The organism is Micromonospora sp. NPDC000668 (assembly GCF_042897975.1).
Lineage (GTDB): Bacteria > Actinomycetota > Actinomycetes > Mycobacteriales > Micromonosporaceae > Micromonospora.
Window position 1 is genome coordinate 56,761 of the sequence record NZ_JBIAYP010000010.1, and the last position, 55,590, is coordinate 112,350.

General features: G+C 70.6%; 57 protein-coding genes and 3 tRNA genes (3 of these 60 running past the window's edge). 35 read left to right on the forward strand and 25 right to left on the reverse strand.

The annotated features are described in order from the left end of the window. A protein-coding gene (locus ACFY29_RS34335) for a thiol-disulfide oxidoreductase DCC family protein (RefSeq protein WP_386992851.1) crosses the window boundary here: on the forward strand, positions 1–13 show its 3' portion. 482 nt of this gene lie to the left of the window's left edge; only the last 13 of its 495 coding nucleotides appear in the window; the start codon falls outside the window, past its left edge; it ends in the stop codon at positions 11–13. Then, positions 1–674: the 3' portion of a TetR family transcriptional regulator gene (locus ACFY29_RS34340; RefSeq protein WP_386992853.1), read on the forward strand. It extends 25 nt beyond the left edge of the window; the window shows 674 of its 699 coding nt (coding positions 26–699); its start codon lies beyond the left edge, outside the window; it ends in the stop codon at positions 672–674. The genes ACFY29_RS34335 and ACFY29_RS34340 overlap by 38 nt, the downstream gene beginning before the upstream one ends. A gap of 254 nt (positions 675–928) precedes the next feature. Here the strand turns inward: ACFY29_RS34340 and ACFY29_RS34345 are convergent, their stop codons facing one another. After that, positions 929–1,591, reverse strand: coding sequence for a GNAT family N-acetyltransferase (locus ACFY29_RS34345; protein WP_328424255.1), 663 nt, complete (start codon positions 1,589–1,591; stop codon positions 929–931). A 95-nt stretch (positions 1,592–1,686) separates the two neighbouring features. Next, complete coding sequence (locus ACFY29_RS34350; protein ID WP_386992856.1) at positions 1,687–2,166, reverse strand: DUF4396 domain-containing protein; 480 nt, start codon at positions 2,164–2,166, stop codon at positions 1,687–1,689. 211 nt (positions 2,167–2,377) lie between these two features. Here ACFY29_RS34350 and ACFY29_RS34355 point away from each other — a divergent pair, with 211 nt between their 5' ends. Next, on the forward strand, positions 2,378–2,575 hold the full coding sequence (locus tag ACFY29_RS34355) for a DNA repair protein (protein ID WP_386992858.1): 198 nt from the start codon (positions 2,378–2,380) through the stop codon (positions 2,573–2,575). A 114-nt stretch (positions 2,576–2,689) separates the two neighbouring features. Next, positions 2,690–3,205, forward strand: coding sequence for a hypothetical protein (locus ACFY29_RS34360; RefSeq protein WP_328424249.1), 516 nt, complete (start codon positions 2,690–2,692; stop codon positions 3,203–3,205). A gap of 10 nt (positions 3,206–3,215) precedes the next feature. Here ACFY29_RS34360 and ACFY29_RS34365 read toward each other — a convergent pair whose 3' ends face one another. Beyond that, a complete protein-coding gene (locus ACFY29_RS34365; RefSeq protein ID WP_386992861.1) occupies positions 3,216–3,947 on the reverse strand; it encodes a Clp protease N-terminal domain-containing protein in 732 nt (243 codons plus the stop codon). 104 nt (positions 3,948–4,051) lie between these two features. Then, positions 4,052–4,516 (reverse strand): carboxymuconolactone decarboxylase family protein, encoded by a 465-nt coding sequence (locus tag ACFY29_RS34370; protein WP_355606306.1) that lies wholly within the window; start codon positions 4,514–4,516, stop codon positions 4,052–4,054. 148 nt (positions 4,517–4,664) lie between these two features. On the opposite strand from ACFY29_RS34370, the gene ACFY29_RS34375 reads away from it, so the two are divergent. Then, a complete protein-coding gene (locus tag ACFY29_RS34375; RefSeq protein ID WP_386992864.1) occupies positions 4,665–5,531 on the forward strand; it encodes a sigma-70 family RNA polymerase sigma factor in 867 nt (288 codons plus the stop codon). Between the two features lie 2 nt (positions 5,532–5,533). Here ACFY29_RS34375 and ACFY29_RS34380 read toward each other — a convergent pair whose 3' ends face one another. Further along, positions 5,534–6,550 carry a glycosyltransferase gene (locus ACFY29_RS34380; RefSeq protein ID WP_386992866.1) on the reverse strand — a complete coding sequence of 339 codons (1,017 nt, stop codon included), beginning with the start codon at positions 6,548–6,550 and terminating at the stop codon, positions 5,534–5,536. 125 nt (positions 6,551–6,675) lie between these two features. On the opposite strand from ACFY29_RS34380, the gene ACFY29_RS34385 reads away from it, so the two are divergent. The 4 genes from ACFY29_RS34385 to ACFY29_RS34400 all read left to right on the forward strand — a co-directional run bounded on the left by ACFY29_RS34385 (position 6,676) and on the right by ACFY29_RS34400 (position 9,060). Further along, on the forward strand, positions 6,676–7,503 hold the full coding sequence (locus ACFY29_RS34385; protein ID WP_386992868.1) for a DUF72 domain-containing protein: 828 nt from the start codon (positions 6,676–6,678) through the stop codon (positions 7,501–7,503). Between the two features lie 105 nt (positions 7,504–7,608). Beyond that, positions 7,609–8,031, forward strand: a complete 423-nt coding sequence (locus ACFY29_RS34390; protein ID WP_386992871.1) for a VOC family protein — start codon at positions 7,609–7,611, stop codon at positions 8,029–8,031. A gap of 1 nt (position 8,032) precedes the next feature. After that, a complete protein-coding gene (locus ACFY29_RS34395; protein WP_386992873.1) occupies positions 8,033–8,584 on the forward strand; it encodes a YdeI family protein in 552 nt (183 codons plus the stop codon). A 77-nt stretch (positions 8,585–8,661) separates the two neighbouring features. Next, positions 8,662–9,060 (forward strand): nuclear transport factor 2 family protein, encoded by a 399-nt coding sequence (locus tag ACFY29_RS34400; protein WP_386992875.1) that lies wholly within the window; start codon positions 8,662–8,664, stop codon positions 9,058–9,060. Between the two features lie 14 nt (positions 9,061–9,074). Here the strand turns inward: ACFY29_RS34400 and ACFY29_RS34405 are convergent, their stop codons facing one another. Together ACFY29_RS34405 and ACFY29_RS34410 are read right to left on the reverse strand one after the other, a co-directional pair. After that, positions 9,075–10,289: an aromatic acid exporter family protein gene (locus ACFY29_RS34405; protein WP_386992877.1), complete on the reverse strand. Its 1,215-nt coding sequence runs from the start codon at positions 10,287–10,289 to the stop codon at positions 9,075–9,077. 270 nt (positions 10,290–10,559) lie between these two features. Then, complete coding sequence (locus ACFY29_RS34410) at positions 10,560–10,925, reverse strand: winged helix-turn-helix transcriptional regulator (RefSeq protein ID WP_386992879.1); 366 nt, start codon at positions 10,923–10,925, stop codon at positions 10,560–10,562. A gap of 75 nt (positions 10,926–11,000) precedes the next feature. Between ACFY29_RS34410 and ACFY29_RS34415 the strand changes: the two genes are divergently transcribed. Both ACFY29_RS34415 and ACFY29_RS34420 read left to right on the forward strand, forming a co-directional pair. After that, on the forward strand, positions 11,001–11,681 hold the full coding sequence (locus ACFY29_RS34415) for an NADPH-dependent F420 reductase (protein WP_386992881.1): 681 nt from the start codon (positions 11,001–11,003) through the stop codon (positions 11,679–11,681). 151 nt (positions 11,682–11,832) lie between these two features. Then, complete coding sequence (locus tag ACFY29_RS34420) at positions 11,833–12,441, forward strand: DNA-binding response regulator (protein WP_386992883.1); 609 nt, start codon at positions 11,833–11,835, stop codon at positions 12,439–12,441. On the opposite strand, the gene ACFY29_RS34425 is transcribed toward ACFY29_RS34420, so the two are convergent. Then, positions 12,382–14,055 (reverse strand): sensor histidine kinase, encoded by a 1,674-nt coding sequence (locus tag ACFY29_RS34425; protein WP_386992885.1) that lies wholly within the window; start codon positions 14,053–14,055, stop codon positions 12,382–12,384. The two genes, ACFY29_RS34420 and ACFY29_RS34425, sit on opposite strands and share 60 nt — an antisense overlap. A gap of 73 nt (positions 14,056–14,128) precedes the next feature. On the opposite strand from ACFY29_RS34425, the gene ACFY29_RS34430 reads away from it, so the two are divergent. Then, positions 14,129–15,976: a serine hydrolase domain-containing protein gene (locus ACFY29_RS34430; protein WP_386992887.1), complete on the forward strand. Its 1,848-nt coding sequence runs from the start codon at positions 14,129–14,131 to the stop codon at positions 15,974–15,976. 108 nt (positions 15,977–16,084) lie between these two features. Here ACFY29_RS34430 and ACFY29_RS34435 read toward each other — a convergent pair whose 3' ends face one another. Both ACFY29_RS34435 and ACFY29_RS34440 read right to left on the reverse strand, forming a co-directional pair. Further along, entirely contained in the window at positions 16,085–18,745 is a 2,661-nt protein-coding gene (locus ACFY29_RS34435; protein WP_386992889.1) for a DUF4132 domain-containing protein, read from the reverse strand. Continuing rightward, positions 18,745–19,053 (reverse strand): hypothetical protein, encoded by a 309-nt coding sequence (locus tag ACFY29_RS34440; RefSeq protein WP_386992891.1) that lies wholly within the window; start codon positions 19,051–19,053, stop codon positions 18,745–18,747. Before ACFY29_RS34440 ends, ACFY29_RS34435 begins: the two co-directional genes overlap by 1 nt. A 264-nt stretch (positions 19,054–19,317) precedes the next feature. Between ACFY29_RS34440 and ACFY29_RS34445 the strand changes: the two genes are divergently transcribed. After that, positions 19,318–19,920: a hypothetical protein gene (locus ACFY29_RS34445; RefSeq protein WP_386992893.1), complete on the forward strand. Its 603-nt coding sequence runs from the start codon at positions 19,318–19,320 to the stop codon at positions 19,918–19,920. Positions 19,921–20,133: 213 nt separating this feature from the next. On the opposite strand, the gene ACFY29_RS34450 is transcribed toward ACFY29_RS34445, so the two are convergent. Next, positions 20,134–20,209: transfer RNA gene (locus ACFY29_RS34450), tRNA-Lys, on the reverse strand. A gap of 187 nt (positions 20,210–20,396) precedes the next feature. Between ACFY29_RS34450 and ACFY29_RS34455 the strand changes: the two genes are divergently transcribed. Both ACFY29_RS34455 and ACFY29_RS34460 read left to right on the forward strand, forming a co-directional pair. Next, on the forward strand, positions 20,397–21,659 hold the full coding sequence (locus ACFY29_RS34455) for an Ig-like domain-containing protein (RefSeq protein ID WP_386992895.1): 1,263 nt from the start codon (positions 20,397–20,399) through the stop codon (positions 21,657–21,659). 252 nt (positions 21,660–21,911) lie between these two features. Beyond that, on the forward strand, positions 21,912–23,207 hold the full coding sequence (locus ACFY29_RS34460) for an Ig-like domain-containing protein (RefSeq protein WP_386992897.1): 1,296 nt from the start codon (positions 21,912–21,914) through the stop codon (positions 23,205–23,207). A 47-nt stretch (positions 23,208–23,254) separates the two neighbouring features. Here ACFY29_RS34460 and ACFY29_RS34465 read toward each other — a convergent pair. Continuing rightward, positions 23,255–23,330: transfer RNA gene (locus ACFY29_RS34465), tRNA-His, on the reverse strand. A 147-nt stretch (positions 23,331–23,477) separates the two neighbouring features. Next, a complete protein-coding gene (gene orn, locus ACFY29_RS34470) occupies positions 23,478–24,074 on the reverse strand; it encodes an oligoribonuclease (RefSeq protein WP_328424199.1) in 597 nt (198 codons plus the stop codon). Positions 24,075–24,140: 66 nt separating this feature from the next. On the opposite strand from orn, the gene ACFY29_RS34475 reads away from it, so the two are divergent. Next, the gene (locus ACFY29_RS34475) at positions 24,141–25,409 is read left to right on the forward strand and encodes a glycosyltransferase 87 family protein (protein WP_386992900.1); all 1,269 of its coding nucleotides are present in this window, start codon (positions 24,141–24,143) and stop codon (positions 25,407–25,409) included. A 32-nt stretch (positions 25,410–25,441) separates the two neighbouring features. On the opposite strand, the gene ACFY29_RS34480 is transcribed toward ACFY29_RS34475, so the two are convergent. The 4 genes from ACFY29_RS34480 to ACFY29_RS34495 form a co-directional block, all read right to left on the reverse strand. Beyond that, on the reverse strand, positions 25,442–26,503 hold the full coding sequence (locus tag ACFY29_RS34480; RefSeq protein ID WP_386992902.1) for a hypothetical protein: 1,062 nt from the start codon (positions 26,501–26,503) through the stop codon (positions 25,442–25,444). Between the two features lie 150 nt (positions 26,504–26,653). After that, positions 26,654–27,388, reverse strand: coding sequence for a YcnI family protein (locus ACFY29_RS34485; RefSeq protein ID WP_386992904.1), 735 nt, complete (start codon positions 27,386–27,388; stop codon positions 26,654–26,656). Positions 27,389–27,405: 17 nt separating this feature from the next. Beyond that, a complete protein-coding gene (locus tag ACFY29_RS34490; protein ID WP_386992906.1) occupies positions 27,406–29,070 on the reverse strand; it encodes a copper resistance CopC/CopD family protein in 1,665 nt (554 codons plus the stop codon). 47 nt (positions 29,071–29,117) lie between these two features. Next, complete coding sequence (locus tag ACFY29_RS34495; protein WP_386992908.1) at positions 29,118–29,753, reverse strand: zf-HC2 domain-containing protein; 636 nt, start codon at positions 29,751–29,753, stop codon at positions 29,118–29,120. A gap of 106 nt (positions 29,754–29,859) precedes the next feature. Between ACFY29_RS34495 and ACFY29_RS34500 the strand changes: the two genes are divergently transcribed. The 4 genes from ACFY29_RS34500 to ACFY29_RS34515 are packed head-to-tail and all read left to right on the forward strand — an operon-like array spanning position 29,860 to position 32,789. After that, positions 29,860–30,450 (forward strand): sigma-70 family RNA polymerase sigma factor, encoded by a 591-nt coding sequence (locus ACFY29_RS34500; protein WP_386992910.1) that lies wholly within the window; start codon positions 29,860–29,862, stop codon positions 30,448–30,450. A gap of 32 nt (positions 30,451–30,482) precedes the next feature. Beyond that, on the forward strand, positions 30,483–31,007 hold the full coding sequence (locus ACFY29_RS34505; protein ID WP_386992912.1) for a MauE/DoxX family redox-associated membrane protein: 525 nt from the start codon (positions 30,483–30,485) through the stop codon (positions 31,005–31,007). After that, positions 31,000–31,713, forward strand: a complete 714-nt coding sequence (locus ACFY29_RS34510; RefSeq protein WP_386992914.1) for a DsbA family protein — start codon at positions 31,000–31,002, stop codon at positions 31,711–31,713. The genes ACFY29_RS34505 and ACFY29_RS34510 overlap by 8 nt, the downstream gene beginning before the upstream one ends. Then, a complete protein-coding gene (locus tag ACFY29_RS34515; RefSeq protein ID WP_386992915.1) occupies positions 31,713–32,789 on the forward strand; it encodes a hypothetical protein in 1,077 nt (358 codons plus the stop codon). The genes ACFY29_RS34510 and ACFY29_RS34515 overlap by 1 nt, the downstream gene beginning before the upstream one ends. A gap of 22 nt (positions 32,790–32,811) precedes the next feature. Here ACFY29_RS34515 and ACFY29_RS34520 read toward each other — a convergent pair whose 3' ends face one another. From ACFY29_RS34520 to ACFY29_RS34535, 4 genes are read right to left on the reverse strand one after another with little or no spacing between them, the layout of a single operon-like run. Beyond that, positions 32,812–33,570, reverse strand: coding sequence for an energy-coupling factor ABC transporter ATP-binding protein (locus ACFY29_RS34520; RefSeq protein WP_386992917.1), 759 nt, complete (start codon positions 33,568–33,570; stop codon positions 32,812–32,814). Beyond that, positions 33,567–34,337 (reverse strand): cobalt ECF transporter T component CbiQ, encoded by a 771-nt coding sequence (gene cbiQ, locus ACFY29_RS34525; RefSeq protein WP_328424179.1) that lies wholly within the window; start codon positions 34,335–34,337, stop codon positions 33,567–33,569. Before cbiQ ends, ACFY29_RS34520 begins: the two co-directional genes overlap by 4 nt. 15 nt (positions 34,338–34,352) lie before the next feature. After that, on the reverse strand, positions 34,353–34,781 hold the full coding sequence (locus ACFY29_RS34530) for a PDGLE domain-containing protein (protein WP_386992919.1): 429 nt from the start codon (positions 34,779–34,781) through the stop codon (positions 34,353–34,355). Next, entirely contained in the window at positions 34,778–35,494 is a 717-nt protein-coding gene (locus ACFY29_RS34535; RefSeq protein ID WP_328424175.1) for an energy-coupling factor ABC transporter permease, read from the reverse strand. The genes ACFY29_RS34530 and ACFY29_RS34535 overlap by 4 nt, the downstream gene beginning before the upstream one ends. Positions 35,495–35,689: 195 nt before the next feature. On the opposite strand from ACFY29_RS34535, the gene bcp reads away from it, so the two are divergent. The 3 genes from bcp to ACFY29_RS34550 all read left to right on the forward strand — a co-directional run bounded on the left by bcp (position 35,690) and on the right by ACFY29_RS34550 (position 37,007). Continuing rightward, positions 35,690–36,166: a thioredoxin-dependent thiol peroxidase gene (bcp, locus tag ACFY29_RS34540; protein WP_328424173.1), complete on the forward strand. Its 477-nt coding sequence runs from the start codon at positions 35,690–35,692 to the stop codon at positions 36,164–36,166. 137 nt (positions 36,167–36,303) lie between these two features. Beyond that, positions 36,304–36,387, forward strand: a tRNA-Leu gene (locus tag ACFY29_RS34545). A 92-nt stretch (positions 36,388–36,479) separates the two neighbouring features. Beyond that, a complete protein-coding gene (locus ACFY29_RS34550) occupies positions 36,480–37,007 on the forward strand; it encodes a GNAT family N-acetyltransferase (RefSeq protein WP_386992922.1) in 528 nt (175 codons plus the stop codon). Positions 37,008–37,011: 4 nt separating this feature from the next. Here the strand turns inward: ACFY29_RS34550 and ACFY29_RS34555 are convergent, their stop codons facing one another. The 3 genes from ACFY29_RS34555 to ACFY29_RS34565 all read right to left on the reverse strand — a co-directional run bounded on the left by ACFY29_RS34555 (position 37,012) and on the right by ACFY29_RS34565 (position 39,771). Beyond that, complete coding sequence (locus ACFY29_RS34555; RefSeq protein WP_386992924.1) at positions 37,012–38,007, reverse strand: expansin EXLX1 family cellulose-binding protein; 996 nt, start codon at positions 38,005–38,007, stop codon at positions 37,012–37,014. Positions 38,008–38,114: 107 nt separating this feature from the next. Then, the gene (locus ACFY29_RS34560; protein WP_386992926.1) at positions 38,115–38,933 is read right to left on the reverse strand and encodes an MOSC domain-containing protein; all 819 of its coding nucleotides are present in this window, start codon (positions 38,931–38,933) and stop codon (positions 38,115–38,117) included. A gap of 4 nt (positions 38,934–38,937) precedes the next feature. After that, positions 38,938–39,771, reverse strand: coding sequence for a class I SAM-dependent methyltransferase (locus ACFY29_RS34565; protein WP_386992929.1), 834 nt, complete (start codon positions 39,769–39,771; stop codon positions 38,938–38,940). Positions 39,772–39,890: 119 nt separating this feature from the next. Between ACFY29_RS34565 and ACFY29_RS34570 the strand changes: the two genes are divergently transcribed. From ACFY29_RS34570 to ACFY29_RS34610, 9 genes are all read left to right on the forward strand, one after another. Continuing rightward, positions 39,891–40,958, forward strand: a complete 1,068-nt coding sequence (locus ACFY29_RS34570; RefSeq protein WP_386992931.1) for an LCP family protein — start codon at positions 39,891–39,893, stop codon at positions 40,956–40,958. Positions 40,959–41,290: 332 nt separating this feature from the next. Beyond that, entirely contained in the window at positions 41,291–42,595 is a 1,305-nt protein-coding gene (locus ACFY29_RS34575; protein ID WP_386992934.1) for a sugar transferase, read from the forward strand. 225 nt (positions 42,596–42,820) lie between these two features. Beyond that, a complete protein-coding gene (locus ACFY29_RS34580) occupies positions 42,821–44,011 on the forward strand; it encodes a hypothetical protein (RefSeq protein ID WP_386992936.1) in 1,191 nt (396 codons plus the stop codon). A 1-nt stretch (position 44,012) separates the two neighbouring features. Then, positions 44,013–44,864 (forward strand): glycosyltransferase family 2 protein, encoded by an 852-nt coding sequence (locus tag ACFY29_RS34585; RefSeq protein WP_386992938.1) that lies wholly within the window; start codon positions 44,013–44,015, stop codon positions 44,862–44,864. Continuing rightward, a complete protein-coding gene (locus tag ACFY29_RS34590) occupies positions 44,861–45,955 on the forward strand; it encodes a glycosyltransferase family 4 protein (protein ID WP_386992940.1) in 1,095 nt (364 codons plus the stop codon). Before ACFY29_RS34585 ends, ACFY29_RS34590 begins: the two co-directional genes overlap by 4 nt. Then, positions 45,952–47,421, forward strand: coding sequence for a hypothetical protein (locus tag ACFY29_RS34595; RefSeq protein ID WP_386992942.1), 1,470 nt, complete (start codon positions 45,952–45,954; stop codon positions 47,419–47,421). The genes ACFY29_RS34590 and ACFY29_RS34595 overlap by 4 nt, the downstream gene beginning before the upstream one ends. Continuing rightward, entirely contained in the window at positions 47,409–48,320 is a 912-nt protein-coding gene (locus ACFY29_RS34600; RefSeq protein ID WP_386992944.1) for a glycosyltransferase family 2 protein, read from the forward strand. The genes ACFY29_RS34595 and ACFY29_RS34600 overlap by 13 nt, the downstream gene beginning before the upstream one ends. Next, on the forward strand, positions 48,320–49,189 hold the full coding sequence (locus tag ACFY29_RS34605; RefSeq protein ID WP_386992946.1) for a glycosyltransferase family 2 protein: 870 nt from the start codon (positions 48,320–48,322) through the stop codon (positions 49,187–49,189). The genes ACFY29_RS34600 and ACFY29_RS34605 overlap by 1 nt, the downstream gene beginning before the upstream one ends. Positions 49,190–49,298: 109 nt before the next feature. Then, entirely contained in the window at positions 49,299–51,332 is a 2,034-nt protein-coding gene (locus tag ACFY29_RS34610) for a hypothetical protein (protein WP_386992948.1), read from the forward strand. 30 nt (positions 51,333–51,362) lie between these two features. Here ACFY29_RS34610 and ACFY29_RS34615 read toward each other — a convergent pair whose 3' ends face one another. Beyond that, on the reverse strand, positions 51,363–52,643 hold the full coding sequence (locus ACFY29_RS34615; RefSeq protein ID WP_386992950.1) for a hypothetical protein: 1,281 nt from the start codon (positions 52,641–52,643) through the stop codon (positions 51,363–51,365). A 146-nt stretch (positions 52,644–52,789) separates the two neighbouring features. On the opposite strand from ACFY29_RS34615, the gene ACFY29_RS34620 reads away from it, so the two are divergent. The 3 genes in view from ACFY29_RS34620 to ACFY29_RS34630 are tightly spaced (at most 16 nt apart) and all read left to right on the forward strand, a layout consistent with a single transcriptional unit that may run on beyond the window. Beyond that, entirely contained in the window at positions 52,790–53,641 is an 852-nt protein-coding gene (locus tag ACFY29_RS34620; RefSeq protein WP_386992952.1) for a MurR/RpiR family transcriptional regulator, read from the forward strand. 16 nt (positions 53,642–53,657) lie between these two features. Continuing rightward, positions 53,658–55,313 (forward strand): urocanate hydratase, encoded by a 1,656-nt coding sequence (hutU, locus tag ACFY29_RS34625; RefSeq protein WP_386992954.1) that lies wholly within the window; start codon positions 53,658–53,660, stop codon positions 55,311–55,313. Continuing rightward, on the forward strand, positions 55,310–55,590 hold the 5' portion of the coding sequence (locus ACFY29_RS34630) for an allantoate amidohydrolase (protein ID WP_386992956.1). It continues 922 nt past the right edge of the window; only the first 281 of its 1,203 coding nucleotides appear in the window; its start codon is at positions 55,310–55,312; its stop codon lies off the right edge, out of view. The genes hutU and ACFY29_RS34630 overlap by 4 nt, the downstream gene beginning before the upstream one ends.

Here is a 55,590-nt window from a genome sequence, read left to right on the forward strand (position 1 = left end):
CCACTGCGGGTGAACCTGCGACCGCCCGGGGCGAGCAGACCCGGCAGCTGATCCGGGACACCGCGATGCGGCTGTTCCGCGAGCGTGGTTACGCCCAGACCACGATGCGCGCGATCGCGCAGGAGGCCGGCGTGGCGGTGGGCAACGCCTACTACTACTTCGGCTCCAAGGACCACCTGATCCAGGAGTTCTACGCCCAGTCCCAGGTCGAGCACCGGGCCGCCGTCCAGCCGGTGCTCGACCGGGAGGACGCGTTCGCCGCCCGGCTCGCCGGAGTGCTGCACGCCGGCATTGACGTGCTGACCCCGTCGCACGAGTTCGCGGCGACCTTCTTCAAGACGGCGGCGGAGCCCACCTCCCCGCTCAGCCCCTTCTCCGCAGAGTCGTCCGGCCCCCGACAGGCGGCGATCGACCTCTTCGCCGAGGTGCTGACGGGCTCGACCGCCAAGGTCGACGCCGAGCTGCGCCCCGAGTTGCCCGAGCTGCTCTGGCTGGCGTACATGGGCGTGGTCCTCTACTGGGTACACGACCGATCTCCCGGGCAGGCCAAGACCCGGCAGCTGATCGACGGCGTCGTGCCGTTGATCGACCGGCTGGTGGCGCTGTCCCGGCTGCGGGTACTTCGCCCGGTGACCCGACAGGTCCTCGACCTCATCCGCACGCTACGTCACTGACCCGGCCAGCAGCTTCGCTCGACTCCACCGCAGGTCAAGTCCGCTATTCGACACTCCGAACCGACAGCTCACACCTTGCACCGAGCGTGTTCGATACGTAGCGTGATCGACACGAACGGCCCTGCCCAGCGGGCGGCCGGGCGCCCGAAACCGGGACCTGGGGGGAGGTTGCGGACCGTGGATCCGGCCCGGGATCCACGGTCCGCGCCCTACGACGACAGCGTTGCGCGGGCACTCGCGGTGCCGACGGCCGCTCAGCGCGGATAGACCCCGTACGCCCGCCAGCCCCGGTCCGGGAAGCCTGCCGCGTCCGCGACCCGGGCCGAGGCGGCGTTGTCCCGCTCGTGCAGGTAGGTCGGGATCGCCCCCTCGTCGAGCACCCGCCGGGCCGCCTGCGCCACCAGCCGCCGGGCGAGGCCGCGACCCCGGGCGGCGGGCACGGTGCCGATGGCCAACTCCTGCCCGTACGCGTCGTGCCGTTTCATCCCGGCCCCAGCCAGGTAGTTGCCGTCCGCGTCGCGGACCACCAGCACCGGACGGTCGAACAGCCGAAGCCAGGGCGGCAGCCCGGGGGCCGTCGACTCGGTCCACTCCCCCACGTCGGGCAGCGGCGCGGGGGCCAGGCTCCACCGGAAGGGACCGTCGTGCACACACCAGTCGGGCAACCCGACGGCCTCCGGCAGCGCCGGCAGCAGCCGGTCCGGCGTACGTCGGGCCAGCGCGCGGATCGCCGCCACCCGGTCCGGCGGGACGGAGAGCACGGCGCTCTCACCGCTGTCCACCGCGAGCGCCGGGCGCAGCCGGCCATCCCAGGCCGGCCTGGCCCGCCGGTGCGAGGCGACCACGTGCAGCCCCTTCCCGGCCGGCCACTGGCCGAGCCAGGTGGCCAGGTGCAGCTGAAGCCGCCGGTCGAGCATGCGCACCTCCCCGTCACCCGGCCCGTCGTGGATCACCGTACGCCGGGCGACGCTACCGGGCGGGGCGATCCGTCGGGGCCGGGGCCCGGGCCAGGCTACGACGCCGCCGGAGTGGTGGGGTGGTGCTCCCCGTGGTGGTGCTGGTGCACGACCGCGTGTCCCCTCCCGCGGACGATCAGTGCCCGGTTCACCGGCACGGTGACCACAAAGGCCACCGCCAACGCGCCGGCCAGGCTGCCCCAGAACAGTGGGTCGGCGAGGCCGGCCCGCATGGCGCCCGGCACGGCGAGCATGACGCCGTTGTCCACCACCTCCATGACCGCGATGCTGAGCGTGTCGGCGACCAGGGCCACCCGGATCGCCCGGCCCAGCGGTAGTCCGGAGCGGAGCACCGGGCGGACCGTCAACGCGTAGCCGAAGACGAACGCCAGCGCGACGGCGAGGGCGATGGTGGCCAGGTCGGACCAGCCGAGTGCGGTGCCGATGACCATGCCGAGCACCTCGCCGATGGCGCAGCCGGTCAGGCAGTGCAGGGTGGCGGCGACGGCCAGTCGAGTGAGATTTGCGTTCTCCATGACCCGCAGCCTATACCCCCCGGGGGTACCTGGCCGAGCGACGAGGATCACTCTTTCGTCGAGTTCACCGATCCGGTCGATTACCGACGCGGCGCGCGGGGTACGGCTCGAGTCACCGTCAATCCCCGTGCCGGCAAACGGAACCACGCGCACCGATCGACCGTCATATCTATTTCCATACATGGACACCTTTCTTTGGGACGGTATGGTCATGCCGATTCAGCCGAACGACCGCTACCAGCAGGACCCCGAGCGACTCTGGCGGTCAACGGAGCCCGCCGAACGCTTTCCGGCCCAGCCGCGATACCGCGGAACCCGTACGACGAAAGGCGCGGCCGCCCTGTCCTGGGCGGAGCTGAACAAGCTGCCGGCCGGCAGCTCCACCCGGCCCGGCCTCAACACCCGCTGACTCCGGCAGTACCGACCACGACACACCCGAGCCGTCCAACGCGGGCTTTCGCACACCTGTCGGGTAATTTCTTCTGGTCCGGAATCCCGGCCTACGACAGGAGTAGCTCCGCGCATGGGCAAGAAGACGATCCACGTCTCCGACTTCAGTGGCACGGTTCTGCAGAGCGACGACGAGGTGGTCCGCATCGTCGTCCTGGAGCACCCAGACCTGATCGCCGGGCCCGTGCAACTGGACGCCACCCCGACCGAGGTGGAGAACGTCGATGACGCCGCGCTGGACGTGGCGGTGGTTGAGATCCATGACCGGCATGGCGGCGGCGAGCCGCGCCGGGTGGTGCTGACCGCCAGCGAGTTCGACGCGATGGCCACCGACGTGCCGATGGCGCAGCTACTCAAGACGGCCGAGCGGGTCCGTCCGCCCAAGGCCCGCAAGAGCGCCGAGAAGATCGACTACGGGACGCTGGAACACGCTGGCAAGCCACATCGGGGACGGGTCACCGAGGAGGAGGCCCGACTGGTACGCGAGCAACTCGACGAGGTCAACAAGCGGCTCGCCGACGCGGGCGTACGCCAGATCGACCCAGCCGATCCGGAGCACGCCCTGCGTTACGGTTTCCCGACGCCCTGACCCCGGGAGGTCACTTCTGCCCGGCGACCGCGGCGAGGGCGGCGGCCAGGTCGGCCTCGACGGCGGCCTTCTCCAGCCCGAGGTCGGTGAGCACTCCCGTGCCGTCCTCCTGCTCCAGCAGGGCCAGCAGGATGTGCTCGGTGCCGATGTAGTTGTGGCCGAGCCGCAGCGCCTCCCGGAAGGTCAACTCCAAGGCCTTCTTGCCGCGCGCGTCGTACGGGATGAGGTCCGGCACCTGGTCGGCCGGCGCCGGGAGGGCGGCGCTGACCGTCTCCCGCACGGTCGCCAGCGGTACGCCCCGGCCGACGATCACCCTGGCGGCCAGCGCTTCCGGCTCGGCCAGCAGGCCCAACACCAGGTGCTCCGGGCCGATTTCGGCATGCCGGCTGGCGCGGGCCTCCTCCTGTGAGGCCATCACCACGTTGCGGGCGCGGGGGGTGAACCGGCCGAAGCCAGCGTTCGGGTCGAGCGCCGCCGCCTCGGTCGACGCCTTCGCCACGAAACGCTTCTGCGCGGCCTGCTTGCTGACCCCCATGCTGCGGCCGATGTCGGTCCAGGAAGCGCCCGAGCGCCGCGCCTGATCGACGAAGTGCCCGATCAGGTGGTCGGCGACGTCACCCAGGTGGTCGGCGGCGATCACGGCGTCGGTGAGCTGGTCGAGCGCGTCGGTGTGCGCCTTCTTGATCGCCTGGATCAGGTCGTCGAGGCGAACGGGATTGCTCATCTGAATAGGATCCGTCATGCGTCAACCATAGGTTGACGCTCCCTCGTCGTCAACCTCAAGTTGACGATCGCCGGCAGCCCGGAGTGCGGTGCGGCACCCCGGGCTGCCTCGTCACGGCGCGGTCAGCCCCATGCCTGCGGGGCCGGCTGCCGGGTGGTGACGTTGAGCCGGTTGAAGAAGTTGCTGGTCGCCACCCAGAGCACGATCGCGGCCAACTCCTTCTCGCCGAAGTGCCGAGCCGCCTCCGCCCAGACGTCGTCGGGTACCGCGTCGGCCCGGTCGGCGAGCCGGGTGGCGGCCTCCGCGAGCGCGAGCGCGGCCCGTTCCGCCTCGGTGAAATACGGGGTCTCCCGCCAGGCGGCCACCGAGAACAGACGCTCCTCGGTCTCACCAGCCTTTCGGGCGCCCCGGGCCCCGGAGTCGACGCAGGCACCGCATCCGTTGATCTGACTGACCCGCAGGTGCACCAGCTCCAGCGTGCTGCCCGGCACCCCGACCGAGTGCGCGGCCTTGTAGAGCAGATTGATCGCCTTCACAGCGTCCGGCAGCAGGCCGGCGGGGTTCTGGATGCGCGGTTCGATGATCATTTCTGTCGTCCCATCTTGTTAGGCTGCCCGGCATGTCTCGCCTTACGACGTCCCGGTTGTCAACGGGATGTCGGCCGGCGAGCCGACGGCGTGACAGATGTGTCAGCGGTCACAGGACCGCTCGGGTGCGCCCGGGGGTGGAGAGGTCGTGAGCGAGGCGGACCTGCTGGCCCGACGCTTCGAGGAGAACCGGTCGCGGCTACGGGCGGTCGCCCACCGAATGCTGGGCTCCGGCACCGAGGCCGAGGATGCCGTCCAGGACACCTGGTTACGGCTCAGCCGAGCGGATGTCGCGGGCATCGACAACCTGCCCGGATGGCTGACGACCACCGTCGGCCGGGTCTGCCTGGACCGGCTGCGAACGCGTACCAGCCGTCCCGAACAGCCGTGGGCCACCGCCACACCGGAGCCCGACCCGTCGGACGGCGGGCCGGTCGACCCGGAGCGGGAGGCCATGCTGACCGAGTCGGTCGGCCGAGCGCTCCTGGTCGTCCTGGACACCCTCGCGCCAACCGACCGGTTCGTGTTCGTCCTGCACGACATGTTCGCGGTCTCGTTCGAGGAGATCGCCGCCGTGGTCGATCGCAGTCCCGCCGCCGTCCGCCAGATCGCCAGCCGGGCCCGCCGCAGGGTGCACCAGGACGGGACCGTCCGGGAGACGGACCCGGCGCGTCAGCGGCGGGTGGTCGAGGCCTTCCTCGCCGCCTCGCGGGAGGGCCGGTTCGACGACCTGGTCAGCCTGCTCGACCCGCACGTCGTCATGCGCGCCGATCCGGTGGCCGCGGGCCTGGGTTCGGCCGCCGAGACGCACGGCTCGGCCGCGATCGCCGGCTTCTTCAACGGCCGCGCCCAGGCGGCGTCTCCGGCGTACGTCGACGGGGTACCCGGCGCGGTCGTGAACCTCGGCGGGGATCTCCGGCTCGCGATCAGCTTCATCGTCACCGACCGGATCATCGGCATCGAGGTGGTGGCCGACCCGGCGCAGCTCGCGACGCTCGACCTGACCGTCGGGTAGGTCTATCCCGCCCTGGCGTACTCGGGTAGGCGGCGGGCGACGGCGGCCGGGGAGGGCATGCGGGCGATCTCCTCGGCGATCGTCCGGGCCGCGTCGCGATGTTCGGTGCTCCCCTGGCGCGGCAGCAGCCTCCGGGTGTGTTCGGCGATGGCGTCCGCGTTCACCTCGTCGGGGAGCAGGCGCAGGGCGGCACCGGCGGCGCTGACCGCGTCGGCGTTGGCGAACTGGTCGGCACCCTGCGGCAGGATCAGTTGCGGGACACCGACCGCGAGCGCCCCGAGGGTGGTGCCGCTGCCGCCGTGGTGCACCACCACGTCGACGTACGGCAGCAGCTCCGCCTGGGGCACCCAGGGGTACACGGTCACCTGGTCGGGCACCTCGCCAAGCTGCTCCGGGGGCACCCGACCGGCGGCCACCACCACCCGCGCGTCCAGCGTCGCCAACCCCGCGATGGCGGTGGCCAGCAGCTCCGGCGTGCCGAACGCCGTACCGAGGGTCAGGTAGACCAGTGGCCGGGACGCGTGACGGCTGACCCACGCGGGCAGCGCCGCCGGTGTCGAGAACGGGACCGGTCGCAGCTCGATCCGGCGTTCCGTGGCGAGGAAGTCCTTGTCCTGCAAGGAGGGCGGGCAGATGTCGAGGTGCGGACGGTCAGCGACCTCGCCGGTCTTCGTGGGCAGTTCGAGACCGATGCCGTCGGGGAACATCCGACCGAACCCGTGCCAGAGACCGGGAATGCCGGCACGCTGGGCGGCGATGGCCGCGCCCGGTAGTCCCCATTCGTGCACCACCAGGTCGGGGCGCAACCGGGCCAGTTCCGGTTCGAGATCCTCGGCGTACACCTCGTAGAACGCGTCGCCGGGGCGGAACGGCCGCAGGCCGTTCGCGGCCAGCGGCGCGTGCACCTCCGCACCGGCGGCGAAGTGCACCTCGTGGCCAGCCTCCCGCGCGGCGACCGCCAGCGGGATCAGCGGGTAGGTGTGACCGACGGACGCCAAACTGGCGAACAGCACGCGCATGGCGTCGGACCCTACCCGCCGCACCGTCGGTCCCGTTCCCGCCGGCGGCGCGTATACCGTGGGCTCCGGTCAGGCGCGGTTCACCCGGAGGAAGGGCGGTCATGCGGCTTCACGTGGGATGCGCGATGTGGACCCACAAGTCGTGGCAGGGCCGACTGCTGGCGCATCCGCTTCCACCACAGGAGCGCCTACGGCACTACGCCAGCTGGTGCGACGCCGTCGAGGGAAACACGACCTTCTACGCGACGCCGGCCAGGGACACCGTCACGTCGTGGGCCCGGCAGACCGATCCCGATTTCCGGTTCGTCCTCAAACTTCCCAAGGTCATCACGCACGAACGTCGACTCACCGACTTCGCGGAGCCGCTGCGCGCCTTCCTGGACGCGATCGAGCCGCTCGGCCCACGCACCCACGCCCTCTGGATCCAACTGCCAGGGTCGTTCTCCCCCGCCGACGTCCCGACACTGAGCCGGTTTCTGGGCCAGCTCCCCCGGTCGCACCGGTACGCCGTGGAGGTCCGCCATCCCGCGTTCTTCGACGACCCCCGTGCGGCCCGGCTCCTCGCGGAGGCACTCACCACCGTGGCCGCCGAGTGGATCCCCTTCGACACGACCGCGTTCTTCGCGAGCCCGCCGACCAGCGACGCGGAACGAGATGCCTGGACCAAGAAGCCGCGCGTACCGCTCCGGTCGCTCGCGCTGACCAATCGGCCGATCGTCCGCTACCTCGGTCGCGACGACACCACGCGGACGGTCGAGGGGTGGCAGCGCTGGGTCGACGTCACCGCCGACTGGCTGCGCGAGGGGCGCTCGCCCACGGTGTTCATGCACACCCCGGACAACGCCGACGCGCCCGTGCTCGCCCGCCGCTTCCACGACGAGGTACGGGCCCGCGTACCTGAGCTGGAAGCACTGCCCGAACCGATACCGGTCGAGCCCCTGACCCTCTTCTGACGGGTGCGGCCGCCGACAATTCCCGACCGTGCCCGTCATTGCGGAAGCTCACCTTCCGCAATCGTCGATACCGTGACCCGGAAGACATCGACGAGAGGATGCGTAATGAGCCTGCGAGGATTCGCCACACTCAACATCTGGGCGGACGACGTGGCAGCGGCAACGGCCTGGTACGCGGAGTTCCTGGGCCAGGAGGCGTACTTCCTGCGGTCGGGGCCCGACGGACGCCCGGCCTACACCGAGTTCCGGATCGGCGACTACCAGGGAGAGCTGGGCATCATCGACCGCAGGTACGCGCCGCCCGGCGCGAACGGGCCCGGCGGCGCGGTCATGCACTGGCACGTCGACGACCTCGACGCCACCGTGCAGCGCCTGCTGGCGATGGGCGCCACGGCGTACCAGCCGATCACCCCGCACGGGGACGAGGGGTTCGTCACGGCCGCGGTGGTCGACCCGTTCGGCAACGTGCTGGGCGTCATGAACAACCCGCACTACCTCGACGTCCTCTCCTCAATGAAGCCGGCATGACGTGGACGTCCTCGACTTTCCCGATGCCGAGGCATGGGAGTCCTGGCTCGCCGCGCGGCACGAGGTGCGGGGCGAGGCGTGGCTGCGGATCGCCAAGCGACACTCCGGGCTCGCCTCGATCGCGATCGCGGACGCGCTCGACGTGGCCCTCTGCTACGGCTGGATCGACGGCCACCGTAAGGGCCTCGACGACGTCTCGTTCCTCCAGCGGTACTCGCGCCGACGCCCGCGGAGTTCGTGGTCGCAGGTCAACGTGGCGAAAGTCGAAGCGCTGACGGCGGCCGGCCGGATGCGGGCCGCCGGGCTCGCGGAAGTCGCGGCCGCCGAGGCCGACGGCCGATGGGAGGCGGCGTACGAGTCGCAGCGCACCGCCGAGGTGCCGCCCGATCTCACGGCCGCGTTGACCGGTGACTCCCGCGCATCTGCCGCGTTCGAACGGCTCGGCCGATCCGCCCGGTACGCCGTGATCCTTCCGCTACTCAAGGCCCGTACCCCGGAAACGCGGGCGAAGCTCCTCGCCCAGACGGTCGCACGGCTGGTGGCTCAGGAGTAAGCAGTGTCCCTTGGGATGTCAGGGGTCAGTGGTACGACTGGCGATGACAGAGGTGCCGGTTGACCGAGGAGGCGTACGTGGAAACGCGAGAGGCGGCCCAACGGTGGGCCAGGACCTGGACCGATGCCTGGCCGGTCAGAGACGTTGAGGCGCTCACCGCCCTGCAGAGCGAGAGCGGCGACCACTGGGCCTCGATGTTTCGTCCGTACCGTGGGCGGTCCGGCCTTCGGGTCTATCTGGAGGAGTGCTTCGCCGAGGAGACCCGCCCCGCGCAGGTGTGGTTCGCCGAGCCGCAGGTCGACGGCGATGCGGCGGCGGTGGAGTACTGGGCGGTGATCCACGTCAAGGACAAACCCGTGACCGTCTCCGGCTGCACGCTGCTGCGCTTCGACGAGGCGGGCCTCGTGGCCGAGGCTCGCGACTACTCGGACGTCAAGGAGGGCAACCACGCACCGCCGGCCGGCCTGTTCGAGTGACGCGCGGAGCTGGCTCAGTCCTCCTCCTCCCAACCCACCGCCCGCCGCACCATGCTGGCCGCGGTGCGGGCATCCAGCCCGCTGGCGATGAGCAGATCGTGCGCGGCTGTCCGGATCTCCCCCACGGCGACCAGCCCCGAGTAGTGCAATCGGTGGGGGTGCGGGCCGCCGCTGTCCCGTGACGACCCCCCCTGCGCCTGCCCGGCCAGCTCGACGGCCGTCAGGATCTGCTCACGCGCCTCCCGCGGCTCCTCACTGGCCTGGATCGTCCACCTCAGGGTCAGCAAAGCGGCGGCCAGCAGGTCGATGGCCGCGGGAAACTCCTCCGGTATCGGTTCACCGTCCTTGAGGGCTGTCGTGAGTCGTCTCGCCATGGACCGGCAGCTGTGCAGGCTGCGCTCAAGATGCTGGATGGACTCCGTGTGGAAGGCCAGGGATTGTCGCTCACGCCAGCGCAAGGGCGCCAAGCGCACCACCTCCTGGGCTGCGCTGAGCCCCTCGTTCAGCGCGTTGACCTGCGGGCCGAGATTCCGCAACTCGCGCAGGCTCTGCTCGGCCTCGCCAAGGTCGCGGGCGCGCAGCGCCGCAGCCAGCTTATGCATGGCGGCGGCCCCCGGGCCGACGACGGGTTCGGCAAGCCGCAGCACCGTCTTCTGCGGGTGGATGGGCACCAACAGCAGACCGACCGCCAGCCCGACCAGCCCGCCGACTGCGGCGTCGACGAAGCGGGGGATGGACAGTTCGCGTACGGGCGGCTCCAGGGTGGCGATGAGCACCGCGGTACCACCGGCCTGGGTGAGCAGGGAACCACCACCCTTGAGCAGTACGGCGACGATGATCGCCAGCACGACGACCACGCCGGTCTGCCAGGGACCGATGCCGAACAGCGGCATGAGCGTGTCACCGACGGCGAGCCCGAGGACGACCCCGATCAGCAACTCGACGGTGCGCCGCAGGCGTGATCCCATCGCGGCGGCCACGATGCCGACCGCGGTGGTGGGTGCGACGACCGGGGAGGCATTGTCCAGGAACTCGTACGCCACGAACCAGGCGATCGTCGCCGCGACGCCGGCCTGCAGGGCGAGCAGACCGTACAGGCGTAACCGCCAGGCACGGGAGCGTAACGCGCGCTGCCCACGCTCCCGCAGGCCAGCAAACGTCAGGGCAGCCCGAACGCGCCCGTGTGGGGCCGGGTCGAATTCGGCTGCCGGCTCCTCGCTCCCGGGCACGCGCGCCGCTTACCCACCGAACGCGAAGCTATCCGGCGAGACCACGCCCGCGCGAAGAAACAGTGCGGGGCACCCACCGTCAGACTCGACGGCGAATGCCCGGCACACGGTGGAGATCAGCTCAGTGAGCTGGCCCGGCCTCAGGGATTCCAGTACACGAAGACGCGGGCACGGTCGAAGCGCTGGACGATCAGGTCGTCACGTTGGATCGCAGCTCGACCGGATCGTCGATAACGGTCGAGGGTGCTCGTCATCGCCAGGTGTTGCGGGTCATGACGTTGTTGACGGCTCGATGAGGTCTGCCTGGTTGGCTGCGGCCCATTGGGCCAGTTGTGCGAGTGGGCCGTTGGCGAACGACCCACCCAAAGGCGAGAGCTGATAGACGGCGGCGTGGCTTCCCGGCGGCCGCTCGCCGTTGCCCTGCCGGACGACCAGTCCCCGCGCTCGAAGGCGGTGCAATGCCTGCGTCAGGACCTTGTCGCTGATGCCTGTGATGCGTACCAACAGGTCGTTGCGTCTCGTTGGGCCGGCGCGTAGCGCTGACAGGACTACCGGATCCCACGTGTGGTTGATGAGTTCAACTGCCGCGCGGACATGACAGTCCGAGACAAACGTCTGGCAGGTGCCGTCGATCATCGTTCCAGTTTCGCAGGATCTCTCCCACCAAACGGTAGGAAGCTGCCTCCTAACGTTCCCCAGGTCGTCCCACAGATGAAGGAGATCGCGGTGAACGTAGGAATCCTGGGAACGGGCAACCTCGCTGTAGCGCTTGGCCGAGTGTGGGCGGGAGCTGGCCATCTGGTCGTGGTAACAGGGCGCAACCCGGAAAACGCCAGTCGGGCTGCTGGCCAGATCGGCGGCGCAGCCCAGGCTGTCGGTCCCGCCGACTTCGCAGCACAGGTCGAGGTGGTCGTGGTCGCGGTCGCGTGGGAGGGCCTGGAGGAGGCGCTCTCCCTCGTCGGTGGTGCTGACGGCTCACTGAGCGGGGTTACGGTGATCGACTGCACGAACGCTGTCGACTACGCCACCGGGCAGCTGAAGCCGACGTCGGGCTCGGCAGGAGAGCTTGTCGCTCGCGTTGCGCCGGGCGCTCACGTCGTCAAAGCATTCCACTTGTTCGCTGGAGCGTCTTGGCCCTACGCAGGACCGCGCGACTCTGCGCCGGTCGTGGCGATCTGCGGCGACCAGCCCGAGGCGCTTGAACGCGCCGGCAGGCTGACTGAGGATCTTGGTGCGCGGACTGCCGTGGTTGGTGGGCTGGCCAGTGCACGTCAGTTGGAGGAGGCCGCAGGATTCGTCATGCGTGTCGTGGCGGCAGGGTGGAACCCCAGGCTCGCCGTCCCCGATGTGGATCCGGCGTTGCTGAACGCAGGATCGGCCACGGCCAACTGACCGACCAGGCCACCGGAGGAGGTCGCGACCTGACGTCGCGGCCTCCTCCGTACGATCCTCGCGGCCGGGGCGTTGTCTCGCTGGGGTGGCGTGCCTTCGCTGCTGGGTTCGCGTACTGCGAACGGCCTGTCGTTCCGTGCGGGGGTGAATTGTGATCAGGGTGCTGTTGGCCGAGGACATGCATCTCATCAGGGATGCGTTGGCCGCGCTGATCGAGCTGGAAGAGGACATGCGTGTCGTCGGAAGGGTGGCCACGGGAGAGGCAGCCGTGGCGTTGGGGCTGGAGCTACGGCCCGAGGTGGTGGTGCTGGACATTCAGATGCCAGGCCGGCTGGACGGACTGGACGCGGCGCGGGAGTTGCGGGAGCGCGCACCGGAATGCGGGCTGCTGATGCTGACCTCGATGGGAAACCCGGAATTGCTACGCAGGGCGCTGGCGATCGGTGCCCGTGGGTTCATGGTGAAGGACGCGCCGCCAGCGCGGTTGGCCGAGGCCATTCGCAGGGTGGCAGCGGGCGAGACCGTCGTGGACCCCAACCTGGCGGCCGCGGCGATCGCGGGACGACCCAATCCGCTGAGCCAACGCGAGGCGCAGGTGTTGCGCCGGGCGGGCGAAGGGGCGGAACTGGCCGAGATCGCGGCGGAGTTCTTTCTCAGCAAGGGGACGGTGCGCAACTACCTGGGAGCGATCGTCACCAAGTTAGACGCACGAAACCGGCTCGACGCTGTCCGCATCGCGGTCGAGAACGGCTGGATATAGGACGCTCAACCGGTATTCGCCGAGGTCACCACCGATGTTGAGGGTGCCGCCCGCGGCGGTCACGCGAGCGGTCAGGTTCGCCGTTCCGCTGCCACTTCCGCGGGCGGCGCGGGCTCCGTCGTTGGCGATGACGAGGCCGTCGGGGGTGATCTGGATGAGGCAATGGGTGGCGGTGCTGTGCCGTAGCACGTTGGTGACGGCTTCGCGTACGACGATCGCCAGCAGCGCGTCGTCGCGCCCCGAGGTGCGGCGTACGTCAGTCCTGATCCCGGCCGCTTCCAGGAGCGAACGAGCCGATTCCAGCTCGGCGGTGAGCGACAGCCGCAGGTCCGGGTCGGCCGGGATGGCGCGCAGCGAGGCCAGGGACTGGCGGGCAATTCCGGCGATGTCGTCGAGCTGCTCGCGTGCCGCTTCCGACGCGAGCCGGTCAGCGAGTTCGGCCTTGACTGTGATGGCGGAGAGGCCGTACCCCAGTAGGTCGTGGACGTCGCGGGAGATGCGCCGCCGCTCGTTGGCAGCGGCGATCGCGGCGAGCGCCTGACGGGCATCGCGGGCGTCGAGCACCAGTGCGGTCTGTGCGGCGAGGCCGGCGAACATGACAGCGACGGCGATGGTGTTGAACGTCCAGAAGACGTTCTCGGCGGCAGCATAACCGCGGACGGCGAGCACCCCTGGAGTGGCGAGGAGGACCATCGCGACCACGGGCCACCAGGCCCGGCCGGCAATCAGGAACGCGGCTGCGGCGAACCCGGCGACGTGGGGATAGGGCTGCCCCGGGTAGAGCAGGGCGGCGGCCGTGGCGGGCAGGAGCGCGACGGCAGCCCAGGGGACGCGCCGGGGCGGCGACCCAGCCTGGCGGGGCAGCCCATGGACCAGGTGCAGCCCGAGGATGACCGCGAGGAGGAGGGACGGCGCCGGACGTCCCGCCAGATAGATCAGCCCGGTCACGACGAAGCCGACGTGCACGGCGACGAAAATCGGCACGGCGAGCCGGGGCGGCAGGTCCGGCTCGGGAACCGGCCGCGCCGAGGTCAGCGGGACAGCCCTGGCAGTGGCCGCCGCAGAGCGGGAAACCTCGGCGATGCGGACGGTGCCGCCGCGCCCGGCCAGGGCAATGATCGTCGACAGGGCAGCCCCGACCGCAGTCTCCAGATCACCAGCGGCCCGCGCCCGCTCGGCCTCGACCGACCGCGCCGCGAGCTCGGCGCGGGTGGCCTGGACGGCGGCGCGCGTGTCACCGAGCCGGGTCACCCCGAACAGAACCAGACCTTGGGCGCCGGCATTCAACATCGCGAGCGCGATCTCGAACGGCGTCGCGGGCGCGAGCAGGGCCGCCACCACAGTCACCGTCGCGAACAGTATCCAACGGACCGCGCCACGTGTGATGAGCAGCGCGGACGCCGCCACCATCCCCGCCGCGCCAGGCCCCGCCCACGGAAGGAGGAGGACTTGCGCCGCGAGCGTCCAGCGGTTGCGCCATGGAGTCAGGCAGTGCAGCAGTTGCAGGCCCAGCACGAGGGCGAACGGCAGGCTCGGCACCGGATGGAGCGGATCAAAGGCGACGCCGGCGAGGACCACCAGAACGATCAACGCGCTTCGCACCAGATGTCCCAACCATGCATTCTCCATGGCGGATCGAGGTGCCTGACACTGATGCCGGAGAGGCCCCGCTCGGCACGCTGAGCACATGAAGAAAGCGCTCGTCTCCGCCTTCGCCCTGCTCAGCCTACAGGCGAGCCCTGTGCACGCGGCCGGCGCCGAGGGCATCGGCGCGACACTCGACCGGATAGTGCCCGCGATGCTCGCCGCGGACAGGATCCCTGGCGCCGCCGTCGTGGTCGTGCAGAACGGGCAGACGGTTTTCAGCAAGGGCTACGGCGTCGCCGACGTCACCACAGTCCGTCCCGTCGACGTCACGACGCCGTTCCTCACCGGCTCGCTGGCCAAGGTATTCACCGCCGAGGCCGTACTGCGCCTGGCCGGTGAGGGCCGCGTCGACCTGGACGCGGACGTCAACCGATACCTCACCGATTTCCAGATCAAGGACACCTTTCCGGGGCACCCGGTGACCCTGGAGGATCTGCTCACGCACACCGCCGGTTTCGATGACGACATCGTCGGCTTGGCCAAGGAAGACCCCTCCGACCTTCCGTCGCTGGCCGAGAGCGTCAAGGATCGCCAGCCGCGCCGGGTCCGTCCGCCCGGAACCCGCATCGCGTACGACAACTACGGCCTCGCCCTCGCCGGCCGTATCGTCGAGGTCAGGTCCGGCCAGCCGTACGCCAGCTACGTCGCCGACCACGTGTTCGCCACCCACGGGATGACCACCTCCACCGTCGCCCTTCCCCACCCCGCGGCCGTGGGGGCGCGACTCGCCCGCGGCTACCGACCGGACGGCGACGGGTACGCCGAACAGACGGGCCAGTACGCCCCCTGGACGCCATCCGGCACGGGTCCCGCTGTCACGCCTGCCGACATGGCCCGGTACATGACCGACCAGCTCGACGGCGACCCGATCGCCCGGCAGATGCAGCAGCGTCACTTCACGGCCGATGACCGGATGCCCGGCATGGGCTACGTCCTCGAAGAGCGCCCTCGTAACGGATCGCGGCTCCTCTACAAGGACGGCGACGTTCCCGGCTACCACAACGCCATGGCACTCCTGCCTGACCAGAAGTTCGGCGTCTACGTCGTCGTCAACGGAGACGGCACCGCCGGGGCCGCCACCTGGGACGTCCAGAAGGTCGTCAACACGATCGTCGACGAGAGTTTTCCGGGCACCTCGGCGCCGTCGCGGGCTGGGCTCACCACCGACGTCTCCCGTTACGCGGGCTCCTACCGCTCCGCCCGCACCAGCCAGACCAGCCTGATGAAGGCGTCGACGCTGTTCTCCGTACCGACCGTGAAGGCCAACCCTGACGGCACGCTCACCAGCACCGGGCTGTCCCCGGATCCTGACCGGTCCACGCAACACTGGGTTCAGATCGGTCCTGGCCTCTTCCAGGAACGCGACGGTCAGGCCCGCATCTCCTTCCCCGAGGACGGGCTCCTGGTCTCCTCCGCGATCCCCTCCGAGGTCTACGAAAAGCTCGCCTGGTACGACACCCCGACCGCTGGCCTGCCGCTGTTCGCCATCGGCGCGCTCGCCCTCCTCCTCGCCGCCCTCGGTCTGCCCATCGCGGCTGTTGTCCGACGCGCACGCCGGGCCCGATCATCGCTCCCGGCTCGCCTGGCCGGTTACACCGCCTGGGTCAGCGCTGCCTTGACCACCGCGTTTCTCGTGGGGTTCGCCCTGGTGATGGTCGACCCGAATGTCGTCATGGCGGCGCTCCCCCTCGGCTCGCCAAGCCTCATGGCCCTTCCGGTCCTGGCGACGCTGTCCCTGGTGTTCGCCGTGCCCATGGTCCCGGCCACGGCCCTGGCCTGGCGGGGCCGCTGGTGGGGTCCCACCACCCGGATCTCCTACACCCTGCTCACGGTGGCGGCAGCGGGATTCTTCACGGTCGCGTTCGACTACCGCCTCCTGCTCTTCTAGACGCAAGGCCAAGCGCCCGGCCCGAGTCCCGGTGGAAGTCCACCGAAACTCGGGCCGGATGCGTTCGTTGCGGAGGCCGCCACGGCGATGTACGCGAGGCCGAGCGCCTCACAGCTGGTGCAAAATCACCGGGTCCTTGATCTTCTTGTCGGCCGCCAGTAGCAGCGCCTTACTGATGATCTCGGCGAGCCGGCTGTCGCCTTCGAAGGGCAGGAACATTTCCGGCTCCTTCGCCTTCGCCGAGTCCGGGATGATGCACAGGTAGCGGTCGTCCGGGGCGATCAGGATGTTGCCCGAGCCGCAGTGGATGCGATACGTGTGCAGATCGCCGCGTATCTCAAGGAACTTGTCGGTGAGAGTGCAGCGGTCGGCGATCGCCAGTCGGGGGATCAGCTCGGCCAGCACCTCCCGGCGCGTCCGGCCGGGCGGAGTGAGGTCGCCGAAGCTGTTCCGCGCCCAGTAGTCGCGATACCGGCCCTGGGGACCACCGTCGTACCAGTTCGGGTCGCTGCCCACCCCGGCCGCGGCCACGAACAGGTCGACGTCGCGCATCACCTCGCTCAGCACGACCGCCGGGACCTGCTCCAGCGGCACCGGCGTGCGGTCTTCCCAGGTGATCCGCAGCTGATCGGTCGACATCGTGTCGAACATCAGGTCGTCGCCCCGATCCTCCATCCCGGCGATGCCCAGCTCGGCGCGCAGCTCCCAGTCGGGCAGGGCCAGCCAGGGCATGTCGTAGGAGGCGCCGTCGTTGCGGTGTCGCACGTGCGACCAGCCGCGCCGGGACAGGAGCGCGTTGAGGCGGTGCTGGCGCACGATGTGCGCGGCGAACCGGTTGGAATACGTACCGGTGGCCCGCTCTGCGTCGGTCAGCAGGTACTGCTCCCGGTGTGCCTGCTTGAACGGCTGGATGATCGAGTGCCGGGCCAGGAAGTCCCGCCAGGAACCGACCGCGGCCGAGTCGTCGACCGGGTGCCAGAGCCGGACCGTGGCGCCGTCGGCGGGCTCGAGCACCGCGTCCTCCACGGTCCGCAGGGCATCACCGCCCCAACAGCAGGCGACCCCGTCGACGGTCCAGATCAGCCGCCGGGCCAGGGTCCCGGCCAGCGGGTGATCCAGGAACCGCTCGCGCCACTGCTCGGCGGTCCACGTGCGGTCGCGCCGCAGCAGCCCTTCCAGGCGGTCACGGGTGCCGATCAGCGTGGCGCCGATGTCCGTGACGGTCGCCTTCAGCTCCTTCAACTCCTCGCCGTGGTCCTTGCGCACCTGCGGCGGAGGGGCCTTGACCACCTTGCCGTCCGCATTGCGCCACACCACGATGGCGTCGATGCCGCGAACCTCAACCTCGTACGAGCAGTCACCCAGCTTGTCAGCGAGCGGCAGCCCGAAGCCGGGCAGCGCCATCTCCTCGACGTCCTCACGGCCGATGCCGAGCGCCTCGGCGTGCTTGGTCAGGCCCTTTTCGACGATGCGCAGCGTGCTCTTGTAGGTCAGCCGCGACGCCAGCCGAGCCAGTTGCGCGAGGGCGGCGGGATGATCGGCGTCGATGAGCGCGCCGACCGCAACGTTCGCCAGTTTCGGGCTCGCCGGACCATGCCCGGGTATCTTGCGGGCGGCCCGTTCCGCGATCTGGCCGAGGCTGCGCAGGGTGTCCTCCGACGGCGGGCAGATCGCCCGCATCCAGATCAGGCCCCACAGCAGCCCGACGTTGTGACGGTCGAGCATCCGCGGCGGGACGTCGGCGAAGTGACCCCTACAACACGTGGTCATGCGCAGTGGCAGGCTACGCGCCAGACCCACCAGCGGGAGCCAGTCATCGAGCCGGGCGGTGAACTCGTCGCCGCCGACCGCGTCGAGCAGGAGCCGGGCGCTCTTTTGCCAGGCGGCCGTCGGCCTCGCCTTCTCCGCGCCGAGCAGGCAGTGGGCGAGCAACGCGCGCCAGGCGGACCGGCGTTCCTCGGGCATCGCCTCGATGTCCGCGATGGCGCGGTCGGCCCACGGTTCACCGACGTTGGGAATGGGCCACAGCGTCTCGTCCGCGTCGCCCACGTCGCGAACGAAGTGCTCGATTCGCGTCCGGCGCCAGGTTGCCAGCGCCGCCGGGTGCGTGCGTCCGGCGAGGTACTCCGTCTCGATCGATTCCCAGGTCCACTTGAGGAGCCTGTAGCTCCAGTCGTTGAATCCCAGTCGGGCGTGACCGCCCAGCCGATCCAGCCATCCGGAACCGTCCAGCCCACCGGCCGAGAGCAGACGGCGGATCAGCGTGGTCCGCCCGTCGCTGTCCTGCTCGGGCACCGTCAATGCGTCGAACAGTGTCTGCCGCACGTCCGCCGGCTGCGCGGCCAGGAGTTGCTCCGTCCGGGCCCACATTTCGTGGCAGGCGGCCCCCCACGGGTCGTCCTTCGTGATGTTGTGGCGGCGCGGCAGGCTTCCGATCACCGTCATCGCCGCGGCGACCCGCCGATCGTGATCCGCCTCGGCGTCCTCCAGCGCCGCCACGGCCGGGCCGAGCAGCTCGGCCTGTCGCGTGGCCTCTGGAAGGAGTTCGAGCTGCGCGGGAAGAAGACCGTACGGTCCGTCCGGGTCGTTCAGCGCGGCGAGCAGCACCCGACCCGCGTCGGCCGGCGCCCAGCCACACACCGTGGCCACCTGATTGACGAACTCCCGCTGATCACTTCGGTTGAGGGTGAAGCCGTCAAGCCGCTCGTACCACTCCTTGACTCGGTTGACCACCAGGCGCAGCGCCTGCTCCGGATCGTACGTGCCCATCAGCCACCCACCAGCGGGACGAGCTTGAGGAACGTGACCCGGGACCCCGCGTGCAGGTGGACCTTGTCGTCCAGGCTCGTCACCTGACGGTCGTCGACCAGCACCACGAAACCGTTGCGGCCGAACGCCTCGAGCGTCGCCCGGGTCCGCTTCTCCGGATCAACGCGTGCGCCGGACTCGGCGATCTCCAGAAACACCCGCCGGCGAATCAGCTCGTCGAGTCGTACCTCTTCCTCGAAGATCTCCATAGTCCACTCGGGCCCGCTCGGCGCTCCGGTCGCTTCATCGGCGATTGTGATCAGCGGCATGGCGGCGACGGTAGCGCAGACCCCAGACATGGCGTCTGGCGTGGAAGCGACCAGCACCGCGACCTGGGACGCCCGTCATTCGCTCGATCGCCAGAGCCCTCGACGGCCAGCACGCACGCATGACCGCCTATGCACTGAAGCTCGCCGCGCTCCTAGCTCCCTCTCAGGGTGGAGTCGACTCGCGCCACCAGGGGAGGCGGCGGGTGTCGCGTGCCGGCAGCGTGGATCTCGACGGCGACGACCGGTCGCCACGAGGGAGGACCCATGAGGAAGACGTTTCGGGGATTGGGCGCGGCGGCGGTCGTGGTCGCCGTGGCGCTGGTCGCCGTGCCGGGCGCCAGCGCCACAGCGCACAAACCGAAGACGGCCGGCGTGGGAGGGGCAGGCGAGGTTCGCTTGACGTTCGCGCCCGACCGCGACGTGCGCAGCTTCACCTTCGACGCGCACGCCACCCCGTACACCCGACCGATGCCCGGCGCGCCCCACGGCCTGCCCACCGACGCGACCGGCACGGTCCGCGTCGCCCACCGGCTCGCAGCGAACGGCGTCACCGTCCGCTTCGCGGCCCGCGTCGACTGCCTGGTCACTGCCGCACGGACCGCGACGCTCACCGCCGTGGTCACCGAAGCCGACCCGCTGGCGGCCGACCTGGTCGGTCGCCGGCTGGGATTCAGCGTGTACGACGGTCCGGGCGGTGACCGGGTCGGCTTCTCGTGGGCGGTGGTCAACGCCGACCAGGGGCCCGACGGCCAGTGGCGCGAGGGCACGGTCGGCACCTGCATGGCGCCGGCGCCCTTCGCCCCGGTCACCGCCGGCGACTACGTCGTGCGGCACGCCGAACTGGCACCACCCCCGACCGACGACTGAACCGCCAGCGGCCGCCGTGGGGCCGGTGGAGCGGACATCCTGGGATGAGGATCGCCGCCAGGTCTTGCGGGGGTTGGCCACAAGGAGCCTGCGCGTCCTTACCAGGGGTAGGGACGCGCAGCTCTGTTCTCGGGCCGTGCAGCGGAGATCGTGCCAGAAGCACGAAAAAGGCTCTGGCCAGGTGGGAAACCACCAGGCCAGAGCCTTAATTGCTGGTGCGCCGCCAGGGACTCGAACCCCGAACCCGCGGATTAAGAGTCCGCTGCTCTGCCAGTTGAGCTAGCGGCGCTCGTCGGCAACGGAGAGAAGATTAGCACCCCGCTGAACCGGGCTCCAATCCGGTTGCCCATGTCCCCCCTTCGGTCGAGCTTAGCCGGCAAAAGGTCCCAAACCGACCCGCGCAGCAGAGACGGGACCGTGGGCCAAGGCGGTGATACGGCACGATGTCCGCCAGGTACGCGAGAACAGAGGTGGGGATGGCACGGTTCACGCGAGCCGGGGCGGTGGTGGGCGCTCTGACCCTGGCGGCGTCGCTGGCACTGACCGGGTGCGGCGACGAGCAGAAGAAGCCGGAATTCGTGGGTGGGGCCGAGTCGAGCGCGAGCGCCGACCCCGGCACGGCCCAACCAGCGGCGCCGGCTGCGCCGAGCGGCCCCCCGCTGGCGCTGAATCCGGCCGACGGCACGAAGAACAAGCCGGTGAGCACGGAGATCAGCGCGAAGCTCCCGGACGGCGGGAAGGTCTCCGCGGTCACCCTGACCGCCGCGGGTGGCGGCGCGGTGGAGGGCAAGTTGCGGACCGACGGCTCCTCCTGGGTGCCGTCCGCCCCACTGAAGTACGGCACCCGCTACACGGCCACGGTCACCGCGTCCGCGCCCGACGGCACGAGCAGTCAGGGCACCAGCAACTTCACCACGATGGCCAAGCCGAAGTCGACCGTCGGGTCCGGCCTGTACCTCTTCGACGACAAGAGCTACGGGGTGGCCATGCCGGTGGTCACCGAGTTCCACCCGGGCATCCCGAAGAAGGACCGGGCGGCGGTGCAGAAGCGGATGTTCGTCCGTACCGACCCGCCGCAGCCGGGGGCCTGGCACTGGGTCGACAACGGCACGCAGGCCTACTACCGGGCGCCGGAGTACTGGCAGCCGGGCACCACCATCACCGTACGGATCGCGCTGGCCGGGGTGCCGCTCAGCAACGGCAGGTACGGCGACGTCGACCGCAAGGCCACCGCCAAGATCGGCCGGTCGTTCGTCATGAAGGTCGACAACGCCACCAAGAAGATGACGGTGTACGAGAACGGCGCACTGATCCGCACCGTGCCGGTGAGTCTGGGCAAGAAGAGCACCCCGTCCTCCAGCGGCACCATGGTGGTGATGGAGAAGAAGGAGTCCACGGTCTTCGACACCCGCGACGATCCGGACCCGACCAACCGCTACGTCACCGAAATCGATTTCGCCCAGCGGCTCACCTGGGGTGGCGAGTACATCCACGCCGCGCCCTGGTCGGAGCACGTGCAGGGGCGGCAGAACGTCTCGCACGGCTGCGTGAACGTTTCGATGGCGAACGCCCGGTGGTTGTTTGAGAAGACCCGGATCGGTGACCCGATCACGGTGAAGGGCACCGAGCGCAAGCTCGCCGCCGGCAACGGTTGGACGGCGTGGAGCTTGAGCTGGTCGCAGTTCGTCAAGGGCAGCGCGTTGCCGGTGCCCTCGGGCGGGTCCGGCCCGGCACTCTGAGCCATCCGGCGTCCCGCGCCGGCCCGTGCGATGAGGCGGGCCGGCGCGTACCCTTGCACTGCCCGCGACGCGACGGCGCCAGCGGCGACCCCTCAGTCCCGGTACGGAGACGAGTCAGGCTCACGAATCGCCGGATTCTCGCAAGATTCCGGCATCATCGTCGGCGTGTTCCGGTTCACCCTCGGCAACCGGAGCCGGTACTGGCGCGTCTGTAGGAGACGATGGGTCCGGGACCACGACTGTGAGGGAATCATGCGAGCTAGCCAGGACCAGCTGATCCGGCCCGGTGGGCGACGCCGCGTGTTCGCGGCAGGGCTTCTCGCCGTGGCGCTGGCCTTTACCTCCGCCTGCACCGATGGCAGCGGCGACAAGCCGTCCTCGTGGCAGGGTGGCGGCGAGAACCCAGCCCCGAAGGCGGCGGCGACCATCAGCGAACCGGCGACAGACGCCAAGGACGTGCCGGCCTCCACCGGCATCACCTTCAGCACGAAGGACGCCGTGGAGACCGCCGTCGAGCTCAAGGACGCGGCCGGCAAGGCGGTCGAGGGCACCCTCGCCGCGGACGGCAAGACCTGGCTTCCGGCCGGAGCGCTGGCGTACGGCACGAGCTACACGGCCACGGTGACCGCCACCGGCGACGACGGCCGTCCGGCTACCGCCACCAGCACCTTCACCACGATGGCCAAGCCGTCCAACCAGGTGCGGGTGAGCAGCTTCCTCGGCGACAACCAGGTGGTCGGGGTCGGGATGCCGCTGATCGTGAAGTTCAGTCGGGGCATCCCGGAGGACTACCGCGACGACGTGCAGCGCCGGATGACGGTGACCTCGACGCCGGCCCAGGAGGGCATCTGGCACTGGGTCAGCCCCACCGAGATCCGGTACCGGCCGAAGGAGTTCTGGAAGGCCGACAGCAAGGTCTCCTACCGGGTGCAGGCCGGCGGCCTGCCGCTGGGTGACAACTGGTACGGCCGGGCCGACCTCAGCGTGGACATCAAGATCGGCGCATCGGTGGTCATGACGGTCGACAACAAGACCAAGCGCATGACGGTGACCCGGAACGGCTCCGTGATCAAGACCATTCCGGTCAGCCTCGGCAAGAAGGCCACCCCGTCGTCCAGCGGGACCATGGTCGTGATCGAGAAGCTGCGCAAGACGGTCTTCGACACCATGGAGGAGTTGGGCCCCGAGGAGGGCTACCGCACCAAGATCGACTTTGCCCAGCGGCTCACCTGGGGCGGGGAGTTCATCCACGCGGCCCCCTGGTCCGAGGGACAGCAGGGCAGGGTGAACGTGTCGCACGGCTGCGTGAACGTGTCGATGGCCAACGGTGACTGGCTGTTCAAGAACACCCAGATCGGCGACCCGATCACGGTCAAGGGCACCGAGCGCAAGCTCCAGAACGGCAACGGCTGGACCGACTGGAACATGAGCTGGGACGAGTACGTCAAGGGCAGCGCCCTGCCGTACGAGCCGCCGGCCGATCCGGACACCTCGGCCACCCCGGGCGCCACGGACGGGAGCGCCCCCACCCCGACGCCGACCGCCTGAGCAGCCAAAACGACGAAAGCCCCCCTCGAAGGAGGGGGGCTTTCGTATGGGGTGACTGATGGGAATTGAACCCACGACAACCGGGACCACAACCCGGTGCTCTGCCAACTGAGCTACAGCCACCACGCCGCCGTCGCCCGGTAGATCGCCCCGGGCGGGGTGCGGACCAATAATAGCCACACCATGGCGGACCCCGTCCAGCGGGTTCCCGGCTCCCTCGACGGCACCGGCGACCACCGTGCCGGCCATGCGCGGGGCCGAGCGCCCGGGTCAGAGCTCCGCGGCGATCCCCTTGGCGGTCTCCACGTCCGGCCCGGGCAGCGGCACGAAGATCGTCCGGCGGTAGTACTCCAACTCCCGGATGCTCTCCCGGATGTCGGCCAGCGCCCGGTGCGCCAGGCCCTTCTGCGGCTGGCCGAAGTACACCCGGGGGTACCAGCGGCGGCACAGTTCCTTGATCGACGAGACATCGATCATGCGGTAGTGCAGGTGCGCGTCGAGGCGGGGCATGTCCCGGGCGATGAAGCCCCGGTCGGTGGCGATCGAGTTGCCGCACAGCGGCGCGGTACGCGGATCCTTGACGAAGCTGCTGACGTACTCCAGCACCTGGTCCTCGGCCTCGGCCAGGGTCACCGGCGAGCGGCGCACCTCCTCGGTGAGGCCGGACTTGGCGTGCATCGTCCGGACGATCTCCGGCATCGCGTCCAGCGCGGCCTCATCGGCGTGGATCACCACGTCGACGCCGTCACCCAGCACGTTGAGGTCGGGATCGGTGACCAGTGCCGCGACCTCGATCAGCTTGTCGCTGCCAAGGTCCAACCCGGTCATTTCACAGTCGATCCAGACGAGGAGATCAGCCACCGGCACAGACTACGCGCAGCCCACGACCCGCGGCTGCGCGCTCTCGGCGGAGCAGCCCGCTAGGGTTTCGGAGTGCCAGCCGAACCCGTCGCACCGCCAGCCGTCACCGACGACGATCCCGGCGGCCGTACGGTCCGTCGGTTGGTCACGGTGGTGGCCCTGATCGCCGTGCTGCCGGCGCTCTACCTGCCCGGCCTGGTACACAACTTCTTCGACCTGAAGATCTACATGTCCGCGATGGACTGGTGGACGGCGGGCAACCCGCTCTACGACTACGTCCAGCCGGATCGGGTGCAGGGTGAGCTGTACTTCACCTACCCGCCGTTCAGCGCGTTGCTGCTCTGGCCGTTCGGCCTGATCCGGCTCGGCGCCACCGTGGCGATCTTCACGGTCCTCACCGTGCTGGCCGTGGTGGTGACCACCCGGTGGCTGGTGCTGCCGGTGATCGCCCGGCACAACCTGCCGCGGGCGTTCACCCTGACCGTCGCCGTGCTGCTGGTGCTGGCGGTGGAGAGCACCCGCGAGACGATCACCTTCGGGCAGATCAACATGCTGCTGGTCGTGCTGATCCTGGCCGACCTGCTGTTCGCCGTGCCGCAGGCGCGGCGCTGGGCCGGGGTCGGCGTCGGTCTGGCGACGGCACTCAAGCTCTTCCCCGGCATCTTCATCGTGTACCTGCTGGCCACCCGCCGGTGGCGGGCCGCGGCGGTGGCGAGCGCGACCGCTGCGGCGGCGACCCTGCTCGCGGCGGCCATCGCGCCGCGCGACTCGTGGCGGTTCTGGACGCACGAGTTGTGGGCCACCGAGCGGGTGGGCCGCACCGACTACACCGGCAACCAGTCCCTGTTCGGCCTGCTCAGCCGGTTCAGCGCACCGGAGAAGCCAAACCAGCTGCTGTGGCTGGCGGTGGTCGCCGTGGTGGCCGGCTACGGGCTGTGGCGGGCCGTCCGCGCCGCCCGGGCCGGCGACGCGTTGACCGGCCTGACCCTGACCGGGTTGGTCGGCGCCATGGTCAGCCCGATCACCTGGACCCACCACATCTACTGGTTCGTCCCGGCGGTGGTGCTGCTCGCGGACGCGGCCCTGAGCGCCAACCGTCCGGACGAGGTGCGCCGGCGACGGTGGCTGGCCGGGCTCGCGGTGGGCATCACCGCCCTGATCATCTACGGCGTGGTGTCGTTCCACGACTGGGGTGTCGCCCCGGTCCGCACCGACGACCCGGTGGATTTCGTGCTGCGCAACGGCTACGTGCTGCTCAGCCTGCTGCTGCTGGTGACCCTGCCGGTCCGGTCAGGCCGCGCGGTGGAAAAGTCGCACCAAATGGACACAACTCCCCAGTAGCCGCTATCGGCGCTAATCTGGTCTCACCTACCTCAAGCGTCGCTCGGGTAGCACCGATCCCCCGGTGAAGGTGGCCCTCCGCGTCGGCAGCGCGGAGGGCCACTCGCCGTTCCGTCCACCGCCACCGGCCGAGCCGTCGCCGCCTCCGGAGTGGTCGGTGGCCAGGCCAGGCTCAAGGTCACCTCCGGCGGTCGGGCCGGCGCGTCCAGGTCGGCGAGGGTGGCCGGTCGGGCCGGTGCGGTGCCGATCGCCGACCGGGGCCGCTCACCCGCGCCGGAGCCGACCGGGGTGAGCTGCCGCCCGGCCGGCAGCGGCCGCGCCGACCCGGTGTACCCGGCGGGCGTGGCTCCCAGGCCGCTCAACGAGCTGACCCCGAGCCGGCCGGCGAGCACCGGCACCTGGTCCGGCTCGACCACGAAGACCACCTCACGTGGGCGCGGCGGTCGCAGCAGGAGCAGCACCGCGCACACCACCAGCAGCACCCCCGCGGCCAGCAGCCCCCAGGTGGCCGGAGAGGTCCAGCCCGCCTCCAACTCGGCGCGCAGATCCAGGGCCAGGTCGCTACCGCCGTCCGGGCGCATCACCACCAGGCTCATCGGCTCGCCGGCCAGATCGTCCGCGCTCCACTCCAGCGAGCCGATTCCCTCGCGTACCCAGAACGGGCGACCCAGTGGGGTGAGCGATCCGGCAGCGGCCGGAGCACCGGCGGCCGGGCCGGCCGGGTCCGTGCGTACCGGCAACGGACCCCGGGCCAGCGCCACCCGGCGGACCGAGGCGTGCGGGACCGGCTCCAGCCAGCGGCGTACCTCGGCGGTGGGCGCCAGGCCGACGAAGGCCGGGCCGTCCGGTGTGCGGGCGTCCAACCGCAGCCGGGCCTGCGCGGTACGGGCGAACGGCACCTCCTGCCGCAGCAGTCGGTCGAGGTCGGTGACCACGACCGCGTGGCCGGGTGTGCGGACCGTCTCGAACCGGGCGGCGAAGGTCCCCCCGGGGTCGGCGTGCCGGGTCACCAGCCAGAGCGCGCCACCGGCGAGCAGCGCCGGAATCCCGATGACCAACAGCAGCACTCCGGCGATCGCCCGCACGAACCGCATCCGCTCCGTCTCCCTCCGTAGCCAGGTACCCGGCAGACCTTACCGACGTACGCCGGCTGATCAGGGGATATCCACGGCACGGCCGGTTCCGGTCTCGGAAAGCACGCTGGCCCGCCGGATCGCTCCGGCGGGCCAGCGGGTGCGGCGGGGTCAGGACTTGGCGACCGGCTCTCGGCGCGTCCGGGCGAACGCCAGCCCGCCCAGCACCAGACCGGCCAGGCCAGCGACGAGACCGGCGACGCCGAGGCCCACCGCGGCCCCCTCGCCCTCGTCGTCATCGTCGTCGTCGGTCGCGGCGACGCCCGCCGCGGCGGGCGCGGCCGACGCCGACGGTGACGCGGCGGTGAGGGTGAGCACCGGGGCGGGGTGCTCCGGCTCCTCAGCGCCCGGCGTCGGCTCCTCGATCCAGCGCGAGACATTGCCGTCCGAGTAGGTCTGCACGGTCTTGAAGACCATCGTGTTGACCTGCGGCAGCGGCCCCATCGAGACCGGGAACTCCTGGAACTGGCCCGGCTTCACACCCGCGTCGCCGGTGGCCGTCCAGGTCAGCTTGGCCACCGCCTCGGTGATCGGGCTGCCGTGCACCTCGATCGGCGGGTCCACCTTGCGCTTCTCCATGGCGACCGTCCACCCGGGCACCGGCATGGTCGACACCGAGCCGACCGGGGCGTTCTCCGGCAGCACCACCTCCACCTTGGTGGTCGACGCGGTGTCGCTCTCGTTGGGCACCCGGAACGCCACCCGGGCGTAGCCGCCCTGGGTCGCCTCCTTCGGGTTCACCGTGACGTGGGCGGACGCCGGGCCGGCGAAGCCGAGGACTGCGGTGGCGACGGCGGTGAACGCCAGGGCGGTGGCGGCGGTTGCGGTACGCCGGAGACGGGTCATGGGATTCGAGAGCCTCTCTAACGGATGGGCACGGTGGCGGTCACCGTGGCCTGGTCAATGTCGGACGTCCGCACGGTGACCCGCAGTTGCCAGTCACCAGCGGCCGGCAGGCTGACGTCGCCGTAGGCGTGGTTGTCCGTCAGCGGCAGCAACGGGATCTCGATCGGCTCGATCCCGGCCGAGGGCAGCGCGGCGGTCGCCCGCCACTCCGCCACCGGCTGTGGCCGGTTGTCCTTGGTGTACGCGTACAGGTGCAGCGAGTTGTTGCCCCGCTCGGCCGGGTCCAGCTCGACCTGCAGGGAGAAGAGCGGGCTGGACAGGGTGGTGGAGAAGAGACCGGCCTGGGTGCCGGACGGCTCGGACACGGCGGTCCGGGCCGGCGTGGTCTGCACCAACGTCGCGGACAGCCCCAGCACCACCACAGTGACGGCCAGCTCCACCCAGACCGCCCGGCGTACCGGCACCGGCCGCTGCGCCGCGGTGCGTCGGCGCACCAACTGCCGGGAGTACGCGGCCACGGCGATCACCAGCGCGAACAGCCCGACCTTCGCCAGCAGCAGCCGCCCGTAGGTGGTGCCGAACAGGGCGTCCAGGGTGGCCACCTCGATCAACGCCTGGACGATGCCGGCCAACAGCAGCGCCGAGACGGCGAGCGCCGCCCAGCGCGACCAGATCGGCAGGATCGCGCCCAGCTCACGCTCGTCGGCCTGACGCAGCAGGAAGCCGCCGAGCATCAGCAGGCCGCCCAGCCAGACCGCCATGCTGCCCAGGTGGACCGCGTCGACCACCACGGAGACCGCCGGCGCGGGGGACGCCGCCGGGTGCCCGGCCAGCGGCCAGGTCAGCAGGGCGGCCCCGCCGAGCACGGCCAGGATGATCGCGTCAGTGCGGCCGGACGGCCGGGCCAGCAGCGGCCGGAGCAGGAACGCCGAGGCCGCCAGCAGGCCGAGCCGGACCAGGTGGGCGGCACCGAAGGCGCTGCCGAACACACTGCCGAACCCCTCGCTGGTCACGTCGACGAGGCCGCCCCCGGCGGTGTAGGGCACCTGCAGCCACAGGTCGGCGAGGGTGGCGACGGCCACCAGGCCGAGGCCGGTCCAGGCCAGCCGGGCCGGGCCCCGCCGGGACAGCCGTCGCGGCCACAGCGCGGCGAGCACCAGTGCCGGCCCGACCAGCAGCACCAGGCCGGCGTAGCCGAGGAAACGGGCCACCTTCACCCCGGCGCCCACCACCGGGTCGGCCCGGCTGTCGTCGCCGGAGTCGACCGGCGGCGTCGAGGGCGCGCCCACCGAGTACGTGAATGCGCCGGAGACCGGGTGGCTGTCGGCGGAGATCACCCGGAAGCTGACCAGGTAGGTGCCGCGCTCACCGGCCGGGTCAACCGGGATGGTCACCGTGGCGCCGTCGAAGCCCGGCTCGCCCCGGTCGGCCCGGGAGCCGTCCGGCGCGATGACGCGGATCTTGCCGGGAACCTTGCGCACCGACTCGCTGAACGTGAGGACCACCTCGGCCGGCCCGCTCGGCACCACGGCCGAGGCGGCCGGGCTGGTGCTCTGCAGCACCGCGTGGGCGCTGGCGGGGGTGGCCGGGGTGATCAGGAGGACGACGACAGTGACCAGAAGGCCGGCGGTGGCGGCCAACCGGGCGAGCCAGCGGCGGGGGGCGACAGTCATGTTGGCCATGCTCGCCGACCGGAGTGGATCTCGGCGACCCGAGTCGGGTGAGTCATTCACCCGCGCCCTGCCGCCAGCGCCGGCGTGAGCGGCCGGTCCTCCCCGCTGGTGCGGCCCAGCGCCCACAGCAACCCCGCCTGCACCACGGCGGCCAGGTGGCCGGCCTCGTGCACCAGCGCGGTGGTCGAGTTGGCGATGTCCACCACGCTGGTGACGGCCAGGCAGACCGCCAGCACCAGGGCCACCGGCAGGAACGCCCTGGCCCGCTCGGGCCGCCAGGCGGCCAGCGCGAAGCCCACCGCCAGCGCCACGTCGAACGAGGCCATCTCCCGGCTGGTGTGCGGGTCCACCGACACGCCTAGCCCCGCGAGCAGGATCGGCAGCGCGATCGCCAACTGGGCCACCGCGGCCACCGCCACCGCGATCCGCAGCACCTGCCGGCGGGCCCGCCGGACCGCGGCCGGGCTGCGGTGCGCGGAATCGGCGGCAACCGCCGCCAGCACCGCGGCGGTGAGGTCGGGCACCTCCACCGGCTGCACCCGGACCAGCCGGGTCACCTGCTCGGCGCGAGCCAGCCAGTCGCGGCAGCCGACGCAGGTGGCGGTGTGCGCGTCCAGCACCGCCGGCGGCGTCTGCGGATCTTCCCCGTCCAGCCGTGCCGACAGCGCCGCGCGTACGTGGTCGCAAGTCATGACGGGGTAGTCGGCCCACGGCGGGGAAAAGTTCCCGACGTGGCGCAGACCATCCAGGGTCGAAGGGCCCTGTCGTCACGCCGCGCGCCGCGTAACCTGGGTTGTCGTGATCCCCGTCCCGCGTGACACCGGTGCCGCCGGTCCGGCTGACCCGGCCGGTGGCGTCGCCCGGGACCCGGCCACCGAGTGGGCGTTGACCGCGCGCGACGGCGACCCGACCGCCCAGGCCGCGTTCGTCCGGCTGACCCAGGTCGAGGTCTGGCGCTTCGCCGCCGCCCTGGTGGACCCGGACAGCGCCGACGATCTGACCCAGGAGACGTACCTGCGGGCGTTCCGGGCACTGCCCGCGTTCGAGGGTCGCTCCAGCGTCCGCACCTGGCTGCTCGGCATCGCCCGGCGGGCCTGCGCCGACCACCTGCGCACCGTGGTCCGCCGTCGGCGACTCGACGAACGGCTGGCGGCCAACGCGTACACCGACCGACCGCACCCGGACCCGGCCGGTCAGCTCGGCGCCAGCGACCTGGTCCGCCGGTTGAGCCCTGAGCGGCGCGCCGCGTTCGTGCTCACCCAACTGCTCGGCCTGTCGTACGCCGAGGCCGCCGCCGTCGAAGGGGTGCCGGTGGGCACCATCCGCTCCCGGGTCGCCCGGGCCCGCGACGAGCTGGTCGAGGCGGTCGGCGACGCCTTGACCGGCTGAGCCGGGAACTTCCGGCGAGGACGGGACGACAAATGACCGTGACAGCACCTCCCACCCGGGCCGCCCGCTGGCCTGCCGTCCGACCCTGGCTCGGCATCGCGGCCCGACTCGGCCTCGCCGCCGTCTGGCTGGTCGCCGGCGCGTCGAAGGTCGGCGACCTGGCCGCCTCCGGCCGGGCTGTCAACGCCTACCAGGTGATGCCGTACGACGTGGCGACCGTGATCGGTGCCGCGCTGCCCTTCGTCGAGCTGGCGCTGGGCGTGCTCCTGCTGCTCGGGCTGGCCACCCGGCTCAGCGCGGTGGTCTCCGCCGTACTGCTGGTGGTCTTCATCGCCGGAATCGCCTCGGCCTGGGCGCGTGGCCTGTCCATCGACTGCGGTTGCTTCGGCAGCGGCGGGCAGCTCGCCGAGGGGCAGGCACCGAGTTACCTCCCGGAGATCCTGCGTGACCTGGGATTCTTGGTGCTGGCCGGTTTTCTCCTGATCTGGCCGCGTACGCCCGTCTCGGTGGACGGGTGGCTGTCCGGTGAACCCGCCTTGGAGGACGAGGATGAGTAGTCGCAAGGGGCAGCGTGACGCGGCCCGGGTGGTCCGCCAGCAACTGGCCCGCGAACGGCGGCGCCGGCGCACGCTCTGGGTCTCCGCCGCCGCCGTCGCCGTGCTGGTCATCGCCGGCCTGATCGGCTGGAGCGTCTGGTCCAGCCAGCGCTCGGACGACTTCACCACCCCGCCCGGCGCCAACGCGGACGGCACCGGCATCGTCACCGGCGGCGGGCCGGTCACCGTCGACATCTTCGAGGACTTCCTCTGCCCGGCCTGCAAGCAGTTCGAGCAGACCAGCGGGGCGACCCTGGAGCAGTTGGTGGCCGAGAACAAGGCGACGGTGGTCTACCACCCGGTGGCGTACCTCAACCGCTTCTCCACCACCGACTACTCCACCCGCTCCTCGGCCGCCTCCGGCTGCGCCGCGGCCGGGGGCAAGTTCCGCGAGTACGCCAAGGCGCTCTTCGACAAGCAGCCACCGGAGGGCAGCGCCGGGCTCAGCGACGACGAGTTGATCGACATCGGCACCGGCGTGGGGCTGGACCGCGCCTCGTTCGCCGGCTGCGTCAAGGACAACACGTACCGGACGTGGACCGAGCACGTCACCGACGAGGCCAGCCGGGGCGATGTCACCGGCACGCCGACCATCCTGGTCAACGGTAAGCCGCTCGCCGACCGCAGCCCGCAGGGCCTCACCGCAGCCGTGGCGGCGGCCGGCTAGTGATCCGTACCCTGCTGGCCCGTGCCGGCCTGGTCGCCACCGCCGCCTGCGCGGCCACCCTGCTCACCGCGGCACCGGCCGCCGCGCACGGCGCGGACGCCCCGGACGGCACCGACTACCGAACCCGGACCACCGGCGTCGCGCCCGCCCGACCCGGGCTGGAGGTACGGGTGATCGAGGCGGGCGCCCGAGTGGAGCTGACCAACCGCACCGGCCGCCCGATCGAGGTGATCGGCTACTCCGGCGAGCCGTACCTGCGGATCGGCCCGGACGGGGTGTTCGAGAACAGCCGGTCCCCCGCCACGTACCTGAACCGCACGATCGCCGGGGACACCACGCTGCCCGCCGAGGCGGACCCGGCGGCAGCGCCGTCCTGGCAGCGGATCGCCGACGGAACGACGGCCCGCTGGCACGACCAGCGCGCGCTGTGGCAGGAGTCGGCACCGCCGGACGCCGTACGCGCCGCGCCGGATCGTGAGCACCGGGTCCGGGACTGGACGATCCCGCTGCGCGACGGAGGCGACCCGGCGCAGATCCGCGGCACGCTGGACTGGGTGCCGCCGCCGGACGCGTACACCTGGTGGGCGGTGACCATCGTCGGGGTGCTCGCGGTGGGTGCGCTCGGCCTGCTCGCCGCCGCCGCGCCGGCCGGCGCACGGGCGTTGTCCGCGCTGGGCGCGCTGCTCATCGCCGGCGGCGCGGTCGCCGTGCTGTACCCGGTGGGCCGGGAACTGGACGCCGGCGCCCAGGGCGTGGGCGGGGTACTGGTCGGGCTGCTGTCCGGGCAGGTCTGGTCGCTGCTCACCGGCCTCGGCGCGATCGCCGCCGGTTGCTACGCGCTGGCCCGCCGCCCCGCCGCCGACTTCGCGGTGGCGCTGGCCGGGGCCTGTCTGGCGCTCTTCGCCGGGGTGGCCAACGCGACGGTGTTCGCCCGTTCCATCGCCCCGGTCCCCTGGCCGGCCGAGTACGCCCGGATCATGGTCACGCTGGTGCTGATCACCGGCGCGGGCGCAACCGCCGCCGGCATCCTCCGCCTACGCGCTGCCTCCCGAACCCCCGCTCCCGCCCAGACCTGACCCGCACCCCCAGGCCCGCAGGTCAGGGGCGCGGCGCGAAGCCGTAGGGAAGTTCCAGGCGGTGGCGGGCGAGCAGCGTGGGGTTGGACAGCAGGTCGAGGGTGGGGGCGTCGGCGACGATTCGGCCGGCGTCCAGGATCACTGCGCGTTCGCACAGCTCGGCCGCGTAGGGCAGATCGTGCGTCACCATCAGCAGGGTCACCGGCAGCTCGCGCAGGATCTCGGCCAGCTCGCGGCGGGCCGCCGGGTCCAGGTTCGATGACGGCTCGTCCAGCACCAGGATCTCCGGGTGCATGGCGAGCACGGTGGCCACCGCCACCCGGCGGCGCTGCCCGAAGGAGAGGTGCTGCGGCGCCCGGTCCCGGTGCTCGCTCATCCCCACCGCGGCGAGCGCGTCGTCCACCCGGGCGGCGAGCTCCGCCCCGCGCAGGCCCAGGTTGGCCGGCCCGAACGCGACGTCCTCCGCCACCGTGGGCAGGAAGAGCTGGTCGTCCGGGTCCTGAAAGACGATGCCCACCCGGCGGCGCACCTCGGCAAGGGTGGCCCGGTCCGTCGTGACGGTCAGCCCGCCGACGCTCACGCTGCCCTCGGTCGGGGTGAGGATGCCGTTGAGGTGCAGCACCAGCGTGGTCTTACCGGCACCGTTGGGCCCGAGCAGCGCCACCCGGTCGCCGCGCGGCACCGTCAGGTCCACCCCGTGCAGGGCGACATGCCCGTCCGGGTACGCGTACCTAACGCCACGAACGTCCAGCGAGACAGCGGTCTGCACGGCACCGATCATGTCAGCACGACGGCGGTGGCGGCGATGGAGGCCGCCAACACCGGCACGGTCGCCGCGACCAGCCACTGACCGGCGGTCGCCGCGCCGTCGCCCTGCCACACCGCGGGCATCCGCCCGGTGTAGCCCCGGGACAGCATCGCCAGGTAGACCCGCTCACCGCGTTCGAAGGCCCGCAGGAACAGCGCCCCGATCCCGGCGGCGAAGCCGCGCAACTGCCACAGGAAGCGCGGGTCGTCACCCCGCGAGATCCGCGCCACCCGCATCCGCCGCGCCTCGCCGACCAGCACGTCGAGGTAGCGCAGCATGAACGTGGCGATCTGGGTGAGCACCTGCGGGCAGTGCAGCCGGTCCAGCCCCACGATCAGGTCCCGGGTGGTGGTGGTCGCGGCGAGCAGCAGCGAGGCGAGGACGCCCAGGGTGCCCTTGGCCAGGATGTTCCACGCGCCGTGCAACCCGTCCTCGGACAGTCGCAGGCCCAGCACGTCGACCCGTTCACCGGCGCCGAGGAACGGCAGCGCCACGGCGAACAGCACGAACGGCACCTCGATCAGTGCCCGGCTGAGCAGCCATCGGGGCCCCACCCTGGCCAACGCCGCCACCGCCGCCACCAGCAGGGCGTACGCGCCGAAGGCCCAGAACGCCGCGCGCGGGGTGGCCACCACGGCGATGGTGAAGACCACCATCGCCACGATCTTGACCTCGGGCGGGAGCCGGTGCACGGGAGAGTCCGACTCCCGGTACAGCACGTGCCCGTGACCGGCACCCATCCGCGTACTCCTCGCTCAGCCGGCCGCGCCGGCGCGGGACGTCGCCGCGTCACCCTCGGCCGGCGCCGCGCCCTCGGCGGACGTCGCCGTGTCACCCGCGGTCGACGTGGTGCCACGGCGGCGCAGCAGCCAGAAGCCGCCGGCACCGATCGCGAAGGTCAGCAGCACCCCGAGCACCCCGGAGAGGCCGGTGGAGAGGAAGTCGTTGCCCACTCCCCGCACGCCGTAGTCGGCGAGCGGGCTGTCCCCCAACTCGTGGTCCCGAGTCTGCTGGGCCGGGCAGCTTCCGCCGACGATGTTGTCATCGGCGTCGACGGTGCAGCCCTTCAGCAGCGACGAGTCCAACCCGTCCGGGTGGGACGAGGCGTAGTTGCTCACGACCCCGGCCAGCAGCAGGGCGACCAGCAGCCCGCCGACCAGGAAACCCCAGGAACGGTTCTTCACCGGACACCTCCGACGACCGGGACGGCGGGCGCGGACGTCGACCGCAGCCCGCGCAACGCGTAGACGAGATCGGGGCGCACCTTCGCGACGGTGAGCACGGTCGTCGCGGTGATCAGGCCTTCACCGATGCCGATCAGCAGGTGAACCCCGGCCATGGTTCCGGCCAGGCCGGCCAGGTTGCCGCCCAGGTCGGTGGTGCCGCCCAGCCAGTACTGCAAGACGAAGCCCTGCGACGCGACCACCACGCTGAGCATCGCGGAGACGAACGCGGTCACGGCCAGGCCGGCCCGGGTACGGGGCAGCACCCGCAGCAGCACCGCGATCAGCAGGTACGCCGCGGCGGTGCCGAGCAGCGCCATGTTGGTGATGTTGAGGCCGAGCATCGCGACGCCGCCGTCACCGAAGATCAGCGCCTGCACGACCAGTACCACGGCCACGCAGAGCGCGCCGACCCACGGGCCGACGAGCATCGCGGCGAGCGCGCCACCGAGCAGGTGGCCGCTCACCCCGGCCGTGAAGATCGGAAAGTTGAGCATCTGGACGGCGAAGATGAACGCGGCCACCAGGCCGGCCATCGGGGCAAGCCGGTCGTCCAGGTCGCGCCGGCCGCGCAGGACGCAGCCGGTGAGCGCGGCGAGGGCCAGCGCCGCGAAGACCGCTGCGACGGGACCATCGATGATCCCGTTCGAGATGTGCATCGCCAGGGTTTCCACGCGACCTCCCACGCGTCAGCGGGCCCGTACGGGCCGGCGAGGGTCAGCCTATTTCCCATACCTCGTTGTTGCCAGGGTCTGGCAACAACGCATGTTCTTGATCACCTTTGGAGGTACGGCGCAGGGGTCAGGATCGTCGCCGCGCTGGCGCGTCGGCAGCGGCGGCACCGGCCGGCCCGGCGGTAGGGTCGGGCCATGACCGCGCCCGACCGCCTCACTCCCGGTGACCCCGCCCCCGAGTTCACCCTCCCCACCGACACCGGTGACCAGCTCACCCTGTCCGACCTGCGAGGCCGCAAGGTGGTCCTCTACGCCTACCCGGCGGCGATGACCCCGGGCTGCACCAAGCAGGCCTGCGACTTCCGCGACTCGCTCGCCTCCCTCCAGGCCGCTGGCTACGAGGTGGTCGGCATCTCCCCCGACAAGCCGGAGAAGCTGGCGAAGTTCCGCGATCGGGACGCGATCACCTTCCCGCTGGTCTCGGACGTGGACAAGGCGGTGCTCAACGCGTACGGCGCGTACGGCGAGAAGCAGCTGTACGGCAAGACCGTGACCGGAGTGATCCGCTCGACCTTCGTCATCGACGCCGACGGCAAGATCGAGCACGCGTTCTACAACGTCAAGGCCACCGGGCACGTCGCCAAACTCCGCCGCGACCTCGGCCTGGACTGACTGTCGTACCGGGCCGTCACCATGTGTGAATGGTCCGATACAAGTACACGCCCGAGGCGCTGGTCACGGCGGCCGCCGCCGCGCAACATCACCGAGGTGACACCGCCGTAGCCAGACGCTCTAGAATCAGCAGGTTGGCGGGAGTGGCGTAACGGCAGCCGCGGTAGGTTTAGGTCCTATTGTCCTATTTGGACGTGGGGGTTCGAGTCCCCCCTCCCGCACGATTGAGCCACACGTGAGTGCTCGGGGCCAGCGCTGTTGATCGGAGCACACCTCGGGCCGATCGGGTGCTCGCGCGGTCAGGATGGGTGCCGTGAGCCTGCACTTCGTCCTCGATCCCGACCTGACCCCGCAACTGCGCGCCGAGATCGTCGCCCTCTGGGTGGACGTCACCAACGCCGGCGGCGCGGTCGGCTTCGTGCCCCCGGTCACCGCCGCCGACGTCCATGCCACCGCCGACCCGACCTTCGCCGGGATCGCCGACGGGCCGGACCGGCTGCTGGTCGGGTACGCCGGTGACCGCATGGTGGCCGTGCTGATCTTCAGTGACAACCGGTTCCCGCTCAAGGCGCACTGGTGCGTGCTGAAGCGGGTGATGGTCCACCCGGACACCCAGGGCACCGGGTACGGCTCGGCGCTGATGCGCGAGGCCGCCCGGCTGGGCCGGAAGTTGGGCCACGAGGCACTGCACGTGACGGTGCGGGACGGGCTGGGATTGGACGAGTTCTACCGCCGCCTGGGATACCGCGAGATCGGCAGGTTGCCGGGCGCTCTGCGGCTGGCACCCGGTGACGACCGGGACGAGATCCTGATGTGGCTCGACCTGACCCCGACCGACTGACCGGTCAACCGCACCAGCGGGCCGTGGCCCCGGCCGGGCGGGTCGACGGCGTTTCGGCGGCCGGCGCGCTCGCCCTCGCGACCTCGACCGGGCGGCGGGCCGGTGTCGGCGTACCCCCTGCTCGGGTGGCGGACGGCCGCGCCGAGGCCGGCGGGCGCGGGGTGGCCGCCGCGGCGCCGATCGCGTACATCCGGACCGCGCTGGTCTGCACCTGGCCGGGTGCCATTTTGATGCCGGCGACGGTGGCGCGGTGCCCGTACACGTCGCTCACCCGGACGCTGAACGGCCCGGCGCCCGCGCCGGAGGCGATCAGCCAGTAGTTGTAGTCCTGCCGCACGGCCGTCCGCCACGGACCGCTGTCACCCTGCCGGACCTCGACGGCGCGCAGCGGGTTGCCGTGGTTGCCCACCCGGACGGCGAACCACCACTGCGACGCGCCCTCCTTGATGCGGAAGGTGAGCGGGCCGGGCAGCGGCGGGTTGACGACCGCGCGGTAGGTGACCGGGACGAGGCCCTTGACCGGGTCGGCGATCCGGGCGAACGCCTCCCGGGACAGGTCGAGATGTCCGGGCGCGCACTCGGGGCACTGATCCATGATCAGGACGCGGACGGTGCCCTTCGGGCCGGTCACGTCGAGAAATCCGCCGCAGGCGGCGCCGGCGGCGTACTCCGTGGGACCGAGCGCGACGTAGAGCCGGTTGGCCGGCGCGGCCGGGTTCGAGCAGTTGCCGCCGGCACCGTTCGAGTCGTAGAAGGTCGCCTTGCCGTTGTGCGTGGCGGTGCCGGTGGGCGGCGCGGCGGCGAGCGTGCGGCCGGCGGCGCAGGCCGGGGCGGAGCCGGATCGCAGGGTCAGGGTGAGCCCGAGCGCCGCCGCGAGGATGGTGACGCCGGTGGCGACCAGCCAGGGCACCGGGCCGGACGAGGGCGCGGGCCGGTCGTCCGGAGCCCGATCCAGGTCAAGCTCGATGTCGACGCCGCCGGGAGCGCTTCCGTCCGTCACGACGGCGATGCTGCCGGACCCGTGAGGGGCCGGACAAGCCGGCTAAGCCAAAGCTAAGACAGCATCGACGGACGGTGACCGGTGCGCTCCCGGAGCAGCGCGGCCGGTCAGGACTCGATGACGAGTGGTGCGCCGACGGCCAACGGTCCACTGTCGACCGGTACCAGATTCAGACCGAAGAGGAGCTTCTGCTGGACGTTGCGATACCGCCCGAGTGTGCGCAGCGGTTCTTTCGTGCGTACCCCGGTCTCCTGGTCGGTGGTGGTCACCACGCAGCGGTCGCACGGCCCGGCGGCGCGGAACCGCAGGTCGCCGATGCGCATCGACCTGCCGACCCAGTCGTCCTCGGCCCAGGCCGTTGCCCCCTCGACCACCAGGTTGGGCCGGAACCGGGCCATCGGCACCGGCTCCTCCCCGGCCTCGGCCAGCCAGCCGTTGAGCGCGTCGAGGGAGGCGGCGTTCGCCAGCAGCAGCGGGTAGGCGTCGGCGAAGCTGACCTGGTCACCGGTGTCGTGCTCGCGGTCAGCGGCGGCCAGGTGACGGGTCGGCCGGGCCAGCCAGACCAGCCGAACCGGCCGGCCGAGCAGCGCGCCGAGCCAGGCGTCGGCCGCCGGGCCGGCCGGCAGCGCGGGAACGGGGAGCTTCCGGTTGCTGAAGGTGCGCACCGCGACCGGATCACCGCCGGCCGGCTCGGGCACGTCGAGGTCGGGCTGCCCGTCGGCGCGCAGCGAGAGACCTCCCGGGCGCACGGTGGCACGCAGGCCGACCAGCCGGGTGGTCTCGCGCTGGGTGACGCCGACACCGTTGGCGTCCACCACCATCCAGCGCCGGTCGCCGGCCAGCCCCCACGGCTGCACGAACGCGCCGTCGTGGTCGAGCCGGTGACAACCCTTGACGGGGTACGTGTGAATCGATGTCAGCCGCACCCGGCTACCATGCCACGCCGATGCCGTCGCCCGGGTACCAGTGGTTGGCGGGGCTCTCCCGGTAGGCGAGGAACCGCCGCCCGGTGCGCTCGGCGTGCTCGGCGAGCACGTTGGTGCTGGTGACGTTGTCGGTGAGCAGGATCGCGCCGGGGGCGAGCTTCGGCTCCACCGCGTCGAACTCGCGCTTCTCGTGGGCCCGGCTGTGGTCGCTGTCGTGCAGGAACAGGTCGACCGGGCGGTCCAGCGCCCCGATCGAGGCGATCGAGTCGCCGATCACCAGGTCGACCACGTCGGACCAGGGCGGGCTGGCGGCCAGGTAGCCAGCCTCCGGGTTGATGTCCAGCGAGGTGACCCGGCCCGGATGACCCTCCTGCGCGTTACGCAGCAGGGCGGCAGCCAGGACGCAACTGCCCAACCCCTTGTCGACGCCGGTCTCCACCACGTGTGCGGGGCGGGTGGCCCGCACGATCGCGTACCAGCCGATCCGCCGGGCGTAGTGGACCTGCTTGTCCGCCAGGCCACGGCGGGAGGCAGCGGCGGTGGCCTGCTCGATGTGCTGGCGCAGCGCGTGGTCTGACTCGATCTCGTCGAGCCACCCGCGGACCTCCTTGACGGGCCGGTCGCAGACCACGCTGACGAACCAGGACAGGTGGTGGCGGCTGAGCTTGGTCAGCTCGTACGTGTAGTTGTGGTGCTCCCGAGAGGTGACCAGCCACCGGGCCGAGATGCGGAGCACCTTGGCGTCGTGGCGGGCGACCCGGGCAAGCCGCTTGGGGAAGGCAGCGACGGGTGCGAGGGGAGTGCGGGCGATGGCTCGGCGCAACTGAGTGGCGTCCACGGCAGCTTCATACCAGGTTCACGTGACCGATGGTCGAAGAAATTTTCGGTCCGGAAATAGACCCGTATGGCACGGACGGGGGGTACGGCGCTGGAGCAGCAATTAGTAGCATCGCGACCATGCAGTATCGCCAGGAGTTCGCGGAGCCCGAGACTCAGCTCATTGAGGCGCAGTCGCCACCGGAGCCGACCGAGGAGGCGCCTCCGCGGCGTCGCCGGTGGCGCAAGGTCGTACTGATCACCTTCGTGGTCCTGGCATTGCTCGGCGGTGCCGGCATGGTCGCCGGAGGGCTCTACTTCCGCTCGATCAACTCCGGGATCGAGCGAGTCGACGCCTTTGGGGAGGTGCCGGAGGCCGAGCGCCCGCAGGTGGTCGAGACCGCCAAGGGCGCCATGAACATCATGATTCTCGGCAGTGACTCGCGTGACCCGGAGAACGACTCCGGCTCCCGCACCGACACGATCATCCTGGCCCACCTCCCGAAGGACCGGTCGAGCGCGCAGCTCATCTCGATCCCCCGGGACACCTGGGTGAACGTGCCAAAGTCCCCGCAGGGGCGGGGTGGCCGGGACGCGAAGATCAACGCATCGTTCGCGTGGGGTGGCGTTCCGTTGATGGTGCAGACCGTCGAGAAGTTCACCGGCGTCCGCGTCGACCACGTGACGATGGTCGACTTCGGAGGATTCAAGGAGATCGTCGACGCGCTCGGTGGCATCAACGTGGACGTGGAGAAGGGCTTCACCACGCTGTACGCGCTCAACGGCAGCCGGACGTTCAACGCCGGCCCGCAGAAGATGGACGGGGCAGCGGCGCTCGACTACGCACGCGAACGCCACGCCTTCGCCGATGGCGACTTCGCCCGGATCCGCCACCAGCAGCAGGTGATCAAGGCGATCCTGGACAAGGCGGCGTCGGGCGGGACGCTCGCCAACCCGGCCAAGCTGAACTCCTTCGTCAAGGCGACGGCGGACGCGGTGGCGGTGGACAAGTCCCTGAACCTGCTGGACCTCGCGGCCGAGCTTCGCGAACTGCGCAGCGGCAACCTGACGTTCCTCACCTGCCCCACGAAGGGCACGGGTCAGATCGGCAGCGAGAGCGTCGTCCTCGCCGACAAGGAAAAGGCGACGCGGGTGTTCAACGCGGTGCGCAACGACAACGTGCCGGAGATTCTGTCCGCCGCAAAGTAGGACAAGGAACTGGCTTGCCGGCCATGGCGCGGCGCCCCTACCGATCGTAAAGTTCGGTCGCCCTTCTGGTCGTGGCATGTGACCGAGGGCGTTCACGGGGAGGTCCACACGTGTCAGGCCAATCGGCGACGAGCCATTCGCCCACGCCTCAGATAGGCGAAGGGCACTTCGACCTTCCGGGCGACGGGCCGCCCCGTCACTACGATGCTCCACCCGTCCCTCAAGCCCGGGAGTCGGAGGCCCAGACAGAGGCGGCCGGTCTCAGCACCACCGCCGTCCTGCCGTACGCCAGGTCCAGCACCTCGTCGCGGACCCGGTGGCTGCGGGCGTGGATGATGGTCGCGCCCGTCGACGCCGTCGCGCTGGTCGCTCCGCTGCTGCTGACGCAGAACTACTGGCGCGGGACCCTGGCCAACGCCGTCCTGACGGTGGCCTTCTTCGCGGTCGGCGGTCTCTACCGACCCCGCCGTCACGTGAGCATTCTGGACGAACTGCCGAGCCTCGGTGGGCGACTGCTCGCCTCCGCCGCAGTGGTGGCCATCATCGCGGCGGAGCGCCACTCCTCGGTGACGTACGTGGGCGGGTTCATGCGGGGTGTCGCGCTGTCGGCGGCGCTCGTGATCCTCGGGCGCGCGGCCAGCAGGGCGTTCACCGTCCTGTCCCGCAAGCGTCGGTGGGCGGAGCACAACGCGATCATCGTCGGCGGTGGGCCGATCGGTGTCGAACTCGCCCGGTTGCTGCGCCGCTACCCGCAGTACGGTCTGCGGTTCGTCGGCTGCGTCGACGCTCCGTCCCGCGAGGGCACCGGGGTGCTTCCGTTGAGCGGCACGCTGTCCGACCTCGACCACCTTGTGCGGTTGCTGGAGTGCGAGGTCCTGGTCATCGCCGACCCGGACTGCGACGAGTCCACGCTCATGGAGACCCTGCTACGTCCCCGCAGCTCCCACTGTGACCTCTGGGCGGTGTCGCGCCTGTGGGGTTCCCGTTCGCACAGTGGTTACCCGGACCACATCGGCGCGTTCCCGATCGTCAAGATCGGCGACATCTCGCTGACCGGTCCGCGGTGGGCCATCAAGCGGGCGTCCGACATGCTGTTCGCCGCTGTCGCACTGATCCTGCTGAGCCCCGTGCTGCTGCTCTGCACCATCGCCACGTTCATCGACGGGGGCCGGGGCATCTTCTTCTATCAGGAGCGGATCGGCCGGTACGGCAAGCCGTTCGAGGTCATCAAGTTCCGGTCGATGCGTCCGGTGAACGAGCAGGAGTCGCAGACCAACTGGTCCATCGCGCACGACCGGCGGGTCGGGCCGATCGGCCGGTTCATGCGTCGGACCTCGCTGGACGAGCTGCCCCAGCTGTGGAACATCCTGCGCGGCGACATGAGCGTCGTCGGGCCGCGGCCGGAGCGGCCCTACTTCGTGGAGAAGTTCTCCGCCGAGTACCCGAACTACGCGGCGCGCCACCGCGTACCCGTCGGGCTCACCGGTCTCGCCCAGGTCAGCGGCCTGCGCGGCGACACCCCGATCTCCGACCGGGCGCGGTTCGACAACTACTACATCGAGAACTGGTCGCTGTGGTTGGACGTCAAGGTCGTGCTCCGTACGGTCGCGGAAGTCTTCCGCGCCGGGGGCCGCTGACCAAGCCGCCGGCCATTCGGTTGCCACGGACGAGATTCGGTGCCTGCGGGTAGAACCGCTCGGGCGATTGCAGGTGAAGCGGCCATCCGGTAGAAATCACCAGCGGCGTACGACTCGTCGTACTGCACGTGTCGCAAATGTGGGGGGCGAAACGGCGTGTCGCTGGTCAATGCTGCTCGGCCGTCGCCGGGCTCTGACGCGACACCACCCCCCGGCCGTCGCGCGGTGCATCTGCTCCGGCGGCTCCTCGCACCCGAACGTCTCTTCATCGGCGCCCTGGGCCTCACCGGCCTGGCGGCGGTCCTGTCGGTGGCGCTGCCCCCGGCGGAGCGTGGCGAACTCTCCGCGAACATGGTGGGCGCCACGCTGGGCGCCGCCATCGGTGGTCTGTCGCTGGACACGTTCCTGCTGTCCCGCCCGGCCGGCTGGGTCTTCTCCCGGGGCCGTCCGTGGGTCCTCGCCCTGTTGGGGGCCTCGATCATCCTCTCCGCTGTCGCCGCCGCGTTGCTCATCGCGGTTGCCGGCCTCGGTAGCTACGTGATCGCTGTGGGGTCCGCGGCGGGTCTGACCATCTTCAACACGGTCTCGTCGATCGCGCTGCGGCAGAAGAGCTTCATGGCCGTCTACGCGATGCGTGCGGTGAGTGGGGCGATCCTAGTCGGCGGTTACCTCGCCCTCTACGCCGCCGGGCACCTCGACGGCGGTCTGTGGAGCGTGGTCTGGCTCGCCGTCCAGTGGGTCAGCGCTCTCGCCGTGTGCGTCCTGGTGCTGGGAATGGTCCGGCGCGTCGGGCCCGCGCCGGCGCCCACGGCCCGGGCTCTGGACTACCGCTCCGACCTGCTCGCGGCCGGAAATCTGCACACCGGGATCTTCGCGCAGATGATGACATTGCGGTTCAACCAGATTCTGGTGGCCAGGTTCGTCGGGGCCGGACCACTCGGCGTCTACACCCTCGCGGTCGCGGCGTTGGAGTTCGCGCAGGCCGGTGCCGTGGTTCGCGCTCAACGGATCCTCGCCGAGCGGGACGTCGACGCAAGGTCACACCGGGCCGCACCTGTTGTCAGGGCGGCGCTTCCGGTGGCCCTGGCCGCCGTGGCCGCACTGGCCGTGTTGGGCTTCCTGCAGCCGGAGTACCGGCATGCCTGGATCGTGGGGCTCTGCCTCCTGCCGGGGACGCTGGCCGCCGCAGCCGGCAAGACCTGGAGCTCCCTGCTGTTGAAGATGCGCGGCGAAAAGGCGACGACGGTCGCGGCGGTCATCACACTGGCCGTCGCGATAACCGCCTACTTCGGGGTCATTCCCTGGGCTGGCGTGATCGGAGCGGCGCTGGCCTCATCGCTCGCCTACGGCGTACACGCCTTCATCTCTCGTACGAGCTTGCGAAAGTCGCAGCCGCGAAGTCCTGGGACGGTATGAGTTGGATGTCTCGATTGTGGTCCTCGCGTGGGAGGACTACGACCGCACGCGTGCCTGCGTACTGTCGTTGCCCCGCGAGACGGAAATCGTCGTCGTCGACAACGGAAGCTCGGAGGACATCCGGCAGGCGCTGAGCGAGTTCTGCGCTCAGCAGGGCGTCCGCTACGTCCAGTCCGGCTCCAACCTGGGTTACGCCAGGGGGATGAACCTGGGTGTCCGGCACACCACCAGGACGAACGTCATCCTGTCGAACAACGACATCATCGTGCACGAGGGCACCGTTGAGCGCCTGCTGCAGGCACTCGACGATCCTGCGGTGGGGGCAGCTTTCCCGGGTGTCGTCACCCCGTCGGGCGTTGCCCAGACGGAGGGTGGTCGCTTCCTGAGCGTGCCTGTCGGGCTTGCCCACGCCACCGGTCTGAGCATGGTCCTGCCGAACCTGCGGATCATCGCCGAGCCGGCGAAGGCGGACTGGCTGACCGGGCCGTTCGTGGCGCTGCGGCGAAGCACCCTCGATGCGATCGGTGGCGTCGACGAAACATCCTTCTTCTACGGCGAGGACATGCGCCTGTGCTGGGCGGTGCAGCAGCGGGGCCTGCGCCTGGCGTACCTGCCCGACGCGGTGATCATGCACGAGGACGACGTCACCGCCAAGCGGCGCTGGACCGAGGAAGAGATCTCCCAGCGTCGGACGCGTGAGTTCATCCGTGCCACCCGGCAGATGGCCGGCAGGCGGGGCCAGATCGCCAGCGCCGCATTTGTGGTGGGGGTGCTGCTGCGGGCGGCCGTCGGGCCGAATCCGGTGCGGCGGGCGATCGCACGGGGCGCTGTCGAAGGACTACGTGCCCGATGAAGGTGTTGTTCGTCTGTACCACGGGCGGGTCCGGCCGGCGCCAGTTCGGTGGCGCGGAGCGGATCTTGACGGAGATCATCCCCGCGCATGCGCGGACCAACGTCGACGTCATCGCCGCCACCTCCGACGACGAGGTGGGTGCCTCCCTCCGGGAATCCGGAGTCCCGTGGGTCAATCTCAGCGCGACAAGTCGGGTCGACCTGGGGTACGCCCGTTCGCTTCGGCGTCTCGTCAACGAGGTCAAGCCGGACGTGGTGTGTGCTCACCTACTGTCCGCGGCGATGCACTCTCGGGCCGCCCTGGCCACCGAACGCCGTGGTACACCCCTGGTGGTCACCATGCACACCAGCCTGTGGCAGTTCCGCGACACGGCGCCATCGTTGAAGCGGAAGGCCAGCATCCAGTCCAACATCACGCTCGACCTCGTCATGCGTCGCCTGCGTCCGCACGCGAGCGTGGCCGTGTCGCAGTTCGAGGCCGACGAGCTGCGCAACCGTGGCCATGTCGAGAACGTCCATCTGATCCCCAATCCCCTCCCGGCGGCCTGGCCCGTTTCGGCACCGCCGCGGATGCCGGACCCGTCCCGTCGGATCGTGGTGGGATATCTGGGCCGGGTGGAGCCTGAGAAGGGCGTCGACCTGATACCCGACGTCGCGTCGCTCATGGCGGACACCGATTTCAAGATCGCCGGTAGCGGGGCGCTGGCCCTGGATCCCCGACCGAACCTGGAACTCGTCGGCCGGGTCAACGCCGCCGATTTCCTACGCCAGATCGATTGCCTCGTCGTGCCGTCCCGGGTCGAGGCCTTCGGCCTGAGCGCCCTCGAGGCGATGTCCCTGGGCGTACCGGTGGTCCACTCGGGTGCGGGAGGCTTGGCCGAGGTCACCCAGCACGCAGCCGGAACGCTGGCATTCCAGAGCGACCTCACACCTACGTCGATCGCCTCCGCCATCCGCCAGGCCGTCGGGGCGACGACCGCGGAGCAGCGACGCACCATTGCGGACTGGTACGCGAAGGAGTACGCCTTCGATCGGTGCGTGGAGCGGTGGCAGAGCCTCTACCGGTCACTCCTGACGAGGAACCCAGAATGATCTTCCAGAAGTACCTGACCATCGGGCTCTGGGTCGCCGCGGTCGCCGTCGTCGTACCGATCTTCCTGGTCAACCCGGCAGCAGGGGTGGTGGCGGCGTTCGCCGCCATCGCGCTCATCGCGGCGCGGTCCGCCATGTGGCTCGCGGTCTGTTCCGCCGCGTGGTCGCTCGTATTCCTCGCCGTGATCACGGTTCCGGGGCCATACGACTCCCCGGCGGGCCGCAACGCCATCCCGGTGCTCGGGGTCTTCGTTGCCTGCTTCCTCGCCGCCTGGTATGTCGGTCGACGGCTGGCCGGCCGCGGCCGGCCGAACGCCGCGGCGGAGCCACCGAAGGCTCCGCCACTGTGGTGGATTCAGCCAGCGGGCCATGACCGGCTCTCCGGCTCCTCCTTCGGCGGCGCGACCCGGTCGACCCGACCCACGTTGCAGTGGCCGTCGGACCGCCGCCTGACAGCTTTCCTGCTGGTCGTGCTGCTCATCGCGATCATCGGAGCCGCACTGAAGTTCCGGGGTGAGTTGCCTCCGCTCTTCGCCGACAACCCGGACGTCGCCCGGGCGGAACTGGGCCTCAGGTCGAACATCGTCGTAGGTCTGCTCGCCGAGGCGTGGACGCTCGGCATGGCGATCTCTCTCCTTCGGGTGCTGAACGGCAAGGCCGAGACCCGCTGGCGGTACCTGCTCCTGGTCCTGGTCTTCACGTTCGGGGCAGCGCTCGGAGCCAGCAAGAACTCGGTGCTGGTCGGGATCGTCCCGGCGCTTGTCGCCGCACTCTCCACGCGGCGCGAGTCGGGCGGCATGAGTGCCAAACAGCGCCAGGTCGCGGCGCTGGTCGTGGTCCTGGTCGGCCTCGGCGTGGTGGGCGGTGCGGTCTACCTCGGCGGGCAGCGCACCCTGGCCGGCACCGGCACGTTCGAGGACCAGTTTCGGGCTCAGTACGGTGGCAATCCGATCTATACGAGCGTGGGGTCCCTTGACCTTTCGCTCAGTTCGTCGGTAGAGACGTTCGGTCGACTCTGGGAGCACCGGGAGGAGTACGACCCGGCTTGGGGTCGCTACTCGTTGACCTTCACCGGTTCTGTCGGAGAGCGGCTCCTCGGGCCGGTCGACCTTTACAAGATCACCGGCGGGCTCAGTCAGCCGTTCTACATGAACACCGCGACTTTCGTGGCGGTGCCCCTGATGGACTTCGGGCCGGTCGGCGCGGGACTGGTTCTGGCCCTGACCGGGCTCATCGTCGGCTTCGCCGAACGTCGACTGAGCGACACCCACAGCCCAGCACACCATCTCGGGCGCGCCTTCCTCATCTACTACGCCACCTTCGGGGTCTACGAGTACTACCCGGTCATCCAGCCGTTCTGGCTGTCTCTGGTGCCCGGAATCGTCGTGTTCTACCTGGTGAGCAATCGTTCCAAGCTGGCGATGCCGGCCTGGCCCAAGCTGGTGATGCCGACATGGAAACGCTAACAATCGTCACGGTGCTCTACCGGTCCGCCAGCATGCTCGCCGAAACGCTGCCGACCTGGGTACGAAGTGCCGACGGTCTTCCGGTGCGATTCCTCTTCGCCGACAACTCGCCGGAGGACGGCTGCCAGAAGGTCATCGCCGACTGCCTGGCCGATGACCGCTACGAGTACCTGCCCGACCCGTCGAATCCCGGTTTCGCGACGGGTTGCAACCGGGCGGTGGCGAACACGACGACGAGCCACGTCCTCCTGCTCAATCCGGATGTGTGGCTGCCCGAGGACGCGCTCGCGAAGATCTGTGCCGCCGTGGCCGAGGCTCCCGGAACACCGATCGCGGTCGGTCTGGCGATGCACGGCGGCGAGTACGTCGGCATCGACCTGAACCCGATCTCGCTGTTCATCGATCGGCCCGCCACAGCGGCACGCGGACCGCTGGGTCCGTCGGGTGGCGCCGCCGTGTTCCCGACCGACCTGTTCCGTCGGTTCGGCGGGTTCTACGAGCACCTGTTCGCCTGGGGTGAGGACGCCGACCTGGCGTTCCGCCTCTACGCGTCTGGCGTACACACACGCCGGTCGGAGCTGGTGCTGCCGCATGCGGGCGGCCACAGCGTCGAGGGTGATCACAAACTTCAGGCGTTCCGCGCCTTTCTGCTGGCCCGCAACCGGCTCCTGGTTGCGGCCCGCACCTTCACCTGGCCACTGATGCTCGTCGCGATTCCGGTGCTGGCCCTGGCGCACCTCGGGCTGGCTGTCCGCCGTGTGCGTCAGGGTCTGCTGCGGCCGTTCCTCCGTGGCGTGGGCGAGGGCCTGCGTGGAGGGCCGAGCGCCCGCCGCCAATGGCAGGGCAAGCGGTTCGGCTTTGCCACCTTGTTCAGCTACCTGACAGTTCGGAGAACGTGATGACAGGACGTCGCTGGAGTGTCGTGACGGTCACCTACAACTCGGCGGAGACGCTGCGCAAGTGCTGGCGTGGCGAGGCCAAGCCGTACGAGTGGATCGTCGTGGACAACTGTTCCTCCGACGATTCGGTCGCGGTCGCGGAGGAGTTGGGCGCGCAGGTCATCCGGCTGCCGGAGAATGTCGGCTTCTCCAGAGCCAACAACGTCGGGCTACGCCAGGCGGCGGGCGAGTACGTCCTGTTCGCCAACCCGGACCTCGAGATCAGCCCCACCGACGGGTTCGACGTGCTGCAGCGCCACCTCGACGCGCACGGCGGCCTGGCAGCGCCGCAACTGCTAGCCTCGGACGGGATTCCCCAGCCCAACGGCCGCGGCTTTCCCTACGCCACCGCAAAGCTGGGCAACCGAAAGCTCTGGCCGTTGTCCCGGTTGCACGCCTCATACCGGTTGACGGCCGATCCTGGCACAGCGGTCTGGGTGGCCTGGGTCATGGGCGCCGCAGTCGCCGCACGGACCACGGACTTCATCGAGCTGGGCGGCTGGAACGAGCAATTCTTCCTCTATTACGAGGACCACGAACTCGGTCTGCGCGCCTGGCGCAACGGGTTCCCGGTCGCCCTGCTCGGTGATGTCCGATGGACACACCACTGGGGCCGCGCGACGAACTCGTTCCGGTGGTCACGAGCGCACACACTGGAGCTGCGCAGCGCCCGGACGTTCTTCGGCATGTTTCCGGAGTTCCTGACCGGGCTGCCGCCGGCGCCGCGCCGGCACCGGCAGGCGGCGCGCCTGGTCGGCTCGCCGGTGCCCGCCGTGGACGACAGCACGGGCGGGCCCGTGGCCGCGCCAGGGCAGCGGGCGACGACGTAGCCGCCCGATTCCTCGCTCGGGCGCTGTGGACGGCTTCGCGCTGGGCGAGGTCGGCGAAGGCCGCTGGCCGCGGCCAGGACTCTGACGGGCGATGACGAGAGGGGCTCGCGTGGCAGTGATCACCGCCGATGGTCAGGCCATGTCCGCGGGCCCATCGGACGCCCGCTCCCGGCTCGCGCGGTTCGGCTGGACCTTCGTCCGCGGCATCTGGTTCTTTCCGGCCCTACTCGCCGTCCTCCTGACGCTGCTGACCGTCCTGCAGATAAGCGGCTCGTCGATGGGCGTCTACCAGTCCATGCTGTACGGTTCGCAGCCGGACGCGAACCTGCTGCTCAACGAGCCGCAGCTGATCCGGTCGGATGAGTGGATCGTCAACACTCAGCTGACCATCGCGCAGGACGCCGCCGGCTATCCCCGGATCAACCCGAACATCGGGCAGGGCGCGGACGTCTCCGTGGTCGTGGATGTGCCATACAAGGAATGGTCGACGGCCTTCAAGCCGCACAACCTCGCATTCCTGGTGCTCCCGCTCGACTACGCCTTCGCACTCAAGTGGTGGCTGATTGCGCTGCTGCTCATCCTGAGTGGCTACTGCTTCGTGTTGGTCCTGATACCGGGCCAGTACTGGCTTGCCGCCGGGCTCTCGTTGACACTCTTCTTCAGCCCGTTCGTGCAGTGGTGGTACCAGTACAACACGCTCGCGCCGCTGTACTACGCGCTGTTCATCGCCACGGTCTTCGTTCTGCTGCTGCGTTCGAAACGGCTGCTCACCACCATTGCCTGGGCAGTACTTCTGGCGTACCTGCTCACCTGTTTCGCGCTGATCCTCTATCCGCCTTTCCAGATTCCCTGCGCCCTGGCGCTGGCCATATTCTGTGTGGGTCACCTTGTCGAGCGGTACGGCGCACCGCGCACTGCCCGGCTACGCCAGTTGGTCTTCGCCGCAGCGTCGCTCGTGGTCGCAGGCATCCTGATCGGCTTATTCGTCGCCACCCGTCTGGATGTCATCAACACGGTCCTGCAGACCGCCTACCCGGGCCAACGCCTCACCCGAAGCGGCGGCTTCGACCTGGCCCACCTGTTTTCCGGGCACACCAGCCTGGGCCTGGAGTCGAGCAGCTCAGCAGCGAAATACAGCCTTCCGGAAAAGGGGCTGACCAATCAGAGCGAGAACTCCAATTTCCTGCTCATGCTCCCATACCTGATCGCACCGTCCCTCTACCTGCTGTACCAGACGCACCGAACCAGACGCATCGTCGACTGGCCGCTACTGCTCGTCAACCTTGCATTCCTGGGAGCACTCGCCTGGCTGTTCGTGCCCCATCTGAGCGCCTTCGGCAGGCTTCTGTTTCTGGATCGGGTGCCGCATACGAGGCTGCTCATCGGCATCGGCCTGCTCAATTTCATCGGGCTGGTGCTGTTCGTCCGGCGGCTTCACGACCAACGGTCGGCTCTGCCAGGCCGCACCGCCATCATCGGCTACACGCTCGCACTGCTGCTCGTCCAGACCTTGCTCAGCCTGCACGTGGTGCGGACCTTTCCCGGCTACCTGCACCTCGGCGGCTTCGCCCTGTCGCTCGTTCCCGTGCCGTTGGTCGCCTATCTGGCACTGCGACGCCGCTTCGCCTGGGCCACATCGGTCCTACTGGCCGTCTCGGTCGCCATGACGGCCTTCATCCATCCGCTCTACCGTGGCACGACGACCTTGACCCAGACGCCGCTGTCCCGGTCCATCCGAGCCATGACCGCTGAAGATCCGGATGCCGTCTGGGCCGCCGAGGTGGGCATCATCCAGAACTTCGCCTACATGAACGGTGCTCCGTCACTGTCCGGCGTCTACGCGTACCCGCAGTCCCAACTGTGGCGGACCGCCGACGAGCAGGGCCAGCAGGATTTCGTCTACAACCGCTACGCGCACGTCTGGTTCACGTTCGACCGGAATCCCGCCGTCATGTCAACGACCACCTTCACCCTCACAGGGGCGGATCACTTCCGGGTCAACACCGAGCCTTGCGGCCCCTTTCTCCGGCAGCATCGCGTCAAGTACCTCGTGACGGGCACCGAGATCAACGAGTCGTGCCTAAAACTGCGCGACACGATCCGCTATCCGGAAGCCACGTTCCTCATCTACGAGTTCTGGTAGGCCTGCCCGAACTCCGGCGCCCACCGACGTTCAGCTGTTCCGATGCCACAGGTCCCGTAGCGCGTCCCAGTTGCCGCCGATCCCGGCATCACACGGGGTCTCGAAATACACCGAGCCCAGCCGGTCGTCACGGTCCCACCAGATGCCGCACATGACGGGCCGCCCGTCGCCGGGATCGCCGGCGTACTCCACGTAGCTGCCCGTGGCCCCGCTGGCTCCACCAGTGGTTCGCGCCCCCTGCCTGATACCCGGTGACAGGGTGCCGGCGACGAAGGCGAGCTGCTCACGGTAGGCGCGCGCGGCGTCCTTCGTCGTCGTGGACTCGAAGAGCGCGAAGTGGACGGACACGTTGCCGTACCGGCAGAAGACGTGCCGTTTTTCGTCCTTCGGCAGCTTCGGACCGGCGGCCTCTCGGTCGGACGCGCAATCGCCCATCCGGCCGAGCCAAGGCTCGGCGAGCGGCACCAGATCGGGGTCGAACTTCGCCTTGTTCAGGGCGTACTGGGTCTTCTCGAACAGCGGCGCGGGTGGGCTGGCCGACGGCTGACTCGCGGGCTTCGCGTCGCCGCTGAGGGCGCCGCCCCCGAGGAGTCCGGCACCGCCGGCCAACACGGCGGTCAGGATGATGGCGCCGACCCACAGCCCCGTTCGACTGCGCTGCGGTCGCGCCACCGGGGCGATCCGCCGCCCACCGGAGGACGAGAGCGGATCGAACGACGGGACCGGTGCGACACTGGGGGTGTACGCCGGGGACTGCGGTGCGGCGGAGACCGGCGGCGGTGCGGGCGAGGCCGGCGCCGCAGAGACCGGCTGCGGGGACGCCGACACTGGCTGCCCGGAGACGGGGCTCATGTGCACCGCCCACGGAAGCTGCGGCATCTCCGACACCAGCTCGGGCGCCTGCGACTGCGGGGGGCCGCTGGCCTGCTGCGGCACGCCGGACACCGGAGGCGCCGACGAGGGCGGAGCCGACGAGGGCGGAGCCGAGACCGGCACGTCGGGCACCGGCTGGTAGTCCATGCCGAGGCTCTGGAAGAGCCGCTGCGGGGCGTGCCCCTGCTCGGCCCGGTAGGCCACCCAGGGGTGGGCGGCCGACAGGTCGGCGGCGGCGTACTGGTGACCGCCGGCGGCCTGCGCCAGCGCGTTGGCCGCGGTGCCGAAGGCTTCGCGCCAGCGCTGGTCGGACGCGGCGACCCCGTCCAACACGGCCACGGTGGCGAACTGCCCCTGCCCGTCCACTGCCGCCCAGGCCTTACCAACCTGGCACGCGCCCAACAAATGGGTGTACCTGTACGGGCTCTCCGGCTGCATGCCACTCCTCCGCTCAACCGCCGTGCGGATCCTACAGAGCCTGTGCCAACTCAGCGTCCCGCCGGTCGGCCGAACGACAGGTCGGTAGAACGAGTGGTTCATGCGAACCCTTGCCGTCTGAAAGTTTTAATGCATAGAGTCCTGGCGTGAATGAAGGAGCTGTCGGGGCGCCGGTCGAGCAGGTGCTCGATCTGTTCGACGGGGTGCGACTCACCCCGACCCAGCGCCGGATCGCGCACTGCCTCGTCCAGCACGCCCCGGCCGTGGCGTACCTCTCAGCGGCCGAGGTCGCCGAGTTGGCCGGGGTCAGCCAGCCGTCGGTCACCCGATTCGCCGTCGCACTCGGCCACGACGGCTACCCGGCCCTGCGCCGCCGGCTGCGCGACCTGACCACCGCCGCGCCCGGCGGGCCGGCGGACGCCGGCAACGAACTCCAGCAGGCGGTACGCGCCGAGATGGGCAACCTGGACCGGCTCGCCGGTCAGCTCGCTGACCGGGACCGGATCGCCGAGACCGGCCGGCTGCTCGCCGCCAGCCGCCCGCTGCCGGTGCTCGGCCTGCGGGCCGCCGCGCCCCTGGCCGCCTACTTCGCCTACTTCGCGGCCAAGGTGCACCCGGACGTGCGGGTGCTCGACGACGGCGGCAGCCTGCTCACCGATCGCCTGGAGCAGGCAGCCGAGGCCGGGGCCGGCGCGCTGCTCGCCTTCGTGCTGCCCCGCTACCCCCGGGAGACCCTGGACGCGCTGCGCGAGGCACGCGCCGCCGGGTTGACCGTGGTGGCGATCACCGACTCGCCGGTCAGCCCGGCCACCGAGCACGCCGACGTGGTGCTGCCCGCCGCGGTCGGCGCCCAGCTCGTCTTCGACCTGCACACCGCACCGATGACCCTGGCCATGGTGCTGTTGCAGGCGATCTGCGACGCCGCGCCGGCCGACACCCAGCGCCGCCTGGAGGCATTCGAAGCCTCCGCGGCCCGCCGTCAGTTGTTCCTGGGATGACCGGAGGAGACCAGAGATGACCCAGCCCGTCCGTGCCGCACGGGGCAGCCAGCTCACCGCCCGTGGGTGGCCGCAGGAGGCCGCCCTGCGGATGCTCATGAACAACCTCGACCCGGAGGTTGCCGAACGCCCCGACGACCTGGTGGTCTATGGCGGCACCGGCAAGGCCGCGCGGGACTGGCCGTCGTACCACGCGCTGGTCCGCACGCTGACCGACCTGCGCGAGGACGAGACGATGCTGGTGCAGTCGGGCCGTCCGGTCGGGGTGATGCGCACCCACGAGTGGGCGCCCCGGGTGCTGCTGGCCAACTCCAACCTGGTCGGCGACTGGGCTACCTGGCCGGAGTTCCGCCGGTTGGAGCAGCTGGGCTTGACCATGTACGGGCAGATGACCGCCGGCTCGTGGATCTACATCGGCACCCAGGGCATCCTCCAGGGCACCTACGAGACGTTCGCCGCGGTGGCCGCCAAGCGGTTCAAGGACACCCTCGCGGGCACGCTGACGCTCACCGCCGGGTGCGGCGGGATGGGCGGTGCGCAGCCGCTCGCGGTCACCATGAACGGCGGCGTCTGCCTGATCGTTGACGTGGACCGGACCCGCCTCGACCGGCGGGTGCACGACCGCTACCTGGACGAGGTGGCCGACTCGCTGGACGACGCGGTGCGGCGGGTGCTGGCTGCGAAGCGGGACCGGCGCGCGCTCTCCGTCGGCGTGGTCGGCAACGCCGCGGAGGTCTTTCCCGAGCTGCTGAACCGGGGCGTCGAGATCGACATCGTGACCGATCAGACCAGCGCGCACGACCCGCTGGCGTACCTGCCGGTGGGGGTGGAGCTGGCCGACGCCCGGGAGTACGCGGCGGCGAAGCCGGTCGAGTTCACCGACCGGGCCCGGGCGTCGATGGCGAAGCACGTCGAGGCGATGGTCGGCTTCCTCGACGCCGGCGCCGAGGTCTTCGACTACGGCAACTCGATCCGGGGCGAGGCGCAGCTCGGCGGCTACCAGCGCGCCTTCGACTTCCCCGGCTTCGTGCCGGCGTACATCCGGCCGCTGTTCTGCGAGGGCAGGGGTCCGTTCCGGTGGGCGGCGCTCTCCGGCGACCCGGCCGACATCGCCGCCACCGACCGGGCGATCCTGGAGCTGTTCCCGGAGAACGAGTCGCTGGCCCGCTGGATCAAGCTGGCCGGTGAGCGGGTCGCCTTCCAGGGCCTGCCGGCCCGGATCTGCTGGCTCGGCCAGGGCGAGCGGGACAAGGCAGGTGTGCGGTTCAACGACATGGTCGCCTCCGGCGAACTCTCCGCCCCGGTGGTGATCGGCCGGGACCACCTGGACACCGGCAGCGTGGCAAGCCCGTACCGGGAGACCGAGGGGATGGCCGACGGCTCCGACGCGATCGCTGACTGGCCGCTGCTCAACGCACTGGTCAACACGGCCAGTGGCGCCTCCTGGGTGTCCATCCACCATGGCGGTGGGGTGGGCATCGGCCGCTCCATCCACGCCGGGCAGGTCTGTGTGGCCGACGGCACCGCCCTCGCGGGGCAGAAGATCGAGCGGGTGCTCACCAACGACCCGGCCATGGGTGTGATCCGTCACGTCGACGCCGGCTACGACTCCGCCCGCGCGGTCGCGGAACGCACTGGCGTCCGCGTCCCGATGACGGAAGGGCCGGCGTGACCGACGACCTTCCCGGCCGGTTCCGGACGCTGTGGGACGAGATCGCGCCGATCGGGCGGGACGCCGGCAGCGGCGGCTACCTGCGCTACGCGTTGACCGAGCCAGAGCTGGAGCTACGCAGCTGGTTCCGGTCGCAGGCCGACCGCCGAGCCATGCCGGTCACCGAGGACGGCAACGGCAACCTCTTCGCGCACTGGGGTGACCCGGAGGCCGGGGACGCGGTGCTGACCGGCAGCCACTTCGACTCGGTGCCGCACGGCGGGGCGTACGACGGGCC

Excerpts from the sequence above, each read along its gene's own strand:
- ACFY29_RS34380 (WP_386992866.1), bottom strand. The coding sequence starts at position 6,550 with ATGCGCGTGCTGTTCGCCAGTTTGGCGTCCGTCGGTCACACCTACCCG.
- ACFY29_RS34570 (WP_386992931.1), top strand. The coding sequence starts at position 39,891 with ATGCAGTATCGCCAGGAGTTCGCGGAGCCCGAGACTCAGCTCATTGAG.
- ACFY29_RS34495 (WP_386992908.1), bottom strand. The coding sequence starts at position 29,753 with ATGACTTGCGACCACGTACGCGCGGCGCTGTCGGCACGGCTGGACGGG.
- ACFY29_RS34385 (WP_386992868.1), top strand. The coding sequence starts at position 6,676 with ATGTGGACCCACAAGTCGTGGCAGGGCCGACTGCTGGCGCATCCGCTT.
- ACFY29_RS34595 (WP_386992942.1), top strand. The coding sequence starts at position 45,952 with ATGATCTTCCAGAAGTACCTGACCATCGGGCTCTGGGTCGCCGCGGTC.
- ACFY29_RS34360 (WP_328424249.1), top strand. The coding sequence starts at position 2,690 with ATGGGCAAGAAGACGATCCACGTCTCCGACTTCAGTGGCACGGTTCTG.
- ACFY29_RS34605 (WP_386992946.1), top strand. The coding sequence starts at position 48,320 with ATGACAGGACGTCGCTGGAGTGTCGTGACGGTCACCTACAACTCGGCG.
- ACFY29_RS34355 (WP_386992858.1), top strand. The coding sequence starts at position 2,378 with ATGCCGATTCAGCCGAACGACCGCTACCAGCAGGACCCCGAGCGACTC.
- ACFY29_RS34490 (WP_386992906.1), bottom strand. The coding sequence starts at position 29,070 with ATGGCCAACATGACTGTCGCCCCCCGCCGCTGGCTCGCCCGGTTGGCC.
- ACFY29_RS34435 (WP_386992889.1), bottom strand. The coding sequence starts at position 18,745 with ATGGGCACGTACGATCCGGAGCAGGCGCTGCGCCTGGTGGTCAACCGA.
- ACFY29_RS34350 (WP_386992856.1), bottom strand. The coding sequence starts at position 2,166 with ATGGAGAACGCAAATCTCACTCGACTGGCCGTCGCCGCCACCCTGCAC.
- ACFY29_RS34590 (WP_386992940.1), top strand. The coding sequence starts at position 44,861 with ATGAAGGTGTTGTTCGTCTGTACCACGGGCGGGTCCGGCCGGCGCCAG.
- ACFY29_RS34345 (WP_328424255.1), bottom strand. The coding sequence starts at position 1,591 with ATGCTCGACCGGCGGCTTCAGCTGCACCTGGCCACCTGGCTCGGCCAG.
- ACFY29_RS34430 (WP_386992887.1), top strand. The coding sequence starts at position 14,129 with ATGAAGAAAGCGCTCGTCTCCGCCTTCGCCCTGCTCAGCCTACAGGCG.
- ACFY29_RS34455 (WP_386992895.1), top strand. The coding sequence starts at position 20,397 with ATGGCACGGTTCACGCGAGCCGGGGCGGTGGTGGGCGCTCTGACCCTG.
- ACFY29_RS34480 (WP_386992902.1), bottom strand. The coding sequence starts at position 26,503 with ATGCGGTTCGTGCGGGCGATCGCCGGAGTGCTGCTGTTGGTCATCGGG.
- ACFY29_RS34600 (WP_386992944.1), top strand. The coding sequence starts at position 47,409 with ATGGAAACGCTAACAATCGTCACGGTGCTCTACCGGTCCGCCAGCATG.
- ACFY29_RS34370 (WP_355606306.1), bottom strand. The coding sequence starts at position 4,516 with ATGATCATCGAACCGCGCATCCAGAACCCCGCCGGCCTGCTGCCGGAC.
- ACFY29_RS34390 (WP_386992871.1), top strand. The coding sequence starts at position 7,609 with ATGAGCCTGCGAGGATTCGCCACACTCAACATCTGGGCGGACGACGTG.
- ACFY29_RS34440 (WP_386992891.1), bottom strand. The coding sequence starts at position 19,053 with ATGCCGCTGATCACAATCGCCGATGAAGCGACCGGAGCGCCGAGCGGG.
- ACFY29_RS34510 (WP_386992914.1), top strand. The coding sequence starts at position 31,000 with ATGAGTAGTCGCAAGGGGCAGCGTGACGCGGCCCGGGTGGTCCGCCAG.
- ACFY29_RS34410 (WP_386992879.1), bottom strand. The coding sequence starts at position 10,925 with ATGATCGACGGCACCTGCCAGACGTTTGTCTCGGACTGTCATGTCCGC.
- ACFY29_RS34415 (WP_386992881.1), top strand. The coding sequence starts at position 11,001 with ATGAAGGAGATCGCGGTGAACGTAGGAATCCTGGGAACGGGCAACCTC.
- cbiQ (WP_328424179.1), bottom strand. The coding sequence starts at position 34,337 with ATGGGTGCCGGTCACGGGCACGTGCTGTACCGGGAGTCGGACTCTCCC.
- hutU (WP_386992954.1), top strand. The coding sequence starts at position 53,658 with ATGACCCAGCCCGTCCGTGCCGCACGGGGCAGCCAGCTCACCGCCCGT.
- ACFY29_RS34445 (WP_386992893.1), top strand. The coding sequence starts at position 19,318 with ATGAGGAAGACGTTTCGGGGATTGGGCGCGGCGGCGGTCGTGGTCGCC.
- ACFY29_RS34460 (WP_386992897.1), top strand. The coding sequence starts at position 21,912 with ATGCGAGCTAGCCAGGACCAGCTGATCCGGCCCGGTGGGCGACGCCGC.
- ACFY29_RS34485 (WP_386992904.1), bottom strand. The coding sequence starts at position 27,388 with ATGACCCGTCTCCGGCGTACCGCAACCGCCGCCACCGCCCTGGCGTTC.
- ACFY29_RS34615 (WP_386992950.1), bottom strand. The coding sequence starts at position 52,643 with ATGCAGCCGGAGAGCCCGTACAGGTACACCCATTTGTTGGGCGCGTGC.
- ACFY29_RS34365 (WP_386992861.1), bottom strand. The coding sequence starts at position 3,947 with ATGACGGATCCTATTCAGATGAGCAATCCCGTTCGCCTCGACGACCTG.
- ACFY29_RS34505 (WP_386992912.1), top strand. The coding sequence starts at position 30,483 with ATGACCGTGACAGCACCTCCCACCCGGGCCGCCCGCTGGCCTGCCGTC.
- bcp (WP_328424173.1), top strand. The coding sequence starts at position 35,690 with ATGACCGCGCCCGACCGCCTCACTCCCGGTGACCCCGCCCCCGAGTTC.
- ACFY29_RS34520 (WP_386992917.1), bottom strand. The coding sequence starts at position 33,570 with ATGATCGGTGCCGTGCAGACCGCTGTCTCGCTGGACGTTCGTGGCGTT.
- ACFY29_RS34575 (WP_386992934.1), top strand. The coding sequence starts at position 41,291 with ATGATGGTCGCGCCCGTCGACGCCGTCGCGCTGGTCGCTCCGCTGCTG.